The 49,360-nt window shown below is 53.1% G+C and carries 43 protein-coding genes; 26 read left to right on the forward strand and 17 right to left on the reverse strand.

The features are described from left to right. The 21 genes from COA65_07215 to COA65_07315 all read left to right on the forward strand — a co-directional run. Window positions 1-1,483 (forward strand): hypothetical protein (locus COA65_07215; GenBank protein PCJ58740.1); only part of this gene is annotated, 1,483 nt, incomplete at its 5' end. Between the two features lie 9 nt (window positions 1,484-1,492). After that, window positions 1,493-2,422, forward strand: a complete 930-nt coding sequence (locus tag COA65_07220) for a hypothetical protein (protein PCJ58741.1) — start codon at window positions 1,493-1,495, stop codon at window positions 2,420-2,422. Window positions 2,423-2,442: 20 nt separating this feature from the next. Beyond that, window positions 2,443-2,934, forward strand: coding sequence for a hypothetical protein (locus COA65_07225; GenBank protein ID PCJ58742.1), 492 nt, complete (start codon window positions 2,443-2,445; stop codon window positions 2,932-2,934). A 303-nt stretch (window positions 2,935-3,237) separates the two neighbouring features. After that, window positions 3,238-4,815: a hypothetical protein gene (locus tag COA65_07230; protein PCJ58743.1), complete on the forward strand. Its 1,578-nt coding sequence runs from the start codon at window positions 3,238-3,240 to the stop codon at window positions 4,813-4,815. A 134-nt stretch (window positions 4,816-4,949) separates the two neighbouring features. Continuing rightward, entirely contained in the window at window positions 4,950-8,105 is a 3,156-nt protein-coding gene (locus COA65_07235) for a hypothetical protein (GenBank protein ID PCJ58744.1), read from the forward strand. A gap of 86 nt (window positions 8,106-8,191) precedes the next feature. Continuing rightward, complete coding sequence (gene fliS, locus COA65_07240; protein PCJ58745.1) at window positions 8,192-8,635, forward strand: flagellar export chaperone FliS; 444 nt, start codon at window positions 8,192-8,194, stop codon at window positions 8,633-8,635. 268 nt (window positions 8,636-8,903) lie between these two features. Then, window positions 8,904-9,365, forward strand: a complete 462-nt coding sequence (fliS, locus tag COA65_07245; GenBank protein ID PCJ58746.1) for a flagellar export chaperone FliS — start codon at window positions 8,904-8,906, stop codon at window positions 9,363-9,365. Between the two features lie 18 nt (window positions 9,366-9,383). Further along, window positions 9,384-10,790: a hypothetical protein gene (locus COA65_07250; protein ID PCJ58747.1), complete on the forward strand. Its 1,407-nt coding sequence runs from the start codon at window positions 9,384-9,386 to the stop codon at window positions 10,788-10,790. 12 nt (window positions 10,791-10,802) lie between these two features. Then, window positions 10,803-11,483: a flagellar biosynthesis protein FlgD gene (locus tag COA65_07255; protein ID PCJ58748.1), complete on the forward strand. Its 681-nt coding sequence runs from the start codon at window positions 10,803-10,805 to the stop codon at window positions 11,481-11,483. Between the two features lie 50 nt (window positions 11,484-11,533). Next, window positions 11,534-13,201 carry a hypothetical protein gene (locus tag COA65_07260; protein PCJ58749.1) on the forward strand — a complete coding sequence of 556 codons (1,668 nt, stop codon included), beginning with the start codon at window positions 11,534-11,536 and terminating at the stop codon, window positions 13,199-13,201. 153 nt (window positions 13,202-13,354) lie between these two features. Beyond that, window positions 13,355-13,639, forward strand: coding sequence for a hypothetical protein (locus COA65_07265; GenBank protein ID PCJ58779.1), 285 nt, complete (start codon window positions 13,355-13,357; stop codon window positions 13,637-13,639). Between the two features lie 225 nt (window positions 13,640-13,864). Continuing rightward, window positions 13,865-15,544, forward strand: a complete 1,680-nt coding sequence (gene fliF, locus COA65_07270) for a flagellar M-ring protein FliF (GenBank protein ID PCJ58750.1) — start codon at window positions 13,865-13,867, stop codon at window positions 15,542-15,544. A 6-nt stretch (window positions 15,545-15,550) separates the two neighbouring features. Continuing rightward, window positions 15,551-16,579 carry a flagellar motor switch protein FliG gene (locus tag COA65_07275; GenBank protein PCJ58751.1) on the forward strand — a complete coding sequence of 343 codons (1,029 nt, stop codon included), beginning with the start codon at window positions 15,551-15,553 and terminating at the stop codon, window positions 16,577-16,579. Window positions 16,580-16,584: 5 nt separating this feature from the next. Next, window positions 16,585-17,340 (forward strand): hypothetical protein, encoded by a 756-nt coding sequence (locus tag COA65_07280; GenBank protein ID PCJ58752.1) that lies wholly within the window; start codon window positions 16,585-16,587, stop codon window positions 17,338-17,340. Then, complete coding sequence (gene fliN / locus COA65_07285) at window positions 17,330-17,716, forward strand: flagellar motor switch protein FliN (protein ID PCJ58753.1); 387 nt, start codon at window positions 17,330-17,332, stop codon at window positions 17,714-17,716. The genes COA65_07280 and fliN overlap by 11 nt, the downstream gene beginning before the upstream one ends. Before the next feature lie 42 nt (window positions 17,717-17,758). Beyond that, window positions 17,759-18,526, forward strand: a complete 768-nt coding sequence (locus COA65_07290; GenBank protein ID PCJ58754.1) for a flagellar motor protein MotA — start codon at window positions 17,759-17,761, stop codon at window positions 18,524-18,526. A 19-nt stretch (window positions 18,527-18,545) separates the two neighbouring features. After that, on the forward strand, window positions 18,546-19,913 hold the full coding sequence (locus tag COA65_07295; GenBank protein PCJ58755.1) for a sigma-54-dependent Fis family transcriptional regulator: 1,368 nt from the start codon (window positions 18,546-18,548) through the stop codon (window positions 19,911-19,913). 46 nt (window positions 19,914-19,959) lie between these two features. After that, a complete protein-coding gene (gene flhA / locus COA65_07300; protein ID PCJ58756.1) occupies window positions 19,960-22,062 on the forward strand; it encodes a flagellar biosynthesis protein FlhA in 2,103 nt (700 codons plus the stop codon). A 15-nt stretch (window positions 22,063-22,077) separates the two neighbouring features. Then, the gene (locus COA65_07305) at window positions 22,078-23,040 is read left to right on the forward strand and encodes a hypothetical protein (protein PCJ58757.1); all 963 of its coding nucleotides are present in this window, start codon (window positions 22,078-22,080) and stop codon (window positions 23,038-23,040) included. A gap of 3 nt (window positions 23,041-23,043) precedes the next feature. Next, complete coding sequence (locus COA65_07310; protein PCJ58758.1) at window positions 23,044-23,829, forward strand: cobyrinic acid a,c-diamide synthase; 786 nt, start codon at window positions 23,044-23,046, stop codon at window positions 23,827-23,829. Window positions 23,830-23,960: 131 nt separating this feature from the next. Further along, entirely contained in the window at window positions 23,961-25,334 is a 1,374-nt protein-coding gene (locus COA65_07315; GenBank protein PCJ58759.1) for a hypothetical protein, read from the forward strand. A 25-nt stretch (window positions 25,335-25,359) separates the two neighbouring features. Here the strand turns inward: COA65_07315 and COA65_07320 are convergent, their stop codons facing one another. Together COA65_07320 and fliI are read right to left on the reverse strand one after the other, a co-directional pair. Then, entirely contained in the window at window positions 25,360-25,779 is a 420-nt protein-coding gene (locus tag COA65_07320; protein ID PCJ58760.1) for a hypothetical protein, read from the reverse strand. Then, window positions 25,776-27,149, reverse strand: coding sequence for a flagellum-specific ATP synthase FliI (gene fliI / locus COA65_07325; GenBank protein PCJ58761.1), 1,374 nt, complete (start codon window positions 27,147-27,149; stop codon window positions 25,776-25,778). The genes COA65_07320 and fliI overlap by 4 nt, the downstream gene beginning before the upstream one ends. Before the next feature lie 204 nt (window positions 27,150-27,353). On the opposite strand from fliI, the gene COA65_07330 reads away from it, so the two are divergent. Then, on the forward strand, window positions 27,354-28,112 hold the full coding sequence (locus COA65_07330) for a DNA-binding response regulator (protein PCJ58762.1): 759 nt from the start codon (window positions 27,354-27,356) through the stop codon (window positions 28,110-28,112). Window positions 28,113-28,184: 72 nt separating this feature from the next. Here the strand turns inward: COA65_07330 and COA65_07335 are convergent, their stop codons facing one another. The 6 genes from COA65_07335 to COA65_07360 all read right to left on the reverse strand — a co-directional run bounded on the left by COA65_07335 (window position 28,185) and on the right by COA65_07360 (window position 34,595). Beyond that, window positions 28,185-29,072 (reverse strand): chemotaxis protein CheR, encoded by an 888-nt coding sequence (locus COA65_07335; GenBank protein ID PCJ58763.1) that lies wholly within the window; start codon window positions 29,070-29,072, stop codon window positions 28,185-28,187. After that, window positions 29,069-30,154: a chemotaxis response regulator protein-glutamate methylesterase gene (locus tag COA65_07340; protein ID PCJ58764.1), complete on the reverse strand. Its 1,086-nt coding sequence runs from the start codon at window positions 30,152-30,154 to the stop codon at window positions 29,069-29,071. The genes COA65_07335 and COA65_07340 overlap by 4 nt, the downstream gene beginning before the upstream one ends. A gap of 68 nt (window positions 30,155-30,222) precedes the next feature. After that, window positions 30,223-30,588 (reverse strand): two-component system response regulator, encoded by a 366-nt coding sequence (locus tag COA65_07345; protein PCJ58780.1) that lies wholly within the window; start codon window positions 30,586-30,588, stop codon window positions 30,223-30,225. A 33-nt stretch (window positions 30,589-30,621) separates the two neighbouring features. Continuing rightward, complete coding sequence (locus COA65_07350; protein ID PCJ58781.1) at window positions 30,622-31,107, reverse strand: chemotaxis protein CheW; 486 nt, start codon at window positions 31,105-31,107, stop codon at window positions 30,622-30,624. Next, window positions 31,107-33,803: a hybrid sensor histidine kinase/response regulator gene (locus COA65_07355; protein ID PCJ58765.1), complete on the reverse strand. Its 2,697-nt coding sequence runs from the start codon at window positions 33,801-33,803 to the stop codon at window positions 31,107-31,109. The genes COA65_07350 and COA65_07355 overlap by 1 nt, the downstream gene beginning before the upstream one ends. 132 nt (window positions 33,804-33,935) lie before the next feature. Further along, entirely contained in the window at window positions 33,936-34,595 is a 660-nt protein-coding gene (locus COA65_07360) for a histidine phosphotransferase (GenBank protein ID PCJ58766.1), read from the reverse strand. A 74-nt stretch (window positions 34,596-34,669) separates the two neighbouring features. Here COA65_07360 and COA65_07365 point away from each other — a divergent pair, with 74 nt between their 5' ends. The 4 genes from COA65_07365 to argE all read left to right on the forward strand — a co-directional run bounded on the left by COA65_07365 (window position 34,670) and on the right by argE (window position 38,730). Continuing rightward, window positions 34,670-34,873, forward strand: a complete 204-nt coding sequence (locus tag COA65_07365) for a DUF3553 domain-containing protein (protein ID PCJ58767.1) — start codon at window positions 34,670-34,672, stop codon at window positions 34,871-34,873. A gap of 6 nt (window positions 34,874-34,879) precedes the next feature. Then, the gene (locus COA65_07370) at window positions 34,880-36,670 is read left to right on the forward strand and encodes a hypothetical protein (GenBank protein ID PCJ58768.1); all 1,791 of its coding nucleotides are present in this window, start codon (window positions 34,880-34,882) and stop codon (window positions 36,668-36,670) included. 101 nt (window positions 36,671-36,771) lie between these two features. Beyond that, a complete protein-coding gene (locus COA65_07375; GenBank protein PCJ58769.1) occupies window positions 36,772-37,539 on the forward strand; it encodes an NAD kinase in 768 nt (255 codons plus the stop codon). 33 nt (window positions 37,540-37,572) lie between these two features. Continuing rightward, a complete protein-coding gene (gene argE / locus COA65_07380) occupies window positions 37,573-38,730 on the forward strand; it encodes an acetylornithine deacetylase (protein ID PCJ58782.1) in 1,158 nt (385 codons plus the stop codon). Between the two features lie 68 nt (window positions 38,731-38,798). Here the strand turns inward: argE and COA65_07385 are convergent, their stop codons facing one another. From COA65_07385 to COA65_07425, 9 genes are all read right to left on the reverse strand, one after another. Beyond that, window positions 38,799-40,040 carry a hypothetical protein gene (locus COA65_07385; GenBank protein PCJ58770.1) on the reverse strand — a complete coding sequence of 414 codons (1,242 nt, stop codon included), beginning with the start codon at window positions 40,038-40,040 and terminating at the stop codon, window positions 38,799-38,801. Between the two features lie 142 nt (window positions 40,041-40,182). Next, window positions 40,183-42,705 carry a pyruvate, phosphate dikinase gene (locus tag COA65_07390; protein PCJ58771.1) on the reverse strand — a complete coding sequence of 841 codons (2,523 nt, stop codon included), beginning with the start codon at window positions 42,703-42,705 and terminating at the stop codon, window positions 40,183-40,185. Window positions 42,706-42,710: 5 nt separating this feature from the next. Then, the gene (locus COA65_07395) at window positions 42,711-43,289 is read right to left on the reverse strand and encodes a hypothetical protein (protein PCJ58772.1); all 579 of its coding nucleotides are present in this window, start codon (window positions 43,287-43,289) and stop codon (window positions 42,711-42,713) included. Window positions 43,290-43,542: 253 nt separating this feature from the next. Continuing rightward, window positions 43,543-44,967 (reverse strand): hypothetical protein, encoded by a 1,425-nt coding sequence (locus tag COA65_07400; GenBank protein ID PCJ58773.1) that lies wholly within the window; start codon window positions 44,965-44,967, stop codon window positions 43,543-43,545. Between the two features lie 64 nt (window positions 44,968-45,031). After that, on the reverse strand, window positions 45,032-45,445 hold the full coding sequence (locus tag COA65_07405) for a hypothetical protein (protein ID PCJ58774.1): 414 nt from the start codon (window positions 45,443-45,445) through the stop codon (window positions 45,032-45,034). 430 nt (window positions 45,446-45,875) lie between these two features. Then, entirely contained in the window at window positions 45,876-46,691 is an 816-nt protein-coding gene (locus COA65_07410) for a hypothetical protein (GenBank protein PCJ58775.1), read from the reverse strand. 297 nt (window positions 46,692-46,988) lie between these two features. Further along, on the reverse strand, window positions 46,989-47,993 hold the full coding sequence (locus tag COA65_07415) for a hypothetical protein (protein PCJ58776.1): 1,005 nt from the start codon (window positions 47,991-47,993) through the stop codon (window positions 46,989-46,991). Between the two features lie 105 nt (window positions 47,994-48,098). Beyond that, complete coding sequence (locus COA65_07420; protein ID PCJ58777.1) at window positions 48,099-49,034, reverse strand: hypothetical protein; 936 nt, start codon at window positions 49,032-49,034, stop codon at window positions 48,099-48,101. A gap of 55 nt (window positions 49,035-49,089) precedes the next feature. Then, window positions 49,090-49,338: a hypothetical protein gene (locus tag COA65_07425; GenBank protein PCJ58778.1), complete on the reverse strand. Its 249-nt coding sequence runs from the start codon at window positions 49,336-49,338 to the stop codon at window positions 49,090-49,092. Window positions 49,339-49,360 lie beyond the last annotated feature (22 nt).

Raw genomic sequence — 49,360 nt, forward strand, 5'->3', positions numbered from 1 at the left:
TATTTCCTATTACTACCGCGGCAACCGGGAAGCCGTGGTTTCCATTGGCACCGGTGATTCGCTCGTAGACCGCATGCCCTTTCCTATCAGTTTCACGCCGTCGTCATCGGTAAGCTCGGCAAATAACAGCTTTGCCCCCCTCACCTTAAACAGCGTCGACATTACGGACCGCATCCGTTCCGGAAAAATACGGGGTCTGATTGATCTTCGCGACACGTCCCTTTCACAACTTCAGGCGGAACTTGATTCGCTTGCCACGAATCTTCGCTTTGAGCTCGACAAGGTGCACAATCAGGGCGTCGGACTGCCGCCCCAGAATGCCCTTAGCGGCAGCCGGCCCGTTGCCGGAACGGACCCCTTCAGCGGCACCGGGACCCTTCGGATCGCGATCTTGGATGCCAATGGTGACTTCGCCGATGATGGCTCAGGTGGTGCGGCTGTCTTTGATTTTGATCTAACGACGCTGCCCAGCCCCGCCAATGTGACGGATGTTGTAAATGCAATAAACGCCGCCTTTAATCCGGCCGTCGCCACAGCAAGCGTCAATGCAAACGGTCGGCTTGTCATTCAGGCAACAAACCTGGCAAACGGCGTCGCGATCAATGAAAGCACGAGTGCCATTGCCGTTGGCAATGCGACCGCTGGATTCTCGCATTTTTTCGGACTGAATGACCTGTTTACGACAGGCGCAAATTACGACAGCTATTCAACTTCTCAGCAAAGCTCAAGCACGGCAGCACTTGGCCTAAGCGGCAATCTTGTCTTTTCCGGATATGACACGGTTGGCACGGCACCCTTTACCCGATCGCTCGCCTATGTAGCGGGTGACAGCCTGGATAGCCTTGCCGCTAAAATCAATGGCGATGCGACTCTTTCCGGCTCTGGTGTCAACATCACGGCACGGGTCGTCAAGGAAGGCGGCGCCTACCGGCTACAGATTACCGACGCAAACGGCGACAATTTCTTCCTGTCTGACAGCGGCGGCGGCACCCTTGTTTCCGCAATGGGTATTGAGACGGACCGAACCGGCGAATCCAGTATTCTTTCCGTTCGCAGCAACATTGCCAGCAACCCGGCACAGATTTCGCGCGGTAGCCTGAGTCTCGCTGGCGCCCCGGCGCTTGGCGATGCCGGCGTTGCAATCGGCGACAACACCATCGCGCAAGGGCTGGCCAACCGCTTCTCCGATAAGCTGTCTTTCGTGCCAGCAGGCGGATTGCCGCCACTCGGCAACACGCTATCGGAATACGCGACATCCATCCTTTCATTGAATGCCACGGAAGCGAATAACGTCGCGTCGAATCTTCAATTTAGACAGAACCTTGTCAGCGAACTGTCTTTTCAGGCGACGTCGATCAGCGGCGTCAACCTCGACGAGGAACTGGCCCGAATGGTTCTTATTCAAAATTCCTACAATGCGTCGGCGAAGATGATTTCGACGATTTCCGAGATGCTTGAAACTCTAGTCAATCTGATTCGTTAGGAGAGACGTATGATTTCATCAACGGTTTCCAACCTTGCCCAGGAAACAAAGCTTCTCGGTCGAATCTTCGATACGCAGAAGCAGATTCTGGATACCCAGAACCAGATTTCAACGCAAAAAGTCGCCGTGCGTTATTCAGAGATTGCGTCCGAATCGGACCGACTGGTCAATTTAAAAACATCCCAGGAACGCATTGATCGCTTCTCCCAGAACAATCAGCAGGTTATCCAGCGTCTACGAACAATGGAATTGCATACGTCGCAAATTTTTGATATCGCGTCGGACTTTCGCATCCTTTTAATCAGCGCGCTGAACACCGATGAGAATGCCTCCAACATCGCCGTCAATGCCGAGGCGACAAACCGCCTGGAAATGATGTCGGGACTCCTGAACGTCGATATGGAAGGGCGCTACCTGTTCTCTGGCATGCAAACAGGCACGCCGCCGGTCGATTTGAACGATCCGAATTTTCTAACGCCGCCAATCGGCTACCCATCGTCGGCAGATATAAATTACTACCAGGGGGACAGCGCAATCCTGACCGCCCATGCCGACGACAACCTGGATGTTTCTTACGGCGTTCGGGCAGATGCACCGGGATTTGAAAAACTGATCCGCGCACTGCACATCGCCCAAACCACCACCACCTCGCCACTGGACCGAGCACGGCTGGAAGAGGCCTTACGGCTTTCCGAGGAAGCCGTAAATGAAATTCCAGATATTCGGACAGGCATTGGTGGCTCTATCAAGACCCTGGATCTGGCAAATAAAATTCATATCGACGCGCTTCTCCAGACTCAGGAAAGCGTCAACGGCATCGAGAACGTGGATATTGCCGCCGCAATAACAAAACTCTCGAACGACCAGCTCCATCTCGAAGCGTCCTTCATGGTGCTGGCGAGGCTGTCATCTCTATCCCTGATTAATTTCCTGCGTTAACACAAGCAGAGGGTACTTCCATGATGTTACAAACCGAACATTCGACCGAAACGTTGCTGCCGGAAGCAGATAATGCAGAAGCAGGCGAGATGGTTGTTCAGGGCCGTTTCGGCGAACTTAGATTCGGCCCGCAAAATCTTCTACGGCTTCCAAATGGCCTTCTCGGCTTTTCCAACCATCATAATTTTGGCCTGGCAAATTTTCCGAACCAGGAATTCGGACGTTTCAAAATTCTGCAATGTCTGGAAGATTCGGAACTTTCTTTCCTGGTCCTGCCACTGGAATCGGAATCAACCCTCATCGCCGCACACGATCTCGACGTGGTCTACGAGCAATTGGCCATTCAGAAGGAAGATGGCGCCGTTTTGCTCATCCTTACTGCGCGCCGCGAAGAAGAAAAATCCGTTATTTCAGCCAATCTTCGCGCGCCAATTTTCGTAGATACCCGTCGGCATGTTGGGCGCCAATGCGTACTCTCCAGCCCGGATTACGCGATCAAACATCCTCTTTAGGCGCAAAAATCATGAGCCACCCAAAAAGCCTTGTCGCATTTTGCATGACCGCCACGCCGACAAATTTTGTCGCCACGGGTAGAGCCAGCCATCCGTACAAAACAATTTTGCAAGAATTTTTCGCGTATTTTCAACGAATTGCGGCTCAATCCCCCTACTGCATTCAAATTACTCTGAAAACTATAGGTTCATGTTCCTTTGTTCACGGAACCTTAAGCTATTTCGTGCACCCTCCCGAGCGGTGCAGTTTGTACCAGTCGGTTAGCAGGAAGCTAACGAATACATCCAAGTAGGAGAATTAAAATGCCTCTTAATCTTATTTCTAACTTTGCGGCCAATGTTGCGCATCGCAACCTGGTTAGCACCGACATGGCGGCGTCGAATTCGCTTGCGAAGCTTTCATCTGGTACGCGGGTTCTTTCCGCTGCCGACGATGCGGCTTCGCTGGCCATTGGCTCCCGCCTTGCAGCGGAAATTGGGGCCCAGCGTCAGGCAAGCGTCAATGCCGGTCAGGCTGGTTCTCTGCTGCAGATCGCTGACGGCGCCTATACGGTCGTCAACGACATTCTTATCCGGATGAAATCGCTGTCGGTTCAGTCCGCTTCCGGTCAGCTGTCTTCGTCCGAGCGTACGATCCTTCAGAGTGAGTTTCTTGCCCTTCAGAACGAAGTTTCCCGTATCGCGAACGATACGGAATTCAACGGCATCAAACTCATTTCCGGGTCTGCAACCAATGCGACATCTTCCTCTTCGGCACTTTCCGCGGTTGGAATTCAGTCGGTTGATTTCAGCACGGGAACGCATAGCGTCGACGACAATACCTACCGCATCACCTATGACGGGTCGGACCAGTTGACCCTGACCAAGCTTGGCGGTGCAGGCCCGAACACGGCCACAGTCGATATCAAAAGTCAGTTGGATGCCCTGATGACCGGCAACACGCTTACGGCCGGCACGACGGGTCAGATTCAGCTGAGCAATCTTGGCATTACGCTTACGATCGATGATAGCTTTGACCGTACTGCAGCCATCGCTGCGACAACCACGGACAACGCTGTTGCGGGGAATGCCCAAATTACTGCTCTAACGGCAGCCGCAGCATTTACGACCTCTGGCGTGTCGGCTGCTACTCTTACGGCCCTCGCCGCGGTTACGGCGTTGAATGCGGATGGTGCGGGTTATGATGCAACCACCGGTGTGCTTCGCATTGCCGTGGGTAACAACACGACCTTGAACAGCATCGACTTGCGGGGCCTTGCCGGGGTGGACTTTGGTTCCGGTGCGGGTACCCTTGAGACCGTCACAGCGGTTGGTGAAGCCATTACGATCTCCGTCAATGGTGAAGCACTTGGTACACTGACCCTTTCAAGTGTGGCCTCATCGACGACCGCTGCAGTCGGTGGTTTCATTGAAATCAACATCGGCCAGGCGATTGTTAACAATGACTACACCGCGTCTGGTGGCTCAACGTCCTTCACCTTTAAGATCGGGACGGGCAATGTTGCCAGCGAAGACGATCTGGCCTTCAGCATCAATTCTGCGACGGGCTCCACACTCGGCGTTGATAGTGGCTCGATCCAGATTGATGGTGCGACCGGCTCAAATGCCGAGACCGCCTCAACTGCGGTTACGGCCGCGATCAACACTCTGAGTAACAGCCGTGCGCTTATCGGTGCGGCTCAGAACAGGCTCTCCTTCGCCTCCGCGAACCTTGCGACGGCGACTGAGAATGCCGAAGCCGCTCGGAGTCAACTGATGGATCTGGATGTTGCGTCTGAAATGACGGCCTTCACCAGCAAGCAGGTCCTGCTTCAGGCTGGCGTCTCGATGTTGGCGCAAGCAAATCAGCTTCCGCAGAATCTGTTGCGGTTGTTCCAGTAAGATCAAGGCATTGGAGAGGGGGTTCGCCCCCTCTCCTTCGTCTTCTTTTAAATTTTTTTAAGTTCTAGTTGACGTACGTACCGACAAGAAAATTGACGACGCCTTTTTGAGAAACCATCTTTTCGAAGGCCGCAATGGAAAGCTCTTTAAATTTAAACAACCTTGTCGTCGACAGTAACGGAAATGTAAGCTTTTCCGGCCTGACGTCCGGTGTCGATTTCTCAAATGTTGTTAGCCAGATTATTGCGGCAAAACGTATCCCGGTTGACATTCTCCAGACAAAAATTACCAACAATGAAGGACGCATCGCAGCACTTCAGGAGCTTCAATCGCTTCTTGGAGGCCTGCGGAGTTCGCTAAGTACGCTTCAGGGATCGGTAAGCGTTGGTGGCACAAATGATGCGTTTTCGTTGAAGCAGGCATTTGCCTCAACCTCACGGCTGGACACCACGGCGCCATCCCTTGCCGCCAATTTGATCGGCGTCAGCGTGACAAATGCCGCCAACCTTGGCAGCCATTCCCTCGAAATTCAGCAGGTTGCAACGGCGCATAAAGTAAGCAGCAACGCGTTTGCCAGCACCTCGACAGCGATTGCCGGGTTAACAGACAACGCCTCGTTTACGATTGGGATCACGGGTGGCAGCACGGCGACGGTCAATCTATCCAGTTCGGATACACTGTTGGATATCCGCGACAAGATCAACAATGCAAATACCGGCACCGACGCAACAAAGGTTTCTGCAAGCATCGTTGCTGTAAGTGCGACGGAAAATTACCTTGTAATAACCGCTGACGAGACCGGAAAAAATCTTATCCTCACGGATGGCACAGACACCCCCCTCGACACGCTTGGGGTTCTAACCGGTTCCAGCATCAAAACGGAACTTCAGACGGCCCAAAAGGCTAGCTTTACCGCCGATGGCATTCTCGATGCGTCCTTTTACCACTCCGTCCTGGTAACAGACAGCGCCGCTGCTTTCAGTGGGTACACAAGTGTCACGGCGGGTTCTCACAGCTTCGAAATCAGAGACACGGCCGGAGCCCTGGTCGGAACCGTCAACTATGCCGATACGGACAGCCTGGATGATCTGGCGACAACGATTGGCGCCATCAGCGGTGTCAGCGCCCAGGTTGTCGCAGATTCAGGCCAGTTTCGCCTTCAGATCACGAAGGATGACGGCACCGCAGTTACGCTTGAAAATGACACGGATAATCTACTTTCGGAACTTACTTTCACGAAACCAAATTTGAAAGTTATCGAGCGCGACAACAACACGATTAACGACCTTTTCCCCGGCATAACCCTTACCCTTTTTCAGGCGGAAGTCGGGACAACGATTAAGATTGATGTCGAACAGAATTTAACTTCCATCAAAACGGATGTTCAGAATTTTATCACCGCTTACAATACCGTGCGTGAGTTCATCAACAAACAGTCCCAGATAGATCTCAAAACGGGTGTGCCGGCTGAGGATGCGGTCCTCTTCGGATCAACGACACTTGACCAAATCTCGGCTCAGATCGGGGACATTGTCGGGCGCGGTGTCGTCGGCGTAAACAGCGAATTCAGCGTCCTTCGCCAGGCAGGCATCACATTTGAAACGCTGAATCCGAACAACACCCTGGATGCAAACAAGCTGGTCTTAAACGAGGCAGACCTTGACGACGCATTGTTAAACAATGCCGAAGACGTGCGCCGGCTTTTTGCTTTTGATTTTACCTCCTCGGACCCAAACGTATCGCTGGTCAGCTTTACCGGAGCCAGCTCTTACAACGCCTCTGGCTATACGCTGAACGTCGATTTCGACGATCGCTACAAAAGCAGCGAGACCACGACAAACACCGTCTTCACGCCAAGCTATGGCGTCACCGGCATGCCGGCTGGCGATGGCATCAGCCAGGTTCAATTCGGCGATGAAGTGTTTTCCGGCGAGACGTTCCGTTACAGCTATGACACCGCGACAGAAAACTTTACGGTTATCAATCTCGCAACCGGTATCACCAGCACGGTCAACATAACGTCTGCTATCGACGCCGTCGCCGGCGCGGGCCTTAACCTTGGCGCCGGGCAGAGTGTGGACATTACCTTCCCGGAAACCTTCGTCACCTTGACCCTGACGGGCGATGGCACGGCCTTCGATCGCAATGCRRACATCGCCGCGAATGTGAACGCAGACACCAGCGCCGTCRGCTTCGTTACTTTTGGGAATGTGACGAACGCAAACGAYACGAATGGCGGCGTCACCGAGCCRACCCTGCAAGCATTGCTTTCWGGTGCCGCCGCTTCCAGTTACGACACGGCGACCGGCCTTCTCAGCCTKAACATCACTTCYGACGGCCTGGGCAGCACGATTTTCGATGCGACCGCCGGCGTGACCTTCGTGCTGGATGCCGCCTTCAACGGATCCAACGACACGGCGACGACCCTGGATATCGAGGACGCTGGTGCACATACCGTCGGCATCATTGTCAATGGTGAGGAAATTGCCGTTGTTTCCCTGGATGCGCTGATCTCGACCGGGGCCGGAACAAACGCAATTACGATCGATGTCGGGACCGGCATGCTGGCCGAAACCTCTGTCGTTACCAGCAAAGATTCCGCGATCAGCAATTACCTGACGGGCAATCTCGATAGCTCCTTCCAGATACTCGACAGCCTGGGCGCACCGGTTACCGGCGGCACGATCAATTACGCTTCCACGGACAGTCTCCAGGATATCGCCGATGCCATCAATGCCGTCGCCGGAATTTCCGCAGCCGTTTTCGAGAGCAATGGCAAGTTTCAGATTGATATTCTAGCCGACGACAGTACCGAGCTTAGTTTCAACGACAGCGGCGATCTCATCAGCCAGCTTGCCGTTACCAAAGACCTCGCCGCCACCATCAAAAGCGCCACAATCAATGGCGTCAGCGGCTCTGTGACGATTAATGGCAAAACGATTACGGCCAACGATCTTACCGGCGCGAATGGGTTGCAGACCCTTTATGCCGGTACGAAAGATGTAACCAACATCGCCCTCAATTATACGGTGGGCATTGGTGCCCAAATGACCGCCATTCTGGATGCCGCTCTCGACCTGACAAACGGCGCCCTTAAGACGGAAACGGACGCCCTAAGCGATCAGAATACGGTGACGGAAGAACGCATCACGGAGCAGCTTATCCGGCTTGAGCGCGAACGCGAGACGCTGCTTGCAAAATTTATCGCGATGGAGCTGGCACTGGCATCAATGCAAACCATTCTCGATAGCCTCAAGCTGTCCACCGACCTTCTCTCCGTCAACCGATAAGCAAATGAGTGAAATCCGTTCACCCAATGACAAAACGCAGAATTAGAAATCTAAAATACGTCTAAAATACGACCAAGGAGCGTGATGTGAAAAAAACGGCTTCGAATACCTACAAGATGCAGCAGATCATGACAGCCTCGGGAACGAAGCTTGTCGCGATGCTGTATGACAAGGCAATTGTAAGCCTGAATGAAACCATTCGCGCCGCGGAAGTAGGTGATGTCCAGGCCCGTTGGGATGCAAATCTTCGCACACAGGAGATTCTTATGCACCTTGCGGCGACCCTTGATCATGAAAAGGGTGGTGACATCGCAAAGAATTTAGACCGGCTCTACCATTTCATGCTGAATCGGCTTCTCTGGGTGGATGTCAACAATGACCCGGCGCCGGCTCGCGAAGTCATCAACCTTCTGGAACCCCTTCGCCAGTCCTGGAACAAACTGGCAAGCCAGGGTACCGCTGAGAAGATGTCCACCTCTGATCCCGTATCCGGTCCCGCCTACGGAAAAGGCTTCGCCGTTTCCGCTTAAAAGGCTTTGTCGACCCGCACCCCCCTACTTCGCGCATGCGTCTTTACGCCCGGCGCCGCACCCTTTTGGCATGCCCCTTTGGGTATGCTTCCCATAGCAATTTCACCCCTCTCTCACGGCACGGCAATATTTGCCGTAGCAATCAGCACTATCTTCCACATAGGCAAAGATAGCGGCCCATTGTCCTGGCATTTTCGTAATTTTACCTTATTTATCAATTGGTTATTTTTGCACTGCGTTTGGCCCAAGGATTGCTTTTCCTTAAGCGATGGAAAAGCAGCAGCAAATAGAACGCCCAGGCAAGCACAGAGAATTGAGCGCCCCTTTCGAGGGCAGCATGAATTACGGATACAACGAAATTATGACGGCATCCCAGTCGCATTTGATCGTAATGCTGTATCGCGAAGCCCTGGCGGCACTGAAAGCCAGCGTCGCAGCCATTGAACGTGGCGACATTGAGGCACGCTGGCGGGCAAGCACAAAAGCGACGGACATCCTTGCGCATCTCCACCTTACCCTGGATTTCCATCGCGGTGGACGCACCGCAAAAAATCTCGGACGCATTTACAGGTACATCCTGCAACGCCTGCTAAGCGTGAACATCAAGAACGATGCGAAGCCCGCACAGGAAGGCGCGCGGCTTCTCGAACCTTTGCTCAATTCCTGGGAAGATCTAGATATCCAGATCTCTCATTCAAGCGAAGGTGAATTTTCAACCGATCGAGACTAAGGCCAGGAAGGCTTAAGAATGGAATTTTCGTCATTAGAGTTGATAAAGCAGAATTCGGAAAACGCATTGAAGAAGCCGCACTTTGAGGAAGATGTGCCGCTTGTTCCTTTCACCGATTTTCTAAGGCCGACGGTCCCCGACGTTCGACCGAGTGAAACACCCGCGCGCGCCGAACGCAAAAGTGACCGGCCAGAGCCTGCAGGGCGCGCAAGCGAAGACCCGCGGACAGAGCCAATCCACCGCCAGGAAGCGAAAGCAAAACCTGAAGCAGAACGCGAGAACGCAGAAGGAAAAGCCGCTGAAACACCTGCTTCCACAGCGTCGGATTCGACAGTGTCCGATTCAGACAGAAAGGACGCCACGGAAACAGCACGCAGCCTTGACGGCAAAGCTAACCTTGAGCGTGCCAATGCAAATGGCGAAGGATTGAAGCCCAACTTGTCCGGTCTGGAGGCCGTAACCGATCCTACGGCCCTAAATTTACGCCCTTCAACAGAGCCTCTCCTGGCCGCTCTAAAAGGCATAGAAGCCAAGGCAACGGGCAAAGATGGTACCCCCCCGCCAGCCGCGAATGTTCTTCGCAACATCCTGGAAAAAGAGTTTCGGGCAAACAGACACACGACGCCGACGGTGGACCCACGTCTTTCCCAACCGGACAATGCTCTGGAAAAGAATGCCTCAACAAAACGATTGGCCGGCTTTTCTCTCGCCAATGGTGAGAATACGAACAACCTTTTCCCACTTCCGTCCGGGCAGGCCGCCAACGCCACACAGACCATAAATACCACCCAGGCAAATTCGTTTGGACAAGTCCTAAACGCGACAACGGTAACGCCGCTTGTGGATTTGCAACCGCAAGCCTTGCAGGCCTTTACTGCGGCGAATGTGGCGACCGCGCCAACTGGCGAGGCTCCTATCGGCGGCCTTTCAGCTCTGAATGTGGCAGAAACGGCAACAGCCCGGGCCACGACGTTCTCTGCCATGAACGGGCGCGCGCCTACATCGCCTTCCACGCCACCGCTAACGGATCAAGTCGCCATCCAACTGAAACAGGCTGTAAATGAGGGACTGGACCGCATTCGAATTCAGCTAAAACCAGCCGCCCTAGGCCATATCGACATCACGATGGAGATAGCAAAAGACGGCAAAGTCATGGCGGTTATCTCCGCTGAACGCCCGGAAACGTTCGAACTGCTGCAACGGGACGCGCGTGCTTTGGAACGCGCCCTTCAGGAAGCAGGCCTACGCGCCGACTCGAACAGCCTGAACTTCCAGATGCATGGGCACGGGGATAACCAGACGGGTGAGAACACACACGACGGCGGCGTATGGAAAGAAGAAGGGGTTGAAGGCGCGGAGACATCGCCTTCGAAAGAAGATGGTTATTGGACCGTCAGCGACGGCCTTGTCGACATCCGCGTATAGGAGAGCCAAAAGATGGAAACCAACGCCACTGGAACCAACCAGCTCGGCCTTCAGAATGCCGGAGGGGCATCCGCATCACTTGCGGGAAATTTCAATGATTTTCTAAATCTGTTAACCGCACAGATTCAGAATCAGGATCCCCTTTCACCAATGGATTCAAACGAATTCACGTCGCAGCTTGTTCAATTCAGCGCCGTGGAGCAGGCAATTACCACAAACAGCAACCTTTCTTCCCTCATCGCGCTGGAGAAAGCAAACCAGATTACAAGTGCCGTCGGATTTCTTGGAACCAAGATCGAAGCCTTCGGCAGCACAAACAGCCTGACCAACGGCCAGGCAGAATTCAGCTATGGCTTGGGTGCAAATGCAACTTCGACGCAGATCATCATCCTCGACGATGTCGGCCAAACCATCTTCAACACTGCTGGCGAGACGGCATCCGGCCACCACACCTTCGTCTGGAATGGCCTGGACAACAACGGAACGGCCCAGCCGGATGGTAAATATTCCATCCTGGTGACCTCGCTTGATGCAAGCGGCGACCCCATCAATACCGAGACAGGCATCGTCGGCACTGTCACCGGGTTCGAGACAACGGGAGATGGGTCGATCCTATTATCGCTTAACGGGATCGGTATACCGATTTCCGACATCGTATCGGTCAGCCACGACCAGAGCGGATCAGGCATTTAAGGAATTTTAATGACCATTCCACCAGCTGGAATGGAAACAGGAGAAAGAAAATGAGCGTTTTCGGAGCAATGTTTTCAAGCGTTTCGGGTCTGGATGCACAAGGCCAGGCACTTGGAATGATTGCGGACAACATCGCAAACATGAACACGGTTGGCTACAAAGCCGTACAGGCCAGGTTTTCAACCCTGGTCGTTCAGCAATCCGGCCTGCAGAGCAGCTATTCGCCAGGCGGTGTCACGTCCAGCCCCTTCTTTGAGGTGGGCCGACAGGGTCTCCTGCAGACATCGACTTCGGCGACGGATTTGGCGATTTCAGGAAATGGCCTTTTTGTCGTCACATCCGCGCGTACACCGACCGCAAACGATCAACGCTTCTTTACCCGCGCCGGACAGTTTGCAGTAGACGAGACCGGGTCCCTGAAAAATGCTGCAGGCTTTTACCTGCAAGGCTGGGTGACAGATACCCAGGGAACCCCTGCCGGCGTAAACAACAATCTGTTGACGGATTTGACGACGGTAAACATTTCAAGCCTGGCCGGCAGCGCCGCAGCAACGACGTCGGTTACGCTAGGAGCAAATCTTCCGGCAGAGGCTACGGCCAATGCAAGTCACATCATGAACGTCCTCGTCTTCGATTCGCTTGGTGTCGATCACAACATGCAGATGACCTGGACAAAACAGGCAACGCCGAACAACTGGGATATTTCCGCAACGGCTATTCCCAACACGTCGGTCGTAACCCTGTCGAACGCTGCAGGACAGGTCTACGCATCAAGTGGCCGCCTGGACTTTTCACGCATTCCAACGGCAAGCACGGGCGGAACCGTGCTTGGCGATACGGTCACCCTCGCCGGCGTAACCTTTGAATTTACCGACGGCGCCGGTGCCGTCGGTGGCGGCAATGTCGAAGTCGATATCAGTGCTTCGGTCACGACGGCCCAGGCAATCGCCGCTTTGAAGACGGCGATTGATGGCTCGGCCGTTCCGGAAACCGGGCGCTTCATCATTGGAACAGGAGCGGATGTCAACAGCCTCTTTATCACGCAGTCGGCGACTGGTGCAGCAATTGCCGTTGCCGATGGCCCTGTGGCGGCCGGCTCACCTTTCGTTTCACAAGTTGACCCCTTTACCGTTGTGGCAACGACGGCGAGCGGTTCGGGTGCCGTCTTCAACGGAGATGGCACGCCGAACACCTTCAACGTTGCCACCGCCACCATCGACTGGGCAAATGGCGCCACGAACAGTACAGTCGCGCTTAACTTTGGCACATCCGGCCCCTTGGGAACTGCTCAAACGAATGGCGTCACACAGTTCTCAAGCGACTTTTTTGTTTCCTTCGTTAATCAGAACGGCGTGAGCTTCGGCAGTTTTACCGGCGTCAATATCAATGACGAAGGCGTGGTAACGGCCCAATTCGACAACGGGGATTCACGTGCAATTTACCGAATTCCTCTTGCAACCTTCGCCAGCCCCAACGGACTGGAAGCAAAGAACGGCAATGTCTATGGCCAAACAGATAGTTCCGGAAACTTCTTCCTGAATTTCGCGAACACAGGCACCGCCGGAAAAGTTGCAGCCTCCGCACTAGAAGCCTCCACCGTAGATCTGGCGGAAGAGTTCACAAACATGATTATTGCCCAGCGAGCCTATTCGGCGAACGCAAAAATTATCACAACCGCCGATGAAATGCTGGACGAATTGATCCGCATTAAACGTTAAATAACCTTTTCCCCTCGGCGGTCCCGGCCTTCGTCCCTCGCGATAGCCGGGACCGTCAATCTCTAAAATTTTTTCTATTCCTTAGCGGTTTTTTAAACCCAAACAGCTACAACCATGCGACGGGGTTAATGAATAGATATGAGCGGCGAGTGGATGAAAAAATTGAGTGCAAATCTATCTTCAGAAAGACCAGAAACCCGGAAATTGACGCTGGACAGACTTCCCCCAGCAAATACCCGGCGATGGGTCATTCGCCGTAAAGCACAGATTGTCGAAGCCGTTCGAACCGGTGTGCTCAGCCTGGACGAAGCCTGCGACCGGTACACGCTCTCGATCGAGGAGTTTCTTTCCTGGCAACGACTGTTCGACAGCCACGGCGTCCATGGCCTTCGTGTCACCCGCCTCCAGGAATATCGCAACACCAGCCAAAAACTTTAAGACGACTCTTTTCAATCACAGGCCCGTGGATTGCACCTCTTTCGAGTTGTGGGCCTTGCCTTGTTTAGCTAACGCCTAAACGCAAGGTGCCTTTGCCTGTCTCCCCATAACTGTCGGTAGGCAAATTTTGCCTGCAATTAACCTCCCATTTACCTATCCACGCTAGTTTTTTAGACAGGATTACACGCTTGGGTAATCTGGATAAATTTCCAGAGATAGATTGCTGTGAACGGATTTTTCTCTACGCTTCAGAAAATCAGCGCCGGTCGGCTGCTTGTGCTTGGCATCATTGGCCTTACCCTCATCGGCTTCTTTTTCTTCCTGACATCGCGGCTGACTGCCCCAAACATGGCTCTCCTTTATGGCAATCTCAGCCTTGAGGACAGCAGCCAGATCGTTTCCAAAATAGAAGGCATGGGGGTGCCATACGAACTGACCGGCAATGGCACACAAGTCATGGTGCCCTCAGACAAGGTGCTTCGCCTTCGTCTTGGGCTGGCAGAAGAAGGCCTCCCCCAAGGCGGATCAATCGGTTATGAGATTTTCGACAACACTGAATCCTTCGGCATCACAAATTTTGCTCAAAACATCAATTTACTTCGCGCCCTAGAGGGAGAACTTTCCCGCACGATCCGATCTATCGCCTCGATCCAATCGGCGCGCGTCCACCTTGTCATGCCAAAACGCGAAGTTTTTAATCGCGAGAAAGCGGAACCACGCGCTTCCATCGTCTTGAAAATACAGGGCGGTCGCCGTCTTAGCCAAGAGCAGGTTTTTGCCATACAACAACTGGTAGCGGCGGCGGTGCCTGGCCTGCAACCAACAAATATTTCGATTGTGGATGCCCGCGGCACCCTTCTCGCGCGCGGCGTGGCCGATGGCGAGAATGCTACCGGATTCGCCGCCTCACACATAACGGAAGCCGAACAAGGCTATGAAAACCGCCTCGCCTCGTCACTGATCAAGCTTCTCGAACGATCCGTCGGCGTCGGCAAGGTACAGATCGAAGTTTCCGTAGATATGGATTTTGATCGAATTATCACGAATTCCGAAAATTATGACCCGGATGGTCAGGTTATCCGTTCGACACAAACCGTCGAAGAAACGGCGTCAAATCTCGAGAACAATGCCGAAACTGCGGTATCGGTTTCCAGCAACCTGCCCGACCTGGAATCCATCGGCACGGAAAACAAGCCAACAAACGCTAGCAATTCCTCACGAATCGAGGAAACGGTAAATTACGAAATAACGAAAACGATCCAGACGCACACGCAAGAAAGCGGCTCCATACAGCGCATTAACGCCGCTGTGCTCGTCGACGGTACTTATAAAAAGAACGAGGCGAACGAATCCATCTATCAGCCACGTGGCCAAGAAGAACTGAAAAAGATTTCGATACTTGTCAAGACGGCCATCGGCTATGACGAGTCGCGCGGTGACCAGGTTGAAATTATCAACATGCAGTTTACCCAGTCTGAGGCTCTTCCAGAAGAGCCGCCGACTCTGGAATTTTTGGGGCTGACGAAATCGGATTATTTCCGAATGGCCGAAATCATGGTGCTGACGGTAGTGGCCATTCTTGTGCTGCTGCTAGTCGTGCGCCCATTAATATCGCATGTCGTTCGCGTCATTCCCGAGGCCATGGCGGAAGGTCAAAAATTGCTTGCCGATCAACGCGCATCGGAAACCCCCGCTCTCGCATCGCCAACAGCACAACTCGGCGCGGAAGCATCCGGCATAGGCATGGAGGCAAGCACGCAGGAAGCGCCTGAATCGATGATCGATATGGCAAAGGTTGAGGGCCAGGTTCGCGCATCAACCGTGAAACAAATTGGTGAACTTGTTGAGAAGCATCCCGAAGAAGCGGTCGGTGTTGTCCGCAGCTGGATGGCTCCGGAGCATTAATCAAAAATGGCTACTTCCACACACATATCAGAAGATATTAATGGTGTAGATGGGCATCAAAAAGCGGCCATCCTCATGATGTCGCTTAGCGAAGAACAGGCATCCGGTATCTTTTCCTTAATGGATGACGAGGAGATCAAAGATATCTCTCAGGCGATGGCCGGCCTTGGCAGTGTCAGTTCAGCCACCATCGAACGCCTGTTCAACGAATTTATCGAACAAATATCCTCCACCGGTTCCTTGGTCGGAAGTTACGACAGCACGGAACGATTCCTGGCCAAAGCTCTTGGTAAGGACCGCGTAGAAGGCATCATGGACGAGATCCGCGGGCCCGCCGGACGGACCATGTGGGACAAGCTGGGAAATGTAAGCGAAGAAGTACTCGCAAATTACCTGAAAAATGAATATCCACAAACCGTTGCCGTCGTACTCTCGAAAATTCGCTCGGAACATTCTTCAAGAGTTCTAAGCATCCTGCCGGAAGAATTCTCGATGGAAGTTATTCAGAGAATGCTTCGAATGGAGATTGTGCAGAAGGACATTCTTGACGGCATCGAAAAAACACTGCGCACCGAATTTATGAGCAATCTGGCGCGCACCAACCGCCGCGATTCTCATGAGATGATGGCAGAAATTTTCAACAATTTTGATCGTTCCACCGAGGGTCGAATCATGGCCTCCTTAGAGGAACGCAACCGCGATTCGGCGGAACGCATCAAAGCGCTGATGTTCACATTCGAAGACCTTGGCAAACTTGATGCGAGTGGCATTCAGACGCTTTTACGCGGTGTGGAAAAAGATCAGCTGGCGCTCGCCTTAAAGGGAGCATCGGAATCCATTCGCGATCTCTTCTTTCAGAATATGTCCGAACGTGCCGGAAAAATTCTGAAAGAAGACATGGAAGCAATGGGTCCGGTTCGGCTTCGTGAGGTCGACGAAGCGCAATCCTACATGGTGAACACAGCAAAGGATTTTGCCGGCCGCGGCGAAATCGTCATTGCAGACGCCGGTGGCGAGGACGAGCTCGTCTATTAGGAATAATGGTGGAAATGCAACAGGCAAAGAAATTCCTTTTCAAAAGCAATTTTGATGACACGCCATCAAATAATGGCAGCATCAGATCCCCGCAAATGTTTACGGAAGAGGATCTTGCAACCGCTCGCAAGCAGGGCGTTGAAGAAGGAACCGTCGCCGGACGGCGAGAAACCGAAGCGGAAGCGGCAAACCTTACCGCCATTACCCTTCAGGAAATTGGCAAGGGGATTCTTGATTTGGGCGCGGCCCAATCCCAGACCAGTAAATCAAACGCCCGCGATGCGGTCGAACTTGCCAAGGCCGTCACGCGAAAAGTCCTTCCAGAAATTTCCAGGCATGGTGCGCTTATAGAAATCGAGGCGATGGTCTGCAAATGCCTTACGGACCATTTTGACGAACCGCGCATCGTGATCCGCGTGCATGACGACATTCTTGACGGCCTGCGCACGTGCCTCAATACGACGGCAGCCAATGCCGGCTTTGCCGGTAAATTCGTCTTGCTGGCGGAAGAARGACTCCGGACTACGGACTGCCGGGTYGAGTGGGCCGATGGCGGCGCCGAGCGCGATGAAGCACATCTCTGGCAGGAAATTGAAGAGGCCACGCAGCGTTTTATATCCCAATTAGGGGRAGRCACGTCTTCCCATGCCCTCGAAATCCAACCCCAGCCGGAAATACCGACCCTGACAAAGAATAAAAACGCGAGCGACGCCCAAGAAAATACGGCCAGCAAAATCTCAGGAGAGAATCATGAGCGATGAAGAAAATTTAAATCTGGAAGAGTTGCAGGAACAATCGCCTCCTCCGGAAAACGAGGCGACGCCAGATCCGGACACCCCCTCCCCCCCCGAAACGGAATTGCCAGCGGATGAAATTGACCCAGGCACAATTATCTCCGGACTTGAAGCAGTTTACGACATCCCTGTGCGGCTGTCCGCTGTCCTAGGCCGCTCGACAATGCAGGTGAGTCAGCTGTTAAAACTTGGCCGCGGTGCCGTTATCGAGCTTGACCGAAAGGTCGGCGAGGCTATCGACATCTACGTCAATGACCGTCTTGTGGCACGCGGCGAAGTTGTCGTCCTTGACGAGCGGCTTGGCATAACGATGACGGAAATCATCAAATCTGACCGTCACTAATCCGCGAAGAACAACGTCTGACCAAGAAAGAAACAGGGCATCATGGACATTGCCACAGTTGGAGGTCTTATAGGGGCTTTCGCACTTATTATTACCGCCATGGTTATTGGCGGGTCCCCCCTTGCCTTCGTCGATTCTGCTTCGATTCTGATTGTTCTCGGTGGAACCTTCTCCGTAACCATGACCTGCTTTGCGCTGCCGGAAATGATGGGTGCCGGCAAGATTATCATGAAGTCGATCTTTGGCTCCAAACAAGACCCCATTGAGGCGGCAACCCGTATCCTTGAACTCGCAGATGCCGCCCGTAAAGAGGGGCTGCTTAACATGCAGTCGACGGTAGACGAACTTGAAGGAGAGCCTTTCCTGCACAAAGGCCTTCTGATGGTCCTCGACGGCACGCCAGGCGAAGAAGTCGAAAAGGTGCTGCGCCAAGACATTCAGGCAACCGCCGCCAGGCACATGAACGGGGCAAGCATTTTACGCAAGGCTGCGGAAGTCTCGCCCGCCATGGGACTTATCGGAACGCTGGTTGGGCTGGTGCAGATGCTGGGAAATCTCGACGACCCTTCAACGATTGGCCCAAGCATGGCGATCGCGCTTTTAACGACGTTTTATGGCGCCGTGCTGGCAAATGTCGTTTTTTCCCCTCTTGCATCCAAACTGGAGCGGAACTCTGCGGAAGAATTGATGACCCGCAGTATCTATCTGCTTGGAACGAGTTCAATCAGCCGTCAGGAAAACCCGCGCCGGCTGGAAACACAGATCAACACGATTTTGCCACCAGCAAAACGCATCCAGTTCTTCGACTAGGACTTAGGGAGACCACGGCATGAAACTTCTTATCATCGGCTCACTGGACGGTCAGATCGGTGCCGCGAGCAAAATCGCCCTGGATCGTGGTGCCAAGGTCGATCATGCCGGCACAATCGACGACGCCATGGATGCGCTCCGCACCGGGCGAGGCGCCGAACTAATCATGGCGGATGTTAAACTGGACATCGCCGCCCTGATCCAGCGCCTGCGAGACGAGCATATCAACGTTCCTGTTGTTGCCTGCGGCGTCAACCCGGATACGGAAGCCGCCGTCCGCGCTATCCGGGCGGGCGCGAAGGAATTCGTTCCCCTGCCCCCGGATGCCGATCTCATCGCCGCTGTTCTCGAAGCCGTTACCGAAGAAAACAACGCGCTTATCTACTGCGATCCAGCGATGCAGGAAACCCTGCGTCTCGCCGAACAGATCGCGCCCAGCAATGCGAGTGTGCTTGTCACCGGCGCGTCTGGCACCGGTAAAGAATTACTGGCGCGGTTTCTTCACCGCAAAAGCCGGCGATCAAAAAAGAAATTCGTTTCCGTCAATTGTGCAGCGATTCCGGAAAACCTTCTTGAATCAGAGCTTTTCGGACATGAGAAGGGGGCTTTCACCGGAGCTATTGCGCGGCGTATTGGAAAATTTGAAGAGGCAAATGGGGGAACATTGCTACTCGATGAAATCAGCGAGATGGCCCCCCATCTACAGGCAAAGCTACTGCGAGCTATTCAGGAAAAAGAGATCGACCGCGTCGGTGGCAATCAACCCATCCGGCTGGACATACGACTGATCGCCACCAGCAATCGAAATCTCGAAGACGAAGTTCGCAAGGGGACTTTCCGTGAGGACCTCTATTTCCGCCTGAACGTGGTGAACCTGGAAATTCCCCCGCTTTGCAAGCGACCGAAGGATATTTGGACTCTGGCGGAACATTTTGCGGAAAAATACGCCGATTTAAACGACGTCCCAAGGCGAGCCATTTCTCAGAAAGCGCATGATCTATTGCTTGCCCATTCTTGGCCTGGAAACGTGCGCGAGCTTGAAAACGCTATTCACCGCGCTGTCCTTATCTCCAGGGAAAACGAAATCGAACCGGCTGCATTTTCCCTGAACAGCCGCCATTCTGAAGCGAGCGGAGACGCACTGAAAGCCGCAACCGAAACCCTTGACGACGACCAGGCCGGAACCACCCACCTCGTGGGGCGCACAGTTGCGGACGTGGAGCGCGACCTGATTCTGGATACGCTACACCACTGCTTTGGTAACCGGACCCGAACCGCCGGCATTCTTGGTATCTCGATCCGGACACTCCGCAACAAATTAAAGCAATACAGCGCGGAAGGTGTCGCCGTGCCAATCCCCGGAAGTCTTGGATCAATGACAATTTAGGTGGGACCTATCCCCTTGAATATCCCAACCGTTCAGGAACGAAGGCATGGCTGACACAACAATCAAGAAAACAGTTCCAAAAGATACTCCCATGCACCGTTTTAGCTCCGCGCTTCGACGTGGTGACATTGCGCTTGCGATTGGCGTCATCTGCATTTTGATCGTCCTTATTCTGCCGATGCCGCCTTGGCTTCTTGATATATCCCTGGCGATTTCGATCACGTTTTCCGTTCTCATCCTCATGATGACCCTGTTTATCGCCACACCATTGGAATTCAGCTCCTTTCCGATGATCCTGCTGATCGCGACAATCCTGCGCCTTTCCCTAAACCTTGCCTCAACGCGACTTATCCTCGCCCATGGGCACGAAGGAACCCATGCCGCTGGAGAAGTGATTCAGGCCTTTGGCGGTTTCGTCATGGGCGGCAATTTTGTCATCGGAATCATTGTGTTCGCCATTCTCGTCATCGTTAATTTTGTTGTGATCACGAAGGGGTCCGGGCGGATTGCCGAAGTGTCCGCGCGTTTCAGCCTCGACGCCATGCCCGGCAAACAGATGGCCATCGATGCAGACCTTTCTGCCGGGCTTATCAATGAGGATGAGGCAAAGACACGCCGTAAAACCCTTGAAGACGAAACCACTTTTTACGGCGCCATGGATGGTGCCGCAAAATTTGTTCGTGGCGATGCAATCGCTGGACTTCTCATTACCTTCATCAACGTTATCGGCGGCATCATCATAGGCACCGCACAACAGGGATTGTCCTTTTCCGACGCAAGCGCAACTTACATAATGCTAACGGTGGGGGATGGACTGGTCACCCAGATTCCAGCGATCATCGTTTCAACGGCGGCGGGTCTACTCGTCTCAAAAGCGGCAACTACCGGGTCCGCCGACAAGGCATTTTTCGGACAATTTGCCAAATACCCGCGGGCGCTTGGCGTAAGCGCCTCGCTGATGATTTTGCTGGCACTTCTCCCAGGCATTCCGATGCTCCCATTTCTGCTTCTCGCCGCCGTTTCCGGCGGAGCCGCCTGGCACCTCTCCCGACGCGACATTGCTGCAAATCTCGTCAAGACCGAGGAAGCCCAAGCAATACCGGCAGCGCCTGCCGAGGAGCCGATTGCGAAGGCGCTTCACATCGATAATATCCGCCTCGAACTTGGCTACGGACTGCTGCCGCTTATTAGCGATGAAAAGGGCCCTCGGCTTACAGAGCAGATCAAGGCGCTTCGCCGGCAATTGGCCAGCGAAATGGGATTCGTCATGCCATCCGTCCGCATTCAGGACAACATGCAACTCACGGCAAACGAATATGTCGCGCACATCAAGGAAGTTCCGGCCGGACAAGGCGACATTCGGCCAAATATGTTGCTTGTGATGGATCCACGCGGGGATAAAATTACACTTGCCGGCGAGGAAACCAAGGAACCAACCTTTGGCCTGCCTGCCATGTGGATCAGTGAAAATTATCGTGAGGAAGCCTCTTTCCGAGGCTACACCGTTGTTGAACCAACAACCGTTATCACAACGCATCTTACCGAGATTGTGAAGGACAACATGGCGGAAATGTTGTCCTACAGCGAAACGCAAAAATTGCTGAATGACCTCGATTCAGAGCAACAGAAACTCATTGCGGATCTGATTCCAAATCAAATATCCGTTAGTGGCGTGCAGCGTGTCCTTCAAAATCTTCTACGGGAACGCATCTCCATCCGCGATTTGCCGACTATTCTTGAGGGAATATCCGAGGCCTGCGGAGTTAGCCAGAACATCACCATGATTTCCGAACATGTCCGTTCCCGCCTGGCGCGACAAATCAGCAGCACCTATACGAACGAGGGTGGCCATATCCCAATCCTGACCCTGACCCCAGAATGGGAACAGGCGTTTGTGGAATCCATCTCCGGACAGGGAGACGACCGACAATTGTCGATGGCGCCAAGCCGGTTGCAGGAATTCATCCAGCAAGTCCGCCAAATCTTCGAGCGGCACGCCATGATGGGAGAGGAACCCATCATTTTGACCAGCCCCACCATCCGGCCCTATGTCCGCTCGATCGTTGAACGTTTTCGCCCGATAACAGCAATTCTTTCACAAAATGAGATTCACCCAAAAGCGCGAATAAAGACGCTTGGGCAGATCTAAGGGAGGACCGCCAGCATGCGCTTAAAGTCCTTTACCGCCGCGACGATGACGGAAGCAATGCATCTCGCCAGACAGGAACTGGGCGACGATGCGGTGGTCATTGCGACCACGGAAGATCCTGCAACCGGCACCTTCCGGGTGAGCGCCGCCATTGAGACGGCGGCCCCGCCTGCGCACCCTTCTTCATGCAACAACGAAAATGCGGCCTTGCAAGCAATTGCGCAGGCATTGGCCTATCACGGCGTTCCGGAAAATCTGGCGACCGAGCTTATGACGGTGGCGGGCACGGTCGAAAAAGAAGACCCCATCCTGCGGCTGGCGGCAGGATTGGATCACGCATTCCATTTTTTACCTCTGCCCGACCGGGCACCAAGCCAGCCAGTCATGCTGATCGGCCCCCCCGGCGCAGGAAAAACAATTGGGATTGCCAAGCTTGCCACGCGAGCCGTCATGAAAAAACAAGCCGTCAACGTCATCACGACGGACATCAAACGGGCCGGCGGCGTTGAGCAAATTGAGGCCTTTACACAGATTTTAGGCATCACCCTTCACATTGCCCAGGACCCTGGCGCGTTGCGGGATCTCATGAAAATTCAGGATAGCGATTCGCTTACCTATATCGACAGCGCCGGCACGAACCCCTATGACGCGCAGGAACTGTCTAGTTTACGCGCCTTCATTGAAGCCAGCGGTGCAGAACCGGTCCTCGTTCTATCTGCCGGAGGAGACCCGCGAGAGATGGAAGAGGTTGGAGACGCTTTTAGAAGTGTTGGCGCAAGCCGCCTGATTCTTACGCGCCTGGACATGACACGACGATTTGGCGGTGCCTTGTCGGCGGCCCAACGTGCAAATCTAAAGCTTGCGAATGTCAGCATTGCACCAAAGGTTGCGGAGGGCTTTCACCCCATCAATCCGGTATCTCTGGCGCGATTCATGATGCCGGAATATGCAGCGGCTTCACGAAAAGGGCATGCGTAAACCATGACCAAAGCAAGCACCATGAAAGCCCTGGCCACTCAGCAAAACCACCGTATCATTGCGATTGCATCGGGAAAAGGTGGCGTCGGCAAAACATGGTTGGCAATCAGCCTTGTTCACGCCATGGCAAAAATGGGAAAACGCGTTCTTCTTTTCGACGGTGATTTTGGCCTTGCCAATATCGACGTTCAACTTGGCCTGATACCAGAACGCGATCTTGCGAACGTCTTTGCCGGGGAAATCAAATTCGAACAGGCGATTCTCTCCTTTGCAGATGGCGGCTTTGATATCCTCCCCGGACGCTCCGGGTCCGGTAATCTTGCCGCCCTCAACAGCCCGGAATTAAATCAGCTTCGAAACGAGCTTGTTTCACTCTCCAGGAATTACGATCACACCGTTGTCGACCTTGGCGCCGGCCTTTCCGAGAGTGTTCAGACGTTCTCGGAAAATTTTAGAAAAACGCTGGTCGTCCTGACGGATGAACCAACCTCGCTTGTCGATGCCTATGCGTACATCAAGCTCCGGGTAGCAAAGCAACATACCCCCGGCATAGAAATCGTTGTAAATCAGGCAAAAACCATACAGGAAGGCGAACGCACCTACGCCACGTTACGTCGAGCCTGTGAAAACTTCCTACCCTTCTCGCCACCACTTGCCGGCATCATCCGTCACGACCCACATGTAAGGGAGGCCATCCGCGCCCAGGCTCCACTCTTGATTCGCCACCCCAACAGCGATGCTGCCAACGATGTCGAAACATTGGCTAAAAAACTCGCCAACGGAAAATGAGCAATATCAACCCATCCTCGTCCATCCACACATCCGTGCCACCGAAGGCCGGCCCGACATCCCTTGCCACAATTGATACCCCCCCACCCGCAGTCTCTAAACTTGCCACCGGAACGGTAATTATAGGCACTGTGATCCGGCAAGAGCCAAACGGGCAGACCTTCCTTCAGACCGAACATGGACAACTTACCCTGACGACCCGTCTGCCCATGCCAACGGGAACTGAAATCAAGATTGAAGTGCATGCGGTCGGCGCCCGGATGCAAGCGATCGTTCTTTCGGTCGCGGGGAAGAGCGTTGCAAATTCGGCAGCGATCCCTACCGCCGGCACGCCACCACAGGCGGCGTCAGCCCAGCCTCAGACCCAAACCAAGGTGCCCGCACAAATTGCCACACAACCCAGCTCTGCACAGGTGGCGCCATCCGTCAGCGGCAACACCGGTGTCAGCACGACAATGTCTCAAGGCGCGACGATGTCTCAAGGTACGACCTTGGCCATTGCCGCCACCCTCGTTCCCCATGCACCGGCCGCACCGATTGCCGCAACGGGTGGGCATATCCCCCTTCGCATTGCGATGCTTTCCCTGCAAGTGCCGGAGGGAACCCCATCAACGACGATGCCAACGATCCCATTGACAACAACGCCCGCAGGGGGAGCCGTCCTTGCCGGCAACGTCATCGGAATGAACCGTCAAGGCGGACCTGTCCTGCAAACGTCCCTCGGTCAATTAACCCTTCTTATCCGAGCCGATCTGCCGACCGGGACGGCCATAACTTTTGAACTCCTCGACCCACCGTCGCCGCGAGCCGCCAAGCCAGAATTGACTGCACGGACGGCGTTGCAGCTATCTGCGGAGTGGGCAAGCCTGAAAGCGGCACTTGAAATTCTCGGTAAGACCGATCCCGCCATTCAGGCAACGCTGATAAACGCGACCCTGCCAACAGCTGGAAAGGACATGGTTGCAAAACTTTTTCATTTTTTTTCGGCACTGTCCAAGGGCGATATCCGGGATTGGCTTGGCGAACGCACGCTCCGCAGCATTGAGAGCGCCGGCAAGGGTGCCTTGGCCCAGAAACTTTCAGACGAGTTTATACAATTGAGCCGCCTGGCGCTTCGCGGCGATGACGAATGGCGTACTATCCTGTTTCCAATTCTGCATGAATCGGAAATGCGCCAGGCAAAGCTTTTTCTGCGTCATCACGAAAGCGGAGACGAGGACGCCGACGCAGGAGAGGCCGGCACACGCATTATCGTTGAAGTAAGCCTGAGCCACCTTGGCGAGCTACAATTGGATGGCCTATACCATGCGCGCCGCTTCGACGTGATCCTTCGAACCCTGAACGCCCTTCCCGTCTTTATGACGACGGAAATTCGTTCGATATTCGAGAACTGTTGCAAAATTTCCGGCCTAAAAGGGGACATTCTGTTTCGTACGGATGAGCCTTTCGCACCAACCCCCCTTCGCAAGGCTAACAACAAAGTGGAAATTGGATTGGAAGCGTAGCACGTAGAAAATGAAGCTGAGCGCGCTAGCTTTTCATTCGGCGACGATATGAATTAAGCGAGATTTCATCGAGTTCAATTTGCTGCCGCCGTTCCAAATACTTCTTTTCGCGCTGCAGTCGATTGGCCTCGGTTAATTCATACTTCTTCAATTCACGGTAAGCCTCAGCGACGGAATCCTCCATTTCCTGGATTTGGTCGATCACCCTATAAAGCGAATCCTTTAATTTTCGCCTCCGGCCGATGGCCTGCTTCACATATGCACTAAGCGTATAGCTGGCCTCATGGCACTCCCCTGCGACCGTCTTTTCACGAGCAAGCTCCTCGTCAAGCCCAACCACCTGAGTCTGCAGACGCTCGTGCAGACGCTCTAATTCCTGTAAATCCCGGAGCCTTTCCTCCAGTTGCCAGCGGTGGAGCCGGATAATACCCGTCAGCCGTTTCACGATGCACCTTCTTCGGATATTTCCGGCGTTTTGTTCAGGATTTTTGATAGCCCATCATAGCCGTCCTGCAGACTCGTGGGCTCATTCCTGTCCTGGCGAAGAAAATTCTCTAAAAGAGGATAATAATAAAGGGCTTCATCCGTTTTCGGATCGCTGCCCTTTCGATACGCACCAATCCGGATCATGTCGGCCATGTCCTCATAGGTTGAAATCAGCATTCGGGCGCGACGGACCAGCGCGTTTTCTTCGTCGTTGTTGCAACCGGGCATCACGCGAGAAACGCTCCGCAAAATATGCACGGGCGGAAAGCGCCCCCGCTCTGCGATCGCCCGATCGAGTACGATATGCCCATCAAGAATTCCGCGTACGGCGTCGGCTATCGGCTCATTATGGTCGTCGCCTTCGACCAACACCGTGAACAATCCACTAATAGTTCCCTCACCCTTACGGCCAGGGCCGGCGCGTTCAAGAAGCTTCGGAAGCTCGGCAAACACGCTTGGCGTATATCCCTTGCTGGCAGGTGGCTCGCCCGCCGTAAGGCCGATCTCGCGCTGGGCCATTGCAACGCGTGTGATGCTGTCCATCAGGCAGAGCACATGCTTGCCACGGTCCCGGAAATATTCGGAAAGCGTAAGCGTAAGGTAAGCCGCTTGGCGACGAAGAAGCGGCGATTCGTCCGACGTTGCAACGACGATAACACTGCGGGCAAGTCCTTCCGGCCCCAGATAATCTTCGATGAATTCCTGCACCTCCCGGCCACGTTCACCAATAAGACCGATGACATTGATGTCGGCAGTTGAACAACGCGCCATCATCGACAGAAGGATAGACTTCCCGACACCAGAACCGGAAAAAATTCCCATCCGTTGCCCCTGGCAGCAGGTGAGAAAGGTGTTGATCGATCGAATGCCAAGATCAAGCTTGCCGCCCACCCGCTGACGCTCGTTCGCATGGGGCGGCGCCGCGCGCAAACGGTAGGCCATAGCGCCCTGAGACAAGGATCCGCGGCCATCGACGGGCTCGCCCATCGCGTTCACAACACGCCCCAGCCACCCGCTGGAAGGATAGACGACCGGCTCGGTATCCACCAATTCCGCCTTGCAGCCCAGTCCAACGCCATCCAGCGAACCGAAGGGCATAAGCAAGGCACGGCCATTGCGAAACCCAATAACCTCAGCAACAACCGCGCTTTTCTCCCGACCCAGAATCCGGCACCTGTCGCCGATGGCAAGGGCGTTCTGGACCCCGCCGATCTCGATCATCATTCCAAGGACGGCGGTCACGCGCCCATAGAGGCGATAGGGCGGAATCCGGTCAAACTCGGAAAATCGACCGTCCTCAGAAGGAATGGTTAACGGGATAGGATGCATATGATATGAAGGATTGCTCTCTTAGGGTGTCTCGAAGGACCATCCTAAGGGGGGTAGGCTTAAAGTTCCGTAAAAGACGATGGTCTGCATAAGGCGGGGGGGGGAAATGCCGATTTCCATAGTTAAGACCATCTTAACCCCTTCTGCACCAAAATCAGGGTTAGCAAAACCTTACTTCGTTAACCTGTCTTTAGGGAGGACAGTATGCGCGCGCTTTTAATTGAAGATGATTCCGTCATGGCATCCAATATCGAGATGATGCTTCGATCTGAGAATATCGTCTGCGACACAACCGATCTTGGTGAAGACGGTTTGGAAATCGGAAAGCTTTATGACTACGACATTATTATTCTCGACTTGATGCTTCCCGATATGGATGGCTATGACGTCTTAAAGCACCTTCGTTCCGCACGTATTGAAACCCCTATCCTCATTCTTTCCGGTCTTAGCGAACCAGGCGATAAAATTAAGGGTTTTGGCGTTGGCGCTGATGACTATCTCACCAAGCCCTTCGACAAAGGCGAAATGATTGCCAGGATCCATGCAATTATTCGGCGATCAAAAGGTCATGCCAGCTCTGCCATCACAACCGGGCAGCTATCCGTTAATCTGGATGCCCGCACCGTGGAGGCGAATGGAAAACCAATTCATCTAACCGGAAAAGAATATGGAATCCTTGAGCTTCTCTCCCTCCGTAAGGGGACAACTTTGACGAAGGAAATGTTCCTAAATCACCTCTATGGCGGCATGGACGAGCCCGAACTTAAAATTATTGACGTCTTTATCTGCAAACTTCGGAAAAAACTTTCTGCCGCACTTAACGGCAAAAATCATATCGAAACGGTTTGGGGACGTGGTTACGTTCTTCGCGATCCATTGGTAAGCGAAGAGGAATCCGAGAAAACACCTGCTAGCTCATCAAAACAAATGCCGGAAAAGCAAGTAAGAACCGCCAACGCTTAAAAGATACGTCACAGTTCCATCATAAAAATTTTTCGATAATTTTGGATAGAAAAAGCGCCGCCGTACAAATGGCTACGCTTGAGATGCTGTTTGCTGTGCAACCGGAGCCGACGACAGCGCCGCGACCATGCCAACAGCCCCATCCGAACCACCCATGCCATAGGCACCCCGGGCGCCCAGCATTGGCTTGAAGGAATCGGAAATACCAAGCACCGTTTCGGCCCCACCGAGAAACAATACGCCGTCACTTGCCATTCTCTTGCTGAGTTTTTCAAGCACCTGAATTTTCGTTGGCTGATCGAAATAGATCAATACATTCCGACAAAAAACGATGTCGAATGTCCCAAGAATAGATAAGTCACCAAGCAAATTCATGTGACGCAAGCTCACCATCTTGCGAATATCCTCATTAACCCGCCACCGGTTATCGTTCTCCTGAGAAAAATATTTAACAAGAAGTTGAATGGGAAGGCCGCGCTGCACTTCGAACTGCGTATAAATCCCCGTCCTTGCCCTCTCAAGGGACTCATCGGATATATCCGTAGCAACAATCTCGACCTCACGATTCCCAAGCTTTGCCACCTCCTCTTTAAGAATCATGGCGAGAGTATATGGCTCCTGCCCGGTGGCGGCGGCAGCGCACCAAATTCGTATTTTCTTTGTCCCGGGGCGATTTTCCAGCAAGGCGGGTAGAATGCTTTCCTGGAATATCTTGAACGGCTTTCCATCCCGAAAAAAGAACGATTCGTTTGTCGTCATCGCATCCGTAATCTCACGAATAAGCTCTTCATTCTTATCACACCGAATGGCTTCAACGAGACCATCCAGGCTTTTCAGGTTTCGCTGGCGCACAAACGGCATCAACCGCGCCTCAACCAGATATGCCTTATTGTCCGAGAGCACGAGGCCAGAACGCCGGTACAGAAGATCACAGAGATACTTGAAGTTTTTTGGAATCATCCGGCTCTTCCAGATGCCAGTTCATTGATATAGGTCGGAATCTCAACCAGAGGCAGGACGGTGCTGCATAGGCCTGTCGTCGCAACCGCCCCCGGCATCCCCCAAATGACACTTGTTGCTTCGTCCTGGGCGACCACGATGCCACCAGAAGCGATAATCTTCTCGCAACCTTTAGAACCATCGCGCCCCATGCCCGTGAGAATAAGGGCAAGCACGCGGCTGCCATACACCTCCGCAAGGCTTCGCAACATCGGATCGACAGCTGGYCGACAAAAGTTTTCAGGCGRCGTTTGYAAAAGGCGAATGCACTTCCCCTGCACATTTTTTTCTACGACCATGTGGAAACCTCCAGGCGCCATATATGCCTTGCCCGCCTCTACCCGCTCTCCATCAACCGCCTCGGCGCAGGGGATTTCACTGATCCGATTGATATGCGCGGCAAGAATAGCCGTAAAAGTCGGTGGCATGTGCTGCGTAATAAAAATCGGCAAGCCAAACTTGCCAAGGTTTTCCAGAACCGTGAAAAGCGCTTGCGGTCCGCCCGTCGAACTACCAATGGCGACGACCTGCGGCATATCAAGAGAAGGCTTGCGCAAAACGATCGGGGCATTCCCGTAGAGCCCCCCATCTTTTTCCTTCTTGACGACGAATTTTATGCCGGCAACGGCCTTTGGGGCGACCTGCTTACTGCGACGTCTGTTACCAAGGCCTCGGACCTTCTCAAGAAGTTCGCGCCCAAAATCCCCTGAAGCGCCGACGTCACTTGTCGCGGTTGGCTTTGGAATGTAATCCGCTGCCCCCGAGGAAAGGGCCCGCAAGCTTACCTCTGCGTTTTTCAGAGACAATGTCGAAGCGATAATGATCTGAAGTTTTGGATCCTGCTCAAGAAGCAGTGGCAACGCCGTCATGCCACCCATAACCGGCATCTCAATATCCAGAACAATGACCTCTATGTCATACCGGCCCAATGCCTTGATTGCCTGCTCGCCATTGGCAGCGGATGCAACGACGGTAATGTCACCACCTTTTTCAAGAATTTTCGTCAACAGACCTCGAATAACAACGGAATCATCCACCACCATCACACGATATGGCACCAAACTTCCGGCCGCCGAAGGGAGGGTGGGGCTGGGTTGAGCCAAGGTCGACATTAAAGAATTCCTGCCTGTTCAAATTTTGCTTGGAGAATTTCACTGTCAAAAGGCTTCATGATGTATTCGTTTGCACCCGCCTGTATGGCTGCCTGTATGTGCTTAATGTCGTTTTCAGTGGTGCACAAAACGACGATAGGACTATCCCCTCCTTCAAGCTTACGAAGCGCCTCCAGAAATTCGAGGCCATTCATGACCGGCATATTCCAATCAAGAAGGACGGCATCTGGCATAGCCTGCTTGCAAATTTCAAGCGCCTCACTTCCATTGGAAGCTTCTTTGCTTTTTAAGTTAAGCCCCTCAAGAATGCGCCTCGCGATTGTTCTAATTACTTTCGAATCATCAACTATCAAGCAAAGTTTCATATCCATCCTCCGCAAATATGCTGCGGTTTTTCGCTAAGCGGCTTCGGAATCTGTAAAGTCGAGAAGTTTACTCACGTCAAGGACAACCATAAGCTTTTCGTCCAGACAATAAATGCCAGAAGAAAGTTCCTTCCATAACGCATCTAATGTCGCTGGACTTCGCTCGTAAGTGTTGGCTTCAAGATTGAGAACTTCGCCCACGGAGTCGACAATCAAGCTGTAGAGTTCATTTTGATGGTCGACAACAACGCTCATGCTATCGCGAACATCGGATGGAGAAAGCCCWAGTCGTTTTCGAAYRTCAATCGCCGTRACAATRCGTCCCCGMAGATTTAAAACACCCGCCACCTCTGATGGYGCAAGCGGCACCCRCGTTAATTTCTGMGGYCCCAACACGTCTTGAATATCCAAAACCGGAAYACCGAACATCTGTCCCGCAATAAAGATGGTGACGAATTGTTTYTGATTGYYCGTCAAAYYTRACTCATCMGAGTTCYTGGAAYTATCTTTCGCGGTCATCATGCTGCACCTCGCACTGARTKCAGAGTTTGGGAAAGGCTGTGCAACAAGGCRTCCCGRTCAGATTTTGYGAYATAGTCAGAGAATCCAGCMGCCCGCCCACGCTCCATRTCTTGCTGCGTTGCATGGGAGGAAAGCGCAACCAACGGCGTATTCTKCCATGGGCCTTCCTCWTGAACCGTTGCCGCGAATTCGAAGCCRTCCATRCCMGGCATTTCGATATCGCTWACAATAACGTCAAATCCCTGGCCGGATTCCCGTAAACGCAGCGCCTCATCCGCACTTGCAACTGACGTAACTTCATACCCTGCCACGGTAAGCAACGGCGTAAGCAGATTGCGGAAAAATGGGCTATCGTCCACAAGAAGAATGCGCCGGGATACACCCGAACTTCCATAAGGCGCATCTTCCGCACTGTCGAACCAATTCTCGAAAGCCATGGTCAGGAAGTGATAAACATCGATAACTTCTGTTGCCTTCCCACCGATAATCGCACTGCCAAGCGTGCCCGCATGTTTGCTGACATGCTCAATTTTCAGGTGGTCCTCGACAATATCGAGTATCTCGTCCACCACCAGGCCCACCGACTGGTTGTTGTCGGAAAAAACCAGCACCGGTTGACGCCCCTCACGGGCCATGTCGACGTCGGAACTTAGTGGAATCAGCGGCATCAACTGGTTGCGATATTGCACCATTGGCATGCCATTCGATTCCTCGATCGTATCCGTGTCGATTTCCTCAAGCCGTGCAACGAGTTCCAACGGCACCGCTTTTGGCGCTTTCCCGCCTGCGCGGAAGAGAAGAAGGGACGTGCGCGTTTCCTCTTTTTCCACATCTGAGATCGTTTCAACCTCATCCTCGTGCGTTTCACCCACCCGATTTTCACCAGACGCATTAGCGATACCATTCGGATCGAGGATCATGACGACACTCCCGTCTCCCAAAATCGTGTTTCCGGAAAACATGCCAATATCACGAAGCATGGGCGTTACCGGCTTAACGACGATTTCTTCCGTATCAAAAACCTGGTCAACGACGATTCCAAACCTGTAAGTGCCCACCTGTGTCACGATGACAAAACCCTGATCTTCCAAATGATGATTGGCAATTGCATCACTGCTTTCGCTCACCTCCTGTTCGCCTGAACCGGCGACTTCATCCGATTCTACCTTTTTCAGCTTTAGGAGATCCCCAAGCACGACAAGCGGCAACAGCCGGTCACGCAGCCTAAGAACAGGTGTCTCATGAATATTTTCAATTCTGTGTTCGGATCGCGCCGATGGGCGAACAAGCTCTAGAACGCTGATCTGAGGAATGGCGTAACGCTCGCCGCGGCATTCCACGATCAACGCTGAAACAATTGCTAGAGTCAGGGGAATTTTGATAATAAAATTTGTGCCTTTTCCCTCCTTCGACCGCATTTCAACCGTGCCGCTAATCCGTTCAATGTTTGTCCGCACGACGTCCATGCCGACCCCACGGCCGGATACATTGGTGACCTTCTGTGCGGTCGAAAACCCAGCCTGAAAAACATATTGCAGGATTTCCTGGTCTGTCTTTTCATCAATTTCCGCCTGCGTGGCCAACTGCTTGGAGATAATCTTCTCTTTTACCTTGTCGATAGCGATGCCGTTGCCGTCATCTGTAATTTGGATGATGACATGACCACCCTCATGGTAAGCATTCAGCGTGATCGTTCCCGTTGCGGATTTACCTGCCTTCAGACGTTTTTCTGGCACCTCGATACCGTGGTCGCCGGAATTTCGGACCATATGCGTTAGCGGATCCTTGATAAGCTCCAGAATCTGACGATCAAGTTCCGTGTCCGCACCGATCATCTTCAGTTCGATCTTCTTTCCCAACTCAAGCGAAAGATCGCGAACGATCCTTGGAAGTTTTGACCATGCGTTTCCGACCGGCTGCATGCGGGTTTTCATCACCCCTTCCTGCAGTTCCGTCGTAACGTGGTTCAGCCGCTGTAGCGGTACCGTGAATTCACTATCGCTTACTCCGCGCACCATCTGAAGAAGCTGATTGCGGCTGAGAACCAGTTCGCTAACCATCGTCATCATATTTTCAAGCAGCGATACATTTACGCGAATGCTTTGCGGGGCAGCAGGTGCCTTTTTGGAAGAGGTTGCTTTGGATTCGGCCGCCGAGGAGGATTTCTCTTCAGGCAATGGCGTGGGCACGTCTTCCTGAATCTCCGCTATTTCGTCTTCGACCGCCGCCGGCGCGTCCACAATCGCCTCTTCAAACGAGATATCCTCTAAGAGTTCCGCCGTGGCCGCCTCGGCTGTCTCTTCGGTTGTTTGCCCGCCGCCTTCGGCAAAGATATGAAGACGCTGAATAAGCTCCGAATCATCACCATCCGGCTCCGCTTCCGTTTCCGCAAGCGTGGTCAGCAAATTTTTGATCGCATCAAGGGATTCGAAGATGAGGGTTACGGCCTCTGGCGTAACCTGCAGATCGCCGTCACGAAATTTCCCGAGCACATCCTCAGAGGCATGCGCGACACGCTCAAGGTGTGGCAGCCCAAGAAAGCCGCACGTGCCTTTGATCGTATGTACGAGACGGAAAATCCCCCCTAGCAACTCCGGATCACTAGGGTTCTTTTCAAGTTCTACAAGGTCCCCATCCAGATCGGAAAGGCTTTCCGTCGTTTCCGTTAGAAACTCGCTAAGAAGATCATCCATGATTTGTTTCCCATCCTCTATGGGGAGAATGGCGAATATCCCATTCCCTCCATAAACCCTTTAACTGCTGCTATAAGCTGGCAACAATAGGTTAAAAAGCTATAAAGCCTGGGAAGGAACGCGTCCTGTTAACTAGCCTTTACGCGTATTTGTCACCCTTAGCGTGACCGACCCGGAATTCGGCAGGACAGCAAGGGAAAACCCATATTTGCGAACGAGAAGAGCAAGAAAACAGGCTGGTGCAATGCGCGGCGTCAGCTTCTCTGGCAGAAGATCGAAGTGAAGCGCGGAAACGATCTCATCTTTAAGGGCGGCGTCTTCGCCTCGTGCCGTCACTTCAAAAATATTTTTGTCCACATGGCAGACGGGCACGACCGACACGGCCCCCCCCCTTGGGAGGGCCTCTGAAGCAATCAACGCCATGTTCAAAAGTAGCTTCACAGCACCCTTTGCCACTGGCCCCGATGGGGCAGCTTCCGCAGCCTGCCAATCAAGAGCGACGCGCCCTTCCTTCAAAAATCCGTCCAAGAGTCCCTTCCCTTCTTCTAAGGGAAGCATCTCCGTCGAACCACTGGCTTGGCCAAATGCCACACGGAAAAAACGCAGCCGGCAGGATGCCTCGACCGAGCTTTTTATCAAAAGGCCAAGGATCTCCTTTTCCATTTCCGGCTCGTTTTCTGCCAATAGCTCAAGGCCATTATGGATTGCCCCAATCGGGCTCACAAGATCATGGCAAAGGCGGGAACAAAGAAGTTCCACAAGCCTAAGCTCCTGTTCCGTCTCCGAAGACATAATCCCTTTCCTATCCCCACCTAAGCCCAGAGAGGTGTATGATATAGAACAAAGGCCTGTGGGAAGCCTCCAAAATGCATTTTATCATACCAGGCACGCGCGTTCGTCATCCCACCCAACCGGATTGGGGCGTTGGTCAGGTGCAGTCCGTCGTCAGGGACCGGATTACCGTTAATTTCGAGCACGCAGGCAAAGTCCTTATCAATGCTGCCGTGGTCGACCTGATCGCTGTAACGGAGGAAAACACCCATATCGACGGCAACCCGGCCATAAGGTGAAGACCATTGCAACCTCCCTCTAACATCGCTCGAAAAAAAACAGGGCATGGCATTACGCTTTCTGTCCTTCTCCACCTTTCCTTTCTTCTTCCCTTCATCGTCATTGCGTTTCCAGTTCTTCGTTTTGCGAAGGAATTACCGCCGACTGAAGAATTAGCAAAAGAGCTGTCGCCGGCTGAAGAGTCAAAAGCGCCCTCCTCGCTTGATGAGGTTGATGCCATGATGGTTGATATCCTCTCCTTTTCTGAAAACGAGCCGGAAAGCCTTGCACCCAGCAAGTTCCTTGGCATCAATGGAACACGGCAAACTCTGGAGTTTGAAGAAGACGCGCCGGACAGCGTTCCGCGGACAGATCTCGTGGAATCCCTTGAACCAGCAAAGGAGGCAGAAAAAGAAATCGCCGCGAAGGAAGAACGAGATGGCGAAGCGAAAGCGCCGTTGAAGAAAGCGACCGAGGAACGGCCGGCGCAGCACGAACAGGCGCAGCGCGAACAGACGCAGCGCCCACCTTCCATAGAGTCCATCACCCAGGAAGAGGAAAAGGCCCAGGAAACTACGGAACCTGTCCAAGCGGGCACCGAAACGGCGACGGCAATGGGGGAAGCCATTCTATCACGCAAAGCGTCTTTAAAGACGCCCGCCACTGCCATGTCAGAACCAGCGAAAGCCCCCGCCACGTCAGAACCAGCGGAAGCTGTCGCGTCAAAACTTCCCCCTGCCACCGGCGAAGAACGCACGCTCATTTCCGCGTCGGACGACGTAGTGTCCTCGCCCGAAGCTGCCCATCATCTCGGGCAAAAAAAAACGACGGCCCCCGAAGGACCGCTTGGCGAACTGCTGCAAACCATGCGTGAACGCAATTCACGCCTTGACCGGGCGCTTCGAGATGCGCCTGAAGAGGAACTCAGAAAATTCCGAGTGCAAAGCATTCTTCGTTTACAAGACGCCGCCGCGCAGGGCTACGCCCACGCACAACATGGCCTGGCTGAGATGCTCATGCGGGGAACCCCTGGAGAAATACCGGAAGAGGCAAAAAAACTGCTAACGCGCGCCGCCAAATCTGGCTACGTCGAAGCCCAGGTTCTCCTTGGCTACCTTGCCGCAAGCGGCAAAAGCGAGAAACGGGATCTTGCCGAAGCACTTGCCTGGATTCAGCTTGCCGCAGAGCGCGGTCACAAGACGGCACGTTACGGGGCAAAGAGGCTGGAAAAACTCCTGACAATCGAAGAAATCATTCAGGCCCGTCAACGCACCCAACGCTATCGGTATTTTGAAACCTCTGTCACCCCCGCCGTTACTGGCATTGATGACGAGCGGACACCGGATGAAGTCCTGCGCGACGCCTCCGCAGCGGGCAACGCAGAATTGGTACAAATCATGCTGGCACGTGGGGCAGACCCGAATGCGATCGACGATTCTGGCCGATCTGCACTTATCAACGCCGCCTGGCGTGGGCGCAAGAAGGTCATAGAATTGCTACTTGAAAAGGGGACCGATCTTACCATCCGCGATCGTGAAGGCCTGTCGGCAATCAATTGGGCGGGTGTCAACGGCCACTCAGACGTCATTTACCTTTTGGGAAAGGCGGGCGCCAATCTGAACAACCGCGACAACGACAACCTGACCCCCCTCATGCGGGCAGCGTGGAACGGTCATACAAAGGCTGTCGCTGCGTTGCTGAGTGAGGGTGCCAATCCAAACCTTCAGACGCCCTCTGGAAAGAGCGCTCTCGATTTCGCAGACAAAGAGGGTTACACGCTAATCCAGAAAATGCTGCAAAAAGCCATTCAACCCTGACTGCCCCATCGTTTCAGCTAGGGACTGACGCACACATATTGCTTCGATATACTGTTTTACCTCTGCAAGTCAGGCGTTTGTTCCGGTTCTGAGTGGATCATATGAAATTCCAAAAAATAGCCTTTTCCGCCTCTAGCGCGCCCACGGCTCAAGACGCCCTCGCCCAGCTACAGGCGCGCTACGATCATGTGCCGCCAGAAGAAGCAGACGTTATCGTCGCATTGGGAGGCGATGGTTTCATGCTGGAAACCCTCCATAAGCATATGGATATGGGCAAGAAAATCTATGGCATGCATCGTGGAAGCGTCGGCTTTCTGATGAACAGTTATGAGGAAGAAGACCTCCTTGAGCGATTGAATGCGGCGAAACCGACAACGCTTCACCCACTACGGATGCTGGCGAAGGATATTCATGGCGTTAATCACGAAACCCTTGCCATTAACGAAGTGTCCTTGCTTCGAGAAACACATCAAACGGCGAATATCCGTGTAAGGGTGGATGGCGTCGTCCGTATCGACGCGTTGATTTGCGACGGCATTCTTGTTTCGACGCCAGCCGGAAGCACTGCCTACAATCTTTCTGCGCATGGCCCAATCCTTCCAATTGGCGCCATGCTGTTGGCGCTTACACCCATTAGCGCCTTCCGGCCACGCCGATGGCGAGGCGCCCTTCTTCCTCATTCCGCGAAGGTTTCTTTCGAGATAAACGAGGCGGACAAACGTCCAGTCAGCGCCGTCTCCGACTTCACGGAAGTCCGTGACGTCACCGAAGTACATGTAACCGAGGACAACAAGCAAACGCTTATACTTCTTTTCGATCCCGAGCATAATCTTAACGAACGGATTTTAAAGGAACAATTTTTGTCCTGAAGCTAAGGCGAAGATAGCGTGAAACAACCAACGATTTGCGGGAATAGCCTGAAAATTCTGGAGCGTCTGATCTCCTTCGATACAACCAGCAGAAAATCGAATCTGGACTGCATCGACTTCATACGCTCCCATCTTTCCGAGTTTGGCATCAAGAGCGAACTCAGCTTCAACGATGAGAAGACGAAGGCAAATCTTCTGGCCACCCTAGGCCCAGCAGAGCATCCTGGCGTTCTGCTTGCCGGGCATACCGACGTTGTTCCCATCGATGGCCAAGATTGGAAAACAAACCCCTTCCGAATGCATGAGTACGACGGGCGGCTCTACGGTCGTGGCACCGCCGATATGAAGGGCTTCCTCGCGATAACCCTGGCGCTGGTTCCAGAGCTTCTGGAGATTGCGAGCTCGGCCCCCATTCACCTTGCATTCACCTATGACGAGGAAGTTGGCTGCCTTGGTGTGCAACGGCTTATCCCCCAAATCGAGCGCCTGCCCATAAAACCCATAGCCTGCGTCATAGGCGAGCCCACGGAAATGCGGGTCGTCATCGGCCATAAAGGAAAAACAATCCTTCATTGTGAAGTGCGCGGTCTGGAGTGCCATTCCTCCCTCGACGAAGGCGTGAACGCCATCGAATTTGCCGCCGAAATCGTCACCACGCTTCGCGCCATCGGTCGTCGTCTTTGTGAAGATGGCCCCTTCGATTCCGGATTTAATCCTCCCCACACGACCATCCAAACGGGTGTTATCCATGGCGGCACCGCCGTAAACATTCTTCCCAAGGCGTGTGATTTTTGGTTTGAATTTCGCTGCCTTCCCAACCAGCCTCCGGAAGCCCTAATCGACGAAATAAAAACGCATATCGAACGGGACCTCCTCCCGAAAATGCAGGCCCGCTCTACGGAAACAGGCATCTTCCTGGACGTGATTTCCGACATCCCAGGCCTTCAAACCCCGGAAGAGGCGGACGTGGTCGCACTTGCGAAGAACGCAAGCGGGGGAAACGCGACGGAAAAAATAAGCTTTTGCACAGAGGGAGGCGTTCTTCAGGAAGCCGGCATTCCGACCGTCATTTGCGGTCCAGGAAGTGTGGAACAGGCCCACAAACCCGACGAGTTTGTAACGGTTGCACAACTCAGACAGGCAGAACGTTTCCTTCGCAGCTTTGTTAGAGCTGCCCTCCTCTATCGATAGGGAGCCGCGCCACCATAAAAAAAACGGGGATAACTCCCCGTTTTTTTTATTTCCAATTTCCAGGATGTTTAGGCATTTTCTGAAATAATCACAAGAGGTACCGGCGACATGCTTAGAATCTTTGCAATAACATCACGAATTTCCTGCGTGCAGACGGTTGCCTTCATTTGTTCCTGGTCATTGTAATAAAGTTCAGCAATCCGATGGAATGGAGCAGGCGAACCATCCACCGTGCCAGTGACCTTATAAGCCTTTAAGGATTCACACGGAATTTTCATCGCCATTGGAACAATATCGTTTACCCACACGTCTTCAAAGGCATCCACATCTGGCTGCCGCGGGAAGCAAATCGTCAATTTTACCGGCGGCCGCGCCTTCCCAGCGACTTCATCCAGGGCTAGATCCGATTCAAGAATCATAAGGCTGGGTGCCCCACCCGTCGAAATCTCCATGGCATGTCCGATGGCTTCCTTCGCTGCGCTCGAACCCGCCGCAACCTCAAGGGAAGCCAGGTCGTCGAAATGCAACTCGGCGGTCAGATAATAGGGTGCCCCCTCACCACTCATCGCCCGAATTAAATCAATATGCGGGAAAAGAAATGAAATCACCGAATCGGGGACAAGCCGACTTTTCATAAGAGCGCTAAGGATCGGCTTTGCCAAACCGCGCGGAATCGTGCTGACCACTTTGTTAGCACGAAAAAGCTTTGCCCCAAGCTTCTTGGCGAGAGGAACGTGTTCTTCCATATAGACTTTATCAAATGAGGCGGCGTTCTTCGGCTTCGGGTAGAAGACCATCAAGGAGTGTGCAAACTGGCCATCCGCCTTAACCATTTTGGCGCCACGGTATTTACGAAGCTCCTGTACATCCAGGTCCCACCAACGTTCGCCACGATAGCGAAGGAGAATTTCGCAGAGTTCCCGCTCAATCTGCAAGTAATCGTGAACCGGCATGATCGGAGGACGGTAGCGCTCCCGAAATTCTTCGACGACACTCTCAAGCTTGATGATATCGTCCGCTTCTTTAGCCTGCTTTATGTAGTTCTCACGAACTGGATCGAGTGCCTCGCCCCGTGTCGTTTGCGTCAGAAGATCATTGGATGCCATTTTTTCAGCTTTTAGCTTGGCAAGATGCTCCTCCATTTTCGCTTCAACCCAGCGATAATCGCCGCTTCGTTCCTTTGGGGGGCGCGAGTTAAATCGCCAGTCCACAAGGGCATCCGTCAGCTTTTCAAGGCTATCGTAGCTTTGAATCTTCGGCAGCCATTTTTCCCGATATTTGCTTTCAGCCGCCACAGTTATCTGCGCCATAACGTACTCCAATTCACCTTCGTGCCAGAGAAAGGCACAGTCATATCAAAATGGTCTTTCCGCGAACCAACACGGCACCTAAAAACAAGAGCTGTTTTACGTGTCTTTCTTTCCTACACTTTTTTTCATTTTTTTCTCGCCTTTATCTACAGTCGGCGGATTTGTCGTTGCCACTTTGGCCAAGCAGCAAACGGGTGCTTTCAAAGTGATGAAGCGGAGAGGTGAAATTCCGGAAGCCGGCGCAATATAGGTCCGCTATTGCGGAAGGCCTCGGCGCCCCTCCCAAATCTACGCCAACTCTGGTCCCTGAATGCTTATCGGATGCCTCCAACAGGTTAGCCAGCAATCTTCGGCTTAAAGAATAGAGAGCAGCCCTTGGATGGTGTGAGAGAAGGCCAGCGGCTACATATTCTTCCAGGACTTCATCACCAAAGAGTATTTCTGCCGGATAACCACGCGCTGTACGAATAAGTTCGTAAAGATCAACCCACAGCACCGGATCGTCCAACAACAATTCTTCTGCTGAATGCAGAATCTCCGGATTTCGAATAACAGCACCAGCCTGCATATTACCTATACGTTCGGCGGTTTTACGAAACGCACACAACTCGCGTACGTCCGTGATGCCATTCACAAGCACTGTCACCTGCGTGTGGCCGCTGTCTTTCGCGGCACTACCAATCGCCCGCAAAAAAGCCTCGACAAGCCGCGGCGCACCCAGCGGTAGCAGGAGATACGGGGAGAGGGACGGCCAGTCCGAGATCAGACGCCGGCACTCATTGCTTGCAAGATTTGGAAGGCGAATATCAACGGGCATGCCTGCGGACGCCTCAAAGAAGGCGCGGCATACGTCGTAGGTCGGCTCCTCGAAACGTTTTTCGACTTTGTCAGATGACGCAGAGACGTCGGCGCTAAGAGCACCAACGGCATCAATAAAACCATCTACAACGCCACCGGAAACAAGCAGCTCCCGCAAGGGCGTGACGCCAATACCGTGGGCTTTTCGCTGTACCACCGAAGCCGCTTCATCGACGTTGCATGCTGTGATCCAGACTTTCGCCTTGGAAGCGGTGTCCGCCCATTCAAGCAAATGCGCAAGCGCGCCACCTTCTACTTCCACCTCCCGCAGGGGAATGACGCCGGAATAAATATCTCCGCTTTCGCCATCGATAGAAATCTTGTCACCTTCGGCGAATTTCCGGCCATCAACCCCAAAGGTTTTTGCGTCCGGATTAATGTCCATGTCTGAACAACCAACGACACAGGGTTTATCCAACGCACGCGATACAACGGCGGCATGGCTTGCCGCCCCGCCCCGTCCCGTCACGATGCCCTGCGAGACCAACATGCCGCGCACATCGAGAGGGCTTGTGGTTGGCCTGAGGAGAATAATGGCCTCCCCCGTTGCCGCCCGCTCTGCCGCCCGATCCGAATCAAGCACGGCGCTGCCGCTAGCATGCCCTGGCGAAGCACCGATTCCTTTGGCTATCAAAGCGCCGTCCTTAACCGCAGCCTCAAGGGCGTCCGGGTCAAACTTTGGCCGCAAAAGCCGCGATACCTGATCTGCCGTGACACGGCCAAGCGCATCACTCTCACTGATGACTTTGTCCTCAACAAGATGCGTCGCGATGGAAACGGCAGCTGCCGCTGTTCGCTTTGCCGGTCGCACTTGCAACATATAAAGCTTGCCATCTTCGACTGTGAACTCGATGTCCAGAGCATCCCGGTACAAACTTTCCAGTGTGGCCCCAAAGTCGATGAGTTCTTTTCTAAGCCCCGGGTCCATCGCATCTGGTTCGGAAAGCGAAGCTGGCGTTACCGTCCCAGCAACAACTTCTTCACCCTGACCGCCGCTTAAATATTCCCCATAAAGTTCATGCACGCCGGTAATCGGATTTCGCGTAAAAGCGACGCCGGATCCAGAATTCTGATTTAGATTTCCGAATACCATGGCCTGCACAACAACCGCCGTGCCGAGATCATCTGGAATTCCGTGATGGTTACGATAGGTGTTCGCGCGCGGTGAATCCCAGGAATCGAACACGGCCTTAATCGCGTGGTCCAGCTGCACACGCGGCTCTGTGGGGGGCGGCACTTCGCCCTGGTTCTGGATAGAGGCAAGAACCGCATTCTCAAAGCTATTCAGGGAATCTTTCGTGCATTTTTTCGCAGCTTCCTCACGCATCGTCTCCGTCTCTTCTTCGAGAAGCAACGAATCCAACCCAAGAACGATATCCGAATACATGCTCCAGAAGCGGCTCCAACTATCCACAGCAAAAGCCGTGTCGCCGGAAATTTTGGCAAGGCGGGTGACGGAATTTACATCCAGCCCCAAATTCAGGATCGTATCCATCATGCCCGGCATGCTGACCTTCGCGCCCGACCGGACGGAAACCAGCAGAGGCGAACCGTCCCCAGCAAAACTTTTTCCCGTTGCCTTCTCCAAACGACCCAGGGCCGCGTCAACCTGTTCTTTCAACCCGTCTGGAAGCTTTCCACCACCATCTCGGTACGCAAGATAGGCGTCCGTTCCGATAACAAACGCGGGTGGCACCGGAAGTCCCTGCGCAGCCATTCGCGCAAGGCCCGTGCCCTTGCCGCCGAAACGGTCAAGGTCCGTAGCATCAAGGTCGGCAATGTCCCATACGAATTTATCAGCAGGCATGCGTGTCAATCCTCCACCGTATCGCGGGGCTTACCAAGAACGGCGAGGATGTCCTCGTGAAACTCAAACCATACATTATGCATGGAATCGGTCGTCGGGCTGCTGACATAGCTATGATCACCCTGATCGACGCGCGCAAGCGCAGCCGCAAAGCGATCAGCATAAATCTGGTAGCGAGGGATTATGTCTATTGCCTGGGACAGCGCCTTAATCAGACGCTCGACAGTACGGGTAAGTCTACCCAGTGTCGCGTCATCACCGCTTTGCTCGGCTTGCCAGTCGCTCACCAATTTTAGGAATTGCGTATTAATGATCTCGAAGCGGTCGTACCAGCCAACCAAGTCCTGATTCTGGCGCTGTTCGCTGTAGGTTTCAGTGTAAAACTCAAGAACGGCCCGTGTGCCATCCTCCTGCAGCATGTATTGGCCTCCCAAATCCAACAAAAGGCCGTTTGCAACGGCCTCATCGACCAAGGCGCGTGCAGCATCAACTTCCAGTCCGGCACATTCGGCAAGCGCATTAACAGTGGCCATTTTCCGGAGGTAAACTGCATTCAGGGCTTTAAACGTTTGCTCATTAATCATCGGATTATCTTCTCTTTCTCCTGTCTCAATCGAAGGAAGCGTCGCAGTTGCCTTTTACATCAACCGCGACGCTATGCTCGTTGGCCCATCCTTTTCAAAAGTGAGCCTCAACACCCGGGGTAAGCCTATCCCGTCAACCTTGTCAGACCCGGAAGTTACTTTCCGCCATCACCGTTTTCAAATGCAGCGCCTAAGCCTTACATACTCCCGAAGGTCGATTTTTCACAAATGCGCAGACGAACCCGCCAATGTCCTAGTAGTGGTGATACTTCGATCCACGGATATTGGCTTTATCGGAAAAGCGCAGATAACCCTCACCGGAAAAGATTTTCTGAGGCACGGTCGTCTGAACAAAATTACGTTTGGTAATTTCATATGAGTAATTCGAAATCCGCTGATCGATTTCCCATAAGTTGCAGTCTTTATTGAAGTAATCGTACATCCCGGCTTTACGCATATACGGGATGATCATCTCGATATAATAGCTGTATATGCCGTTCAGGCACAGTTCCGGACGAGACATCTTCGCCGTCTTTTTATACATATTAAAGGTCGCCTGCTGGATCTTCTCGAGATATTTGTCCACTTCCATAATCGGCAAGCTGTAGACATCGCTCATCGGCGTATCGTGCTGTTCACGAACAAAGATCGCGCCACCGGTAACCGCTTCAATATAGTTTTTTGGAACCGTAAAGGTTGTCGAGATATCGTTCACACGAATCTCTTCCAGCCCCATAAGCTCCGGATCGATCAAAATCATCAGCGTAAAGCAATGTGGCAAGCCTTCGCACACGTCGCTCCAATGATACAGGTCTTCATTCACGAAAAGATCGCGGACAATCAGGATGCGCCCATCCGGCTGCAGATAAGGCCCTGTGTCCCCAAGTCCCAGGCGGCAATCGTAATGGTCGAAGAAAGCCAGCAATTCCGCCGCCGCATTGAAGGCCATAAATTTGTTGCCCACGTCCGATCCTGGCTCAAAGTCCACACACTGGGTTAAAAGACCATCGAGAAAGTCCTTCTCGTGGATTTGGCAACGGAACCGGTCCTGAGAGTTGAAGAGCCAGCCATCTTGACGCTTGCCCCATAGAATCCGCTGCATGAATTTAAGGATGGTGTTGCTTTCCGCAACATAATCGTCCGGCTGAATTGCCTCGAGCGCCAACAGGCCGCAACGGCCCATGCCAAAGGTAATCGCGCCAAGACACCAGTCATGCACGCAATTGACCTTCGTGCCGATCTCACGGCGAGAGCTGGCACCAATGTCCATAACACCCTGCGCCCCGATCTCATCGGTAATCTTCATCATGAATTCCGGATAACGGTAAAATTCGTGCATGGTAGACAGAATTTCATATTCCTGACGTGGAATCATGCCGGAAACGCCTTCCGTCGCTCGCATGACAAGAACGTCCCAAATATTCCATGCCAGATAATCGTTGAGATCGTTCAGCTCAGGAACCGTGAATTCATCCTTGAGAACGTCCTTCTTCGTAACCTTCTCCATAACCTTGGTGCTCATGCGCTGTTTCATGAGCCGGTCGCCAAGAATGCCGTCCGGTATAGGGTCCATATCCGTAAAATTACCGGTGTATTTCAGATCCTGAAAGCGAAGCCCATCGTCATTGGGCTCATAGCGTTTCTGCCACTGCGCCTTAGCTTTTGCAGCTTCAGCCATGTTGTCTACCTCCTGAAAAATTTCTGCTCGCGATTGCTGTCTTGCTCAAAATCCATGGCCGATGTTAGTCGGTAACAACCTTGCCAACATCGTGATCGCTGCAATCCAGGCTAACCGTCGTGCCATCCAGCTTCGAAACGATCTCATCAAAATGCTCCTCCCCCGTTTCCCCGGCAACGTAGCGGGACTCGGTGTCATGCAAATTGATCGTCATGACGCACGGAATCTGGAACTCCCGGGTCAGAATCCCTAAATGGGATTCCGGTGCACCCGACATTGTGATCACACCAATGGCACCCATGCTAAGCGCCGGCGCAAGAAACGTCGTGGTTCCACCCCGAACAAGCAGGATGTGCTCTTTCAACTTACCGCTTTGGATGAGTGCAATCACCGCCTGCGGATCGGCAAGATATTTCACAACGCCGCTTGGCTTTTTATCCGTGTTGAAGGTGTTAAATCCCTCGGCTATTACTGGCATCTCTAGCTTCCCTCGCTTTTAATCCGACTTTGACTTTTAAAATCAGTACATATTCTAAACACCCCCTCCCGCTGGTTTTGCGGGAAAGGCCGGTGATTTATAGGCGCCAATTTAAAACGCCTATGGACGAGGCTGCGGGACCGGAACAACCAACGCAACGAAACACTCGCCACAGGCTGCCTCTTGTCGGACGCAAATACAGGAAAGGATGTTGCGACCCCCCTTACCCCTTGTTGTCTGCCCCTTTATTGAGGTTGAGGCTTCTTATTTTTTTACAGATTTTCCGGAGAAAAAGCCAGCCATCTTTTGCCCGGGACCACAGACCCGCCCAGCTTTGTTCCATATATATAACAGGCACTTACCACCCCACTGGCTAATTTAGGTATTCCACGGCCATGGCGTGCCACCGTTTAATCCCCACCCACGATGGTTAAAGCCCTCCCTGGAGCAGATAGTCCATGTGCATAAAGTCCATGACCCCGCCATAGGCCTTTCGTCCATCCATTTCGTATTCCAGCATTGTGTAAAACCCCGGAACGTTTGGAAGGTAATACCAAGGGTAGGTCGCCATCGCCTTGCCTATGTAATGGAAGGTTTTTCCACGAATATCTTCGACTGTAACATCAAGCCCCATGGTGTAGAAACCATCCCGCTCCGTTACCCGCCCCTTGCCGTCAACCAGGCCATAGGCTTTTCCATCCTCCATCACATAACCATGAGCCAAGGGCCCGTAGTCGCACGATGCCCGCGGATCAATCGTAAAAATCGAATGGATCGCCAAATCACGTCCAAAGTGAACGTTTCCCCAAGCCATATGGCCCGAACGCGATTCGGGCCTCGGCCCCCAGCTGTGATCCATCGTCGAAACAATGTCGATGGGATAAACCTTCCCACGCAATTTCAACTCTCCCCGGATATGCCCGGTATGGTCAAAATGGCAATTATAGGCCGTGCCAAAGCCCTGATGCTTGGCAAGCTCGCCTTGCGAGCGCCTGGCCGTGATGGGATCCATTTCAGGGTCGGCAATATCGTAAGGCGGCATCAAGCCTTCATAGGTGAAATGCAATTCCGTTCCATCCCGCCCAACGTAATCCACCTTGTAATCCATCGGCGGCTTCGTGACCTCAACGGAAAGACCGCTAGCCAGCGCATATTTCCCAATCTGGGCATCTTTAGGAATTGGAAGGTGAACATAAAAATCGTTGTGGAGCGCTTCGTAAGGGTGGCTGCAAAAACCCTGCACCACAAAACATTCGTAAGCACAATCCCGTGAGGTTTCCGGAAAAGGGCATAAACAACAATCATGATGTTTTCTTCCGGAATATAGATCGTCCAGGCGTTGGTTTCCGCCCAGTAAAGCGCGTCTTCCTTGGAAGTCGGCTCATGAAAGAAAAGTGCGTCATTTTCCGTGATCATTGTTTTCCCCCTCTACTGCTTTTCCACTTGCCATAAGAAAGCAGAAAGCCGCCATCGAAATTCGATGGCGGCTTTCAAAACAATTTATTCGACCCGGGGCTGCATAACCCTCAAGCCATACCTAGCACTAAAATTTAGGCCGGTCCGGGCGGGTCATGTAAGGCATGGCCATAAAGTCCTGACATTCGCCATAGGCTTTGCGACCGTCGGTCAGGACAACCTCGTTAAGAGATTGATAGCCGCAGACACTCGGCCATGCCTGCCAAGGATAACCGGTCAGGGCCTTGCCCTTGTAGCCGAAGGTCTTGCCGCGAATATCCGTAACTTCGACTTCGAGTTCTTTCTGCTGATAGCCATCACGCTTCAACGCCCGGCCCGTGCCACTGACCAAGCCGTAGCACTTTCCGCCCTCCATGACATAACCATGGGCGAGAGGCCCGTAATTTACCGGGTCCTTATTGGGATCAATCTGGAAAATCGTATGAATGGCAAAGTCCGGATCGGCATGGACATGGCCCCACGTCATGTTGTGGGCATCGAATTCCGGCCGTGGACCCCAGCTGTGATCCATCGTCGAAATCTCGGAAATCTCGTATTCCTTGCCATGCACCTTCACAACACCCGTGTAGCGCCCGGATTGATCAAAATGATGGTTGTAGGCAGTCCCAAAACCCTGGGCATCTGCAAGCTCTCCGCTCGTGCTTTTCTTGGTAATCGGGTCCATCTCAGGGTCGGCAATGTCGTAAGGCGGCATCAGGCCTTCGTAATGAACATCAATTTCCATCGCGCCATCTTCGCTGCGATATTTGATGTCGTAATCCATCGGTGCCTTTGTTGCTTTTACGTGAAGTCCATTCGCAAGGGAATAATCTCCAAGACGCGCCTCTTTTGGAATCGGAAGATACACCTGGTAATCGTTGTGCAGGCATTCCGTTGCATCCCTGCCAAAGCCCTTGACCGCAAAGACGTTCGATAGCACCAAATTAAATTGCTTGCGGAAGATCAGGTAGACACCGATCGTAATCTCTTCCTTCGAATTGTAGAAGCCAAAGAAATTCGTCTCCGCCCAATGCCGATTGTCGTCTTCCCCCGATGGCACATGGAAATCCATCACGTCCTTTGCCGAAATCATTGCTTCATCTCCTGATAAAATTAGCTTGTGATATTTTTAATCGGTTTACGGATCGCAAGCTACCCTCTATTGCCGGAAACTCACGCATTTGATCGAATTTTCGATTCAGGCGCTTCTCCGGATGATGTTTGGCATGCTGACCACGTCCTGACATTCCCCATAGCCGATACGCCCGTCCATGTTCCATTCCATAAGGGTCGCAAAGTCACATGTGTTTGGCCAACACATCCAGGGAAAGCCCGTCATGGCGCTGCCCGTGAAATGATAATTACGGCCCCGCACATCAGTCACCTCAACGTTCAGGCCCATCTGCATCAAGCCATCCCGCGTTGACGTCGCCTTGCCGGTTTTTAAGCCATAAACCTTGCCGTCCTCAAGCACATAGCCATGGGCAAAAGGGTCCAGAACACCCGGTGACATCGGATCGAAGGCGAAGATGCAATGGATTGTCAGATCGCGCCCAAAACTTACGTGAAACCAGCTAGCCGAGCCGTAATCCGCCTCGGGCCTAGGCCCCCAGCTATGATCCATCGTCGAAACGGAATCGATCTTGTAGCTTTTCCCTTTTACCTTGAGCGTACCTTTGAAATGCCCCGTCTGATCAAAATGCCCCTTGATTGGCTTTTCCTTCGGCGCATTCGGGTCCATTTCCGGATCCGTGATGTCATATGGCGGCATAAGGCCCTCATATTCAACATGGAATTCGGTATCGTTTTTCCCTTTATAGGTAAGCATATAATCCATCGGCGGGTTCACTGCTTTCACGCCCAACCCATTGGCAAGCGAATAATCGCCAATTTTTTCCGGAAGCTGCAGATGCGCATGCTCGTCATAATAAAGCGCCTCAATGCAATGCCTGGGAAAACCCTGGATGACCTGCACGCTGGAAAGGACGACGCCCAAAGTCGGGCGCGACAGAAAATAGATGCCAACGTTGATCTGTTCTTCCGGAATGTTAAAACCAAAAAAATTCGTTTCCGCCCAAAGCGGATCGCCATCTGCGGGCAGATGGAATTCCATAACATCCTTTGCTGAAATCATGATTGCTTCCCCCTTGTAGAGGCTTGCGCTCTCAATTAAAGGACGCAGTTTTTTCCTATAAAATCAAGTTTTTTGGGGAAGTGCCGCAACACCACAAGGTTACTTCGAACAAGCCGCTGTCGGGAAATCGACGGCGGCTTTCTTCTTTTACCGGGGCAAGCACCAGACGCATCGGCGAGCAAGGGTTCGCCGGGGTTCGCCGGGGTTCGCCGGGGTTTGCCGGGGTTTGCCGGGGTTTTTGGCCTTGGCGCATAAAAAACTGGCGGGGCCCGAAAGCCCCGCCAGCGTTCTTTTCGTCACCCAAAACGTTTGGGTTCAGTCGCCGC

This window comes from Rhodospirillaceae bacterium (genome assembly GCA_002746255.1).
Classification (GTDB): domain Bacteria; phylum Pseudomonadota; class Alphaproteobacteria.

Bases quoted from the DNA above. Each gene is read 5' to 3' on its own strand.
- COA65_07220 (PCJ58741.1), top strand. From the start codon at position 1,493: ATGATTTCATCAACGGTTTCCAACCTTGCCCAGGAAACAAAGCTTCTC.
- COA65_07225 (PCJ58742.1), top strand. From the start codon at position 2,443: ATGATGTTACAAACCGAACATTCGACCGAAACGTTGCTGCCGGAAGCA.
- COA65_07230 (PCJ58743.1), top strand. From the start codon at position 3,238: ATGCCTCTTAATCTTATTTCTAACTTTGCGGCCAATGTTGCGCATCGC.
- fliS (PCJ58746.1), top strand. From the start codon at position 8,904: ATGGAAAAGCAGCAGCAAATAGAACGCCCAGGCAAGCACAGAGAATTG.
- COA65_07250 (PCJ58747.1), top strand. From the start codon at position 9,384: ATGGAATTTTCGTCATTAGAGTTGATAAAGCAGAATTCGGAAAACGCA.
- COA65_07255 (PCJ58748.1), top strand. From the start codon at position 10,803: ATGGAAACCAACGCCACTGGAACCAACCAGCTCGGCCTTCAGAATGCC.
- COA65_07260 (PCJ58749.1), top strand. From the start codon at position 11,534: ATGAGCGTTTTCGGAGCAATGTTTTCAAGCGTTTCGGGTCTGGATGCA.
- COA65_07265 (PCJ58779.1), top strand. From the start codon at position 13,355: ATGAAAAAATTGAGTGCAAATCTATCTTCAGAAAGACCAGAAACCCGG.
- COA65_07275 (PCJ58751.1), top strand. From the start codon at position 15,551: ATGGCTACTTCCACACACATATCAGAAGATATTAATGGTGTAGATGGG.
- fliN (PCJ58753.1), top strand. From the start codon at position 17,330: ATGAGCGATGAAGAAAATTTAAATCTGGAAGAGTTGCAGGAACAATCG.
- COA65_07290 (PCJ58754.1), top strand. From the start codon at position 17,759: ATGGACATTGCCACAGTTGGAGGTCTTATAGGGGCTTTCGCACTTATT.
- COA65_07295 (PCJ58755.1), top strand. From the start codon at position 18,546: ATGAAACTTCTTATCATCGGCTCACTGGACGGTCAGATCGGTGCCGCG.
- flhA (PCJ58756.1), top strand. From the start codon at position 19,960: ATGGCTGACACAACAATCAAGAAAACAGTTCCAAAAGATACTCCCATG.
- COA65_07305 (PCJ58757.1), top strand. From the start codon at position 22,078: ATGCGCTTAAAGTCCTTTACCGCCGCGACGATGACGGAAGCAATGCAT.
- COA65_07310 (PCJ58758.1), top strand. From the start codon at position 23,044: ATGACCAAAGCAAGCACCATGAAAGCCCTGGCCACTCAGCAAAACCAC.
- fliI (PCJ58761.1), bottom strand. From the start codon at position 27,149: ATGCATCCTATCCCGTTAACCATTCCTTCTGAGGACGGTCGATTTTCC.
- COA65_07330 (PCJ58762.1), top strand. From the start codon at position 27,354: ATGCGCGCGCTTTTAATTGAAGATGATTCCGTCATGGCATCCAATATC.
- COA65_07335 (PCJ58763.1), bottom strand. From the start codon at position 29,072: ATGATTCCAAAAAACTTCAAGTATCTCTGTGATCTTCTGTACCGGCGT.
- COA65_07345 (PCJ58780.1), bottom strand. From the start codon at position 30,588: ATGAAACTTTGCTTGATAGTTGATGATTCGAAAGTAATTAGAACAATC.
- COA65_07360 (PCJ58766.1), bottom strand. From the start codon at position 34,595: ATGTCTTCGGAGACGGAACAGGAGCTTAGGCTTGTGGAACTTCTTTGT.
- COA65_07365 (PCJ58767.1), top strand. From the start codon at position 34,670: ATGCATTTTATCATACCAGGCACGCGCGTTCGTCATCCCACCCAACCG.
- COA65_07375 (PCJ58769.1), top strand. From the start codon at position 36,772: ATGAAATTCCAAAAAATAGCCTTTTCCGCCTCTAGCGCGCCCACGGCT.
- COA65_07385 (PCJ58770.1), bottom strand. From the start codon at position 40,040: ATGGCGCAGATAACTGTGGCGGCTGAAAGCAAATATCGGGAAAAATGG.
- COA65_07390 (PCJ58771.1), bottom strand. From the start codon at position 42,705: ATGCCTGCTGATAAATTCGTATGGGACATTGCCGACCTTGATGCTACG.
- COA65_07395 (PCJ58772.1), bottom strand. From the start codon at position 43,289: ATGATTAATGAGCAAACGTTTAAAGCCCTGAATGCAGTTTACCTCCGG.
- COA65_07400 (PCJ58773.1), bottom strand. From the start codon at position 44,967: ATGGCTGAAGCTGCAAAAGCTAAGGCGCAGTGGCAGAAACGCTATGAG.
- COA65_07405 (PCJ58774.1), bottom strand. From the start codon at position 45,445: ATGCCAGTAATAGCCGAGGGATTTAACACCTTCAACACGGATAAAAAG.
- COA65_07415 (PCJ58776.1), bottom strand. From the start codon at position 47,993: ATGATTTCGGCAAAGGACGTGATGGATTTCCATGTGCCATCGGGGGAA.
- COA65_07420 (PCJ58777.1), bottom strand. From the start codon at position 49,034: ATGATTTCAGCAAAGGATGTTATGGAATTCCATCTGCCCGCAGATGGC.